43 protein-coding genes and 1 pseudogene (1 of these 44 only partly in view) are annotated in these 57671 nt (G+C 71.2%); 26 read left to right on the forward strand and 18 right to left on the reverse strand.

The genetic code is table 11. The annotated features are described in order from the left end of the window. Positions 1-181 precede the first annotated feature (181 nt). The 3 genes from ASC60_RS05815 (at position 182) to ASC60_RS05825 (ending at position 2556) form a co-directional block, all read left to right on the forward strand. Positions 182-1363, forward strand: coding sequence for an aromatic acid exporter family protein (locus ASC60_RS05815; protein WP_055548677.1), 1182 nt, complete (start codon positions 182-184; stop codon positions 1361-1363). Between the two features lie 153 nt (positions 1364-1516). Beyond that, on the forward strand, positions 1517-2176 hold the full coding sequence (locus ASC60_RS05820; RefSeq protein WP_055547501.1) for a glycoside hydrolase family 25 protein: 660 nt from the start codon (positions 1517-1519) through the stop codon (positions 2174-2176). Between the two features lie 71 nt (positions 2177-2247). Then, positions 2248-2556: a hypothetical protein gene (locus ASC60_RS05825; RefSeq protein WP_055547503.1), complete on the forward strand. Its 309-nt coding sequence runs from the start codon at positions 2248-2250 to the stop codon at positions 2554-2556. 104 nt (positions 2557-2660) lie between these two features. Here the strand turns inward: ASC60_RS05825 and ASC60_RS05830 are convergent, their stop codons facing one another. From ASC60_RS05830 to ASC60_RS05850, 5 genes are all read right to left on the reverse strand, one after another. Next, complete coding sequence (locus ASC60_RS05830) at positions 2661-2876, reverse strand: EF-hand domain-containing protein (RefSeq protein WP_055547506.1); 216 nt, start codon at positions 2874-2876, stop codon at positions 2661-2663. 80 nt (positions 2877-2956) lie between these two features. Next, positions 2957-3574 carry an N-acetylmuramoyl-L-alanine amidase gene (locus ASC60_RS05835; RefSeq protein ID WP_055547508.1) on the reverse strand — a complete coding sequence of 206 codons (618 nt, stop codon included), beginning with the start codon at positions 3572-3574 and terminating at the stop codon, positions 2957-2959. Between the two features lie 431 nt (positions 3575-4005). Beyond that, positions 4006-4512: an ATP-binding protein gene (locus tag ASC60_RS05840; RefSeq protein ID WP_079038212.1), complete on the reverse strand. Its 507-nt coding sequence runs from the start codon at positions 4510-4512 to the stop codon at positions 4006-4008. A gap of 254 nt (positions 4513-4766) precedes the next feature. After that, positions 4767-5534: an enoyl-CoA hydratase/isomerase family protein gene (locus ASC60_RS05845; RefSeq protein WP_055547510.1), complete on the reverse strand. Its 768-nt coding sequence runs from the start codon at positions 5532-5534 to the stop codon at positions 4767-4769. A 72-nt stretch (positions 5535-5606) separates the two neighbouring features. Beyond that, positions 5607-6830 carry an Ig-like domain-containing protein gene (locus ASC60_RS05850; RefSeq protein WP_370592887.1) on the reverse strand — a complete coding sequence of 408 codons (1224 nt, stop codon included), beginning with the start codon at positions 6828-6830 and terminating at the stop codon, positions 5607-5609. 508 nt (positions 6831-7338) lie between these two features. Between ASC60_RS05850 and glgX the strand changes: the two genes are divergently transcribed. The 6 genes from glgX (at position 7339) to ASC60_RS05880 (ending at position 19753) form a co-directional block, all read left to right on the forward strand. Further along, complete coding sequence (gene glgX / locus ASC60_RS05855) at positions 7339-9693, forward strand: glycogen debranching protein GlgX (protein ID WP_055547512.1); 2355 nt, start codon at positions 7339-7341, stop codon at positions 9691-9693. Positions 9694-9727: 34 nt separating this feature from the next. Further along, positions 9728-11578: an ABC transporter ATP-binding protein gene (locus ASC60_RS05860; RefSeq protein ID WP_055547514.1), complete on the forward strand. Its 1851-nt coding sequence runs from the start codon at positions 9728-9730 to the stop codon at positions 11576-11578. Further along, the gene (locus tag ASC60_RS05865; protein WP_055547515.1) at positions 11575-13440 is read left to right on the forward strand and encodes an ABC transporter ATP-binding protein; all 1866 of its coding nucleotides are present in this window, start codon (positions 11575-11577) and stop codon (positions 13438-13440) included. The genes ASC60_RS05860 and ASC60_RS05865 overlap by 4 nt, the downstream gene beginning before the upstream one ends. Positions 13441-13819: 379 nt before the next feature. Beyond that, complete coding sequence (locus ASC60_RS05870; RefSeq protein ID WP_055547517.1) at positions 13820-16066, forward strand: M4 family metallopeptidase; 2247 nt, start codon at positions 13820-13822, stop codon at positions 16064-16066. 301 nt (positions 16067-16367) lie between these two features. Continuing rightward, a complete protein-coding gene (locus ASC60_RS05875; protein ID WP_055548683.1) occupies positions 16368-18008 on the forward strand; it encodes a M4 family metallopeptidase in 1641 nt (546 codons plus the stop codon). Positions 18009-18160: 152 nt separating this feature from the next. Further along, on the forward strand, positions 18161-19753 hold the full coding sequence (locus ASC60_RS05880) for a M4 family metallopeptidase (protein WP_079038213.1): 1593 nt from the start codon (positions 18161-18163) through the stop codon (positions 19751-19753). A 117-nt stretch (positions 19754-19870) separates the two neighbouring features. Here the strand turns inward: ASC60_RS05880 and glgP are convergent, their stop codons facing one another. Further along, entirely contained in the window at positions 19871-22543 is a 2673-nt protein-coding gene (gene glgP, locus ASC60_RS05885; RefSeq protein WP_055547519.1) for an alpha-glucan family phosphorylase, read from the reverse strand. 278 nt (positions 22544-22821) lie between these two features. On the opposite strand from glgP, the gene ASC60_RS05890 reads away from it, so the two are divergent. Then, positions 22822-24708 (forward strand): rhamnogalacturonan lyase, encoded by a 1887-nt coding sequence (locus ASC60_RS05890; protein ID WP_063787090.1) that lies wholly within the window; start codon positions 22822-22824, stop codon positions 24706-24708. Between the two features lie 43 nt (positions 24709-24751). Beyond that, complete coding sequence (locus tag ASC60_RS05895; RefSeq protein WP_055547521.1) at positions 24752-25543, forward strand: pectate lyase; 792 nt, start codon at positions 24752-24754, stop codon at positions 25541-25543. On the opposite strand, the gene ASC60_RS05900 is transcribed toward ASC60_RS05895, so the two are convergent. Further along, positions 25530-27044, reverse strand: coding sequence for an NF041680 family putative transposase (locus tag ASC60_RS05900; RefSeq protein ID WP_234356810.1), 1515 nt, complete (start codon positions 27042-27044; stop codon positions 25530-25532). The genes ASC60_RS05895 and ASC60_RS05900 overlap by 14 nt on opposite strands. A gap of 185 nt (positions 27045-27229) precedes the next feature. After that, on the reverse strand, positions 27230-27982 hold the full coding sequence (locus ASC60_RS05905; protein ID WP_055547522.1) for an alpha/beta fold hydrolase: 753 nt from the start codon (positions 27980-27982) through the stop codon (positions 27230-27232). 90 nt (positions 27983-28072) lie between these two features. Between ASC60_RS05905 and ASC60_RS05910 the strand changes: the two genes are divergently transcribed. Both ASC60_RS05910 and ASC60_RS05915 read left to right on the forward strand, forming a co-directional pair. Further along, positions 28073-28969, forward strand: coding sequence for a LysR family transcriptional regulator (locus ASC60_RS05910; protein WP_055547525.1), 897 nt, complete (start codon positions 28073-28075; stop codon positions 28967-28969). Between the two features lie 37 nt (positions 28970-29006). Further along, entirely contained in the window at positions 29007-29903 is an 897-nt protein-coding gene (locus tag ASC60_RS05915) for an SDR family oxidoreductase (protein ID WP_234356811.1), read from the forward strand. Positions 29904-30157: 254 nt separating this feature from the next. Here ASC60_RS05915 and ASC60_RS43970 read toward each other — a convergent pair. After that, positions 30158-30328 (reverse strand): annotated as a pseudogene (locus ASC60_RS43970) (DUF4158 domain-containing protein); the annotation flags it as partial. A 436-nt stretch (positions 30329-30764) separates the two neighbouring features. Here ASC60_RS43970 and ASC60_RS05925 point away from each other — a divergent pair. The 5 genes from ASC60_RS05925 (at position 30765) to ASC60_RS05945 (ending at position 40372) form a co-directional block, all read left to right on the forward strand. After that, the gene (locus ASC60_RS05925) at positions 30765-32759 is read left to right on the forward strand and encodes an alpha-1,4-glucan--maltose-1-phosphate maltosyltransferase (RefSeq protein WP_055547531.1); all 1995 of its coding nucleotides are present in this window, start codon (positions 30765-30767) and stop codon (positions 32757-32759) included. After that, complete coding sequence (treS, locus tag ASC60_RS05930) at positions 32756-34495, forward strand: maltose alpha-D-glucosyltransferase (RefSeq protein WP_055547532.1); 1740 nt, start codon at positions 32756-32758, stop codon at positions 34493-34495. The genes ASC60_RS05925 and treS overlap by 4 nt, the downstream gene beginning before the upstream one ends. 269 nt (positions 34496-34764) lie before the next feature. Next, positions 34765-36267, forward strand: coding sequence for a hypothetical protein (locus ASC60_RS05935; protein ID WP_055547534.1), 1503 nt, complete (start codon positions 34765-34767; stop codon positions 36265-36267). Between the two features lie 350 nt (positions 36268-36617). Then, complete coding sequence (gene glgB, locus ASC60_RS05940; protein ID WP_055548689.1) at positions 36618-38852, forward strand: 1,4-alpha-glucan branching enzyme; 2235 nt, start codon at positions 36618-36620, stop codon at positions 38850-38852. A 101-nt stretch (positions 38853-38953) separates the two neighbouring features. After that, on the forward strand, positions 38954-40372 hold the full coding sequence (locus ASC60_RS05945; RefSeq protein WP_055547536.1) for a glycoside hydrolase family 16 protein: 1419 nt from the start codon (positions 38954-38956) through the stop codon (positions 40370-40372). A gap of 83 nt (positions 40373-40455) precedes the next feature. Here ASC60_RS05945 and ASC60_RS05950 read toward each other — a convergent pair whose 3' ends face one another. Both ASC60_RS05950 and ASC60_RS42630 read right to left on the reverse strand, forming a co-directional pair. After that, a complete protein-coding gene (locus ASC60_RS05950) occupies positions 40456-42456 on the reverse strand; it encodes a tetratricopeptide repeat protein (protein ID WP_234356860.1) in 2001 nt (666 codons plus the stop codon). Beyond that, positions 42453-43304: an AfsR/SARP family transcriptional regulator gene (locus tag ASC60_RS42630; protein WP_234356812.1), complete on the reverse strand. Its 852-nt coding sequence runs from the start codon at positions 43302-43304 to the stop codon at positions 42453-42455. The genes ASC60_RS05950 and ASC60_RS42630 overlap by 4 nt, the downstream gene beginning before the upstream one ends. A 147-nt stretch (positions 43305-43451) precedes the next feature. On the opposite strand from ASC60_RS42630, the gene ASC60_RS05955 reads away from it, so the two are divergent. Then, positions 43452-43646: a hypothetical protein gene (locus ASC60_RS05955; protein ID WP_055547538.1), complete on the forward strand. Its 195-nt coding sequence runs from the start codon at positions 43452-43454 to the stop codon at positions 43644-43646. Between the two features lie 169 nt (positions 43647-43815). Here the strand turns inward: ASC60_RS05955 and ASC60_RS05960 are convergent, their stop codons facing one another. Then, a complete protein-coding gene (locus ASC60_RS05960) occupies positions 43816-45261 on the reverse strand; it encodes a cation:dicarboxylate symporter family transporter (RefSeq protein WP_055547540.1) in 1446 nt (481 codons plus the stop codon). A 164-nt stretch (positions 45262-45425) separates the two neighbouring features. Here ASC60_RS05960 and ASC60_RS05965 point away from each other — a divergent pair, with 164 nt between their 5' ends. From ASC60_RS05965 to ASC60_RS05985, 5 genes are all read left to right on the forward strand, one after another. After that, positions 45426-47045 (forward strand): sensor histidine kinase, encoded by a 1620-nt coding sequence (locus ASC60_RS05965; RefSeq protein WP_055548691.1) that lies wholly within the window; start codon positions 45426-45428, stop codon positions 47043-47045. 145 nt (positions 47046-47190) lie between these two features. Then, positions 47191-47904, forward strand: a complete 714-nt coding sequence (locus ASC60_RS05970) for a response regulator (protein WP_055547541.1) — start codon at positions 47191-47193, stop codon at positions 47902-47904. Positions 47905-48013: 109 nt separating this feature from the next. Further along, positions 48014-49021, forward strand: coding sequence for a chitinase (locus ASC60_RS05975; RefSeq protein WP_370592898.1), 1008 nt, complete (start codon positions 48014-48016; stop codon positions 49019-49021). A 133-nt stretch (positions 49022-49154) separates the two neighbouring features. Then, complete coding sequence (locus tag ASC60_RS05980; protein ID WP_055547544.1) at positions 49155-50522, forward strand: ABC transporter substrate-binding protein; 1368 nt, start codon at positions 49155-49157, stop codon at positions 50520-50522. After that, positions 50519-51421 carry a carbohydrate ABC transporter permease gene (locus tag ASC60_RS05985; RefSeq protein ID WP_055547545.1) on the forward strand — a complete coding sequence of 301 codons (903 nt, stop codon included), beginning with the start codon at positions 50519-50521 and terminating at the stop codon, positions 51419-51421. Before ASC60_RS05980 ends, ASC60_RS05985 begins: the two co-directional genes overlap by 4 nt. Before the next feature lie 138 nt (positions 51422-51559). On the opposite strand, the gene ASC60_RS05990 is transcribed toward ASC60_RS05985, so the two are convergent. Beyond that, entirely contained in the window at positions 51560-52627 is a 1068-nt protein-coding gene (locus tag ASC60_RS05990; RefSeq protein ID WP_055547547.1) for a CU044_5270 family protein, read from the reverse strand. Continuing rightward, positions 52624-53256: an RNA polymerase sigma factor gene (locus ASC60_RS05995; protein WP_234356813.1), complete on the reverse strand. Its 633-nt coding sequence runs from the start codon at positions 53254-53256 to the stop codon at positions 52624-52626. The genes ASC60_RS05990 and ASC60_RS05995 overlap by 4 nt, the downstream gene beginning before the upstream one ends. Before the next feature lie 243 nt (positions 53257-53499). On the opposite strand from ASC60_RS05995, the gene ASC60_RS06000 reads away from it, so the two are divergent. Beyond that, positions 53500-53964 carry an Rrf2 family transcriptional regulator gene (locus ASC60_RS06000; protein ID WP_234356814.1) on the forward strand — a complete coding sequence of 155 codons (465 nt, stop codon included), beginning with the start codon at positions 53500-53502 and terminating at the stop codon, positions 53962-53964. A gap of 177 nt (positions 53965-54141) precedes the next feature. Continuing rightward, entirely contained in the window at positions 54142-55383 is a 1242-nt protein-coding gene (locus tag ASC60_RS06005; protein ID WP_199830881.1) for an amidohydrolase family protein, read from the forward strand. Between the two features lie 262 nt (positions 55384-55645). Here the strand turns inward: ASC60_RS06005 and ASC60_RS06010 are convergent, their stop codons facing one another. The 4 genes from ASC60_RS06010 to ASC60_RS06025 form a co-directional block, all read right to left on the reverse strand. Further along, positions 55646-56782 (reverse strand): methyltransferase domain-containing protein, encoded by a 1137-nt coding sequence (locus ASC60_RS06010; RefSeq protein WP_055547551.1) that lies wholly within the window; start codon positions 56780-56782, stop codon positions 55646-55648. A gap of 245 nt (positions 56783-57027) precedes the next feature. Beyond that, on the reverse strand, positions 57028-57231 hold the full coding sequence (locus tag ASC60_RS06015; RefSeq protein ID WP_055547553.1) for a DUF397 domain-containing protein: 204 nt from the start codon (positions 57229-57231) through the stop codon (positions 57028-57030). Next, on the reverse strand, positions 57228-57416 hold the full coding sequence (locus ASC60_RS06020) for a DUF397 domain-containing protein (protein WP_055547555.1): 189 nt from the start codon (positions 57414-57416) through the stop codon (positions 57228-57230). The genes ASC60_RS06015 and ASC60_RS06020 overlap by 4 nt, the downstream gene beginning before the upstream one ends. A gap of 2 nt (positions 57417-57418) precedes the next feature. Further along, a protein-coding gene (locus ASC60_RS06025) for a helix-turn-helix transcriptional regulator (RefSeq protein WP_234356816.1) crosses the window boundary here: on the reverse strand, positions 57419-57671 show its final stretch. Its footprint extends 626 nt past the window's final position; 253 of the gene's 879 nt are visible here — the last part of the coding sequence; its start codon lies beyond the right edge, outside the window; its stop codon occupies positions 57419-57421.

Genomic DNA, 57671 nt, shown 5'->3' on the forward strand with positions numbered 1-57671 from the left:
GCGCCGGGGCGGTCATACAGCGGCTTCAGGTGACGCCCGCCGACCAGGTGAGAGGCGCCGCTGAGGGGGAACCCCTAGCCCAATGAGCGGCAAGACGAGCGGCAAGACGAGCGGCAAGACGAGCGGCAAGACGAGCACAGACGGTGGACAGGACGAGGAGCGGACGGAGCAGGGGCGGCGGATGGCGGGGTGGTCCGGGCGGCTGCGGGAATGGGGGCGGCGGGTGGCGGGCGCGCACGGGCCGGAGCGGGAAACGCTGCTGCTGATCGCCAAGAGCACGCTCGCGGCCACCCTCGCCTGGTTCGCGGCGAAGGATCTGCTGCACGCCCAGTCCCCCGCGTTCGCCCCCTTCTCCGCCGTGCTCATCATGAACGTGACGGTGTACCAGTCGATCGCGCAGTCCCTGCGCTATGTCGCCGCGGTGGTGACGGGGGTGGCGGTCCAGGCGGCGCTGGGGTTTCTGACCGGTACGGATCCGGTGACGTTCGTCCTGGTCGCCGCGATCGCGCTGACGATCGGGCAGTGGAAGGCGCTGGGGGCACAGCGGTCCCAGGTGGCGACGGCGGCGTTCTTCGCGTTCTCCACGTACGTCTCCGCGACGGGCAACACGGAGCGGGCCACCCAGCTGGGGCAGATCATTCTGCTGGTGCTCATCGGCTGCTCGCTCGGGCTGCTGGTGAACGTCGTGCTCGTACCGCCGCTGCGGTACCGCAGCGCGGAGTACGGCATCCGGGCGCTGGCCGGGGCGCTGGAGACGCTGCTGACCGACATGGGTCCGGCGATGCGGGACGGGGAGTTCGCCGAGGAGCACGCGCGGCACTGGCGTGCCCAGTCCGACCACGCCCAGGCGCTGGTCACGCAGGCGAGGTCGGGTCTGCAGAGCGCGGAGGAGAGCGTTCCGTTCAATCCGCGGCGACTGCTGCCCCAGCACCGGGGGCGCACGTCGTTCGCGAACTACCGCGCCGTCCTGGACGCGCTGGAGCGGGCCGCGTATCAGCTGGCGTCGCTCACCAGGAGCCTGGAGCGGTGGCGCGAGGAGGAGCGGGACGACTCCTACCGGCGGTTCCTCCGGTGCCACGGCACGTTCCTCGGATCGGTGGAGGAGATCGTACGGGTGCTGGCCCAGCTGGACGAGGAGCATCTGTCGGACCAGGCCACGCGGCTGTGCGAGCTGGCCGACGAGATGCAGCGGCAGCTGCGGGCCGTCACCGAGCAGGCGGAGAGCGACGGCCTGCCGCTGGGCGATCCCGCACGGCCGTACGGGGTGCTGGTGGTCGAGGCGAACCGGTTGACGGAGGAGTTCCAGTACACCTGCGACGTGCTGCACACTCATGTCCAGGGTGGACCAAGGCCGGAGGCATAGCACGGCGGCGCCGAAAAAACACGAATTTCCCTACCAAATCAGCCGCTTGTGCAAATACCGTGCGTGACGCCCACAGCGTTGCGTAGGGTTCTGGACCGGGCATGACAAGGGAGACGCCCGTCCCTTTTTCAACCTCCCCTTGAGGCAGGAACCATGCTGCACGGCATCGACGTGAGTTCGCACCAGTCCAGCTTCGACACGGACGGACTGGCCTTCGTCTTCATCAAGGCGACCGAGGGCCGGTCGTACATCAACCCGAAGCAGTCCTCGCAGGCGTCCCGGGCACGGAAGGCAGGGTGCGTCGTCGGCTTCTACCACTTCCTGTGGCCCGGGAACATCACCGCGCAGGCCCGGTATTTCGTCGAGAAGTGCGCCTCCGAGAAGCACGACCTGCTCGCCGTGGACTGGGAGACCACCGGGTCGGGGACGCGCGCCAGCAACGCGGAGAAGGACCGGTTCATCCGGGAGGTCAAGAAGCTGCGGCCCACGCACCGCGTGATGCTGTACTGCAACCGGAACTTCTGGCTCAACCACGACACCACGTCGTACGCCGGGGACGGGCTGTGGATCGCCGACTACGTCTCGGCGGGCAAGCCGCGCATCAAGGCCAAGTGGCGGATCCACCAGTACGCCGACCGGCCGGTGGACAAGAACGTGGCGGACTTCTCCAGCAAGGCCTCACTGAAGACCTGGGCCACGGTCACCCGGGTGGCGAACGCCATCGAGGACCTCGTGGACGGGGACGACGGGGAAGAGCCCCAGGAGAGCGAGGCGACGGCGCAGCCCGGGGCGGAAGGGCAGAGCCAGGCGTAAGGGGCGCGTGAGGGCGGGCGCGAAGGGGTGGCCGCCGGGCGTTGTCGGTGGGGGCGCCTACCCTGCCGGGTATGAGCTACGCAGACCTACGCGAACTCCGCAGCGCGCTCACCACGGCGTCCGACATCGTCTTCTCCCTCGACGACGCGCCCTCGGGCCAGGAAGCCGAGCTGCTCACCGACGCCCTGCGCCGGGCGCTCGCCGCGGCCGGCGCGCTGACCCCCGCGCAGGGGACGACCGGCTGCGCCCGGCATCCGCATGGCGCCGTCGACCCGCTGTACGGGGACCCGGAGGATCCGCTGCCGCCCGGCTACGGCCGCTGCCTGCTGTGCAACGACCGCAGGCGGCGGGCAAGCGCACAGCGGCGCGGCTGGCGCTGACGCGCCGGCGGCGCCGCCGTGCGGCCCGGGCCGGACCCGATGGATGGACCATGGGTGGACCAGCGGGTAAACCGATGAGGAGACCAATGGCCGGATCCGAGGGGTCAGCCCTTGTTCTGAGCGGCCCAGAACTCGTCGAAGTCGAGCAGCCCGTCACCGTTGCCGTCATGGGCGTTGATCACGGCCTGGGCGACGGTCTCCGTGACATACGGGTCCCCCAGCTGCGCCATCACACTCTTGTACTCGGCCGCCGTGATCAGCCCGTCCCCATTGAGGTCGTACCGCTCGAACGCCTTGCGCGCCGCCTCGATGTCCGCCACCTGTTCCGCCCCTTTCGTGCGTGAGTCTGACCCGCACAGATTAGCGGCCCCCGGCCGGCGGCCCAGCCGGCGTCCACGGGTCAGCTCTGGTTGACCAGCTCCATGTAGCGGTCCCAGTCCCACAGCGGACCGGGGTCGGTGTGGTCGGCGCCGGGGACTTCGCTGTGGCCGATGATGTGGTCGCGGTTCCTCGGGATGCCGAAGCGGTCACAGACGGCGGCGGTGAGGGCGGCGGACGAGGCGTACATCTCATCGGTGAACCAGGCCGGGTCGTCCACCCACCCCTCGTGCTCGATGCCGATGCTGCGGTTGTTGTAGTCCTTGTTTCCCGCGTGCCAGGCGACGTCCTTCTCGCGGACGAACTGCCCGATATAGCCGTCGGCCGAGGCGACCAGGTAGTGGGCGGAGACCTGCTTGGCCGGGTCCTGGAAGATCTTCACCGCGTCCGGGAAGGTCTCCTGCGTCACATGGATGACGACAAAGTCGATCGGATAGGTCGTGGGGCGGCTGGAGACGCGGTAGTTGGAGGTGGAGGCGGGGATCCAGTGGGTGGGGGGATAGGCGGCGGCGCGGCGGGGGCGTCTGTCACCGGCGTGGGCGGTGGCGGCGGTCGCGGCGAGTCCGAGGGCGGCGGCGCCGAGACCGGCGCCGGTGCGGAGGAGGGTGCGTCGGGTGGGGGCAGGGCCGTGCGCTTCCATGGGGGGCTCCCGAATGCAGTGCCGATATCAGGGATCTGACGGGATGTGACGCGCGTAGCGCGGGTTCCATGGTGAGGCGTCGGCAGGGCCATGCCAAGAACCGACAGGCAAAGAAAGTAAGGCGCGTTTCGGTCTGAACCACTGGTAATTCCGCGCTGCCGCCACCAAGAGATGAACAGCAAGGGAAACTCACACCTTTACCCGCCATTAACAAGGCAAGTGTCACAGCTCACCTTGGATTGAGTTGGAGGTGTTCTGCCGGTTCTGCAATAGTCAGGGCAGCGACCCCCATTGACCCGGGCCAGGTCGTTCCCCCGAATGCCGCGGAGCCACACCCCTTCCGCTCCGCGGCGGGGCGGACAGAGGTCCCCAAACCGCCGCACACGGCGGTGGGGCCCTCTGCCCTTTGTCTTCCGGTGCACCGGATCACTTCACGCGCCGTCGGCCACCCGCATCTCGAACCAGGTCGTCTTGCCGCACGGCAGCAGGTCCACGCCCCAGCGCTGGGAGAGCTGATCCACCAGCATGAGGCCGCGCCCGCTGGTGTCGAGCGCCCCCACCGGCAGCAGACACGGCAGCCCGCGCGACGGATCGCGCACCTCGACCCGGATCCAGCCGCGACGGCGCAGCATCCGCAGCCCGAAGGTGCGGGCGCCGGTGTGCCGTACGGCATTGCCCACCAGTTCCGAGACGAGCAGCACCGCGTAGTCGGCGAGCTGGCAGGCGAGCCCCCAGTCGCGCAGCACCACGAATTCGGTCAACCGCCGGGCGGTGGCCGCGGATTCGGGCCGGGAGGGCAGCCGCACCTCTTGGTCCGCAGGATTCCCGAACAGTTCGAGCGCCCTGAAAGCCGGATCCTCCTCGGCGGACGGAAACCGCCGAACCGCAGCCGTACCCGTGCGCTGCTGCGGCTGCTCCATTCCCTCCAAGCCCGCCATGCCCCCCATGATGGCCGCCCGAAAGGCCGTCCGGGGCGGAACCAGGAGATTCCGAACACCGGAGCCCCAGGCTCCACAAACCGATCCCAGCTGTGCCATTGGCAGCGCAGTGAGCCAAAACACCCACCTGACCAGCGATGTCACCGCGCGTATAGGTGATCACCCAGCGTACCGGAACCGGCCATCGGGCGGCCGCGCGGCAGGCGAGGAAATTCGCCCGCACGGGGCATACCTGCGCGGCCGGGAAATCCCCGTCAGGAGAACCGGGCCTTGCCCGGGCCGTCCTCGACGAAGCTCCGCATCCCGATCTCCCGGTCCTCGGTGGCGAACAGCCCGGCGAACCAGTTCCGTTCGATGGCGAGCCCGGTGTCGAGGCCCGTCTCGAGACCCGCGTCCACCGCCTCCTTGGCGGCGCGCAGCGCCATCGCCGGACCCTTGGCCAGCTTCGCCGCCCAGGCGTGGGCCTGCTCGTACACCTCCTCGGCCGGTACGACCCGGTCGACCAGCCCGATGGCGGCGGCCTCGTCGGCCTTGACCTGTCGGCCCGTGAAGATGAGGTCCTTGGCCCGGGACGGGCCCACCAGTCGGGCCAGGCGCTGGGTGCCGCCCGCGCCCGGGATCAGTCCGAGCAGGATCTCGGGCTGGCCGAGCTTGGCGTTCTCGGCGGCGATCCGGAAGTCGGCGCACAGCGCCAGCTCGCAGCCGCCGCCGAGGGCGTAGCCGGTGACGGCGGCGACCACGGGCTTGGGGATGCGGGCGACGGCGGTGAACGCGTCCTGGAGGTCGCGGGAGCGGGCCACCATCGCGGCGTGGTCCATGTCCCGCATCTCCTTGATGTCCGCGCCCGCCGCGAACACCTTCTCGCCGCCCCAGACGACCACGGCCCGTACGTCGTCCCGGCGGGTCACCTCACCGGCGAGTTCCCGCAGCCGGTCCTGGGTGGCGACATCGAGCGCGTTCATCGGGGGGCGGTCGAGGCGGAAGGTGGCCACGCCGTCGGCGACCTGGAGATGCACAGTCATAGACCGCAGATTAGTGGGCCGCGGACGGGGAGCGCCCCGGTGCGCTTGGTCACAACCGGGGCGCTGCCGGGCTCACGCCTTCCACTTCTCCCAGGACATGTTCCAGTCGCTGAGCCCGTTGCCCGGCTGGATCGTCTCGTCGTCCGAATGCTTCACGATGACCACGTCCCCGATGAGCGACTGGCCGAAGAACCAGGCCGCCGGGGTGGACGGGTCGCCTCCGCCGCGCTGCTCGAAGAGGCCGACGCAGCCGTGGCTGACATTGGCCGAGCCGAAGGTGGGACGGCCCGCCCAGTAGTTGCCGTGGAGGAAGGTGCCGGAGTCCGACAGCCGCATCGCGTGCGGCACGTCCTTGATGTCGTACTCCCCCTTGAAGCCGACCGTCGCGCCGTCCATCCGGGTCACGACGAGCTTCTCGCTGATGACCATGATGCCGTTGTACGTCTCGTGGCCGGGCGCGCCCGCGGTGATCGGGAGCGTCTTGAGGGTCTTGCCGTCCCGCTTGATCTTCATCGTGTGGGTCTTGGCGTCCACCACGGATATCTGGCTGCGGCCGATGGTGAACTTCACCGTCTTGCGCTGCTCCCCGTACACCCCCGGACGGCCCTCGACGCCGTCGAGGTCCAGCTTCAGGGTCACCTTGGTGCCGGGCTTCCAGTACGCCGAAGGCCGGAAGTCCAGCCGGTCGTTGCCGAACCAGTGGCTCGCGATCGGCACCGACGGGGAGGCGCTGACCTTGACGCTCTTCTCCACCGCGGCCGGGTGGGTGATGCCCCGGTTGAAGCGGAGCGAGACCGGCATGCCGACGCCGACCGTGGAGCCGTCCTCGGGGCTGAAGACGCCGACGAACGTCTCCTTCGGCTTGAGCGTGGTGAAGGTGGTGTGCTTGCGCGTGGCGCGGCCGTCCGCGTCCTTCGCGAGGGCGTCCACCGTGTATGTCGTGGCGGCGCGCAGACGACCGTCCGGCCGCCAGCTGGTGCCGCCCCCGGTGGTCTTCCCGGCGACCGCGCGGCCCTTCTCGTCCTCGACCTTCACGGACGTCAGCGTGCCCTTGGCCGCGGTGACCTTGAGCGCGCCTCCGGTGTCGACGCCCTTCGCGCCGTCCCCCGGCTCGACCTTGACCTCGGCCGTGGACGGCCGCGGCTTGGCGGCCTCGGTGTCCTTGGCCTCGCCGTCGCCGGAACCGCCGCCTCCGCCGCACGCGGTCACCAGCGCCAGCAGCGCGCCGAGCAGCAACGCGAGAAGCCCCCTGCGACCCCGCACGGTCGCCGCCCCCGATATCGGCCGCATCTTCACCACAGCAATCTCCCCTCTGCGGAGCCGCAGTCCCCCGCGGCGGCTCCGACACGCCTGACACGCGCGAGGCGCGCCTGCCGATAGGTAATCACATCGCACCGACAGCGGGATCGTTTGCGAGGGTTACGGTTCTGTCCCAGGTGGGAGCCGTCCCGTGGCCGGCCGCGTGACCGGTGACGGGCACACCCGGCGCGGATACGTGAGGGCCGGCGGGATTGCGGGCACAACAGGGTAGGGGGTGTCTTGTGGATCAGGCCGGATCAGCGAGTGTCGTCCGGTGCGGTGGCTCGCAACCCGCGTGAGGAGAGCGCAGCGGCGCTGCGCGCGACGAGCGCGGGGCGGCGAGGTGCCGTGCCGGGCGCCGGGAGCCCGGCATGATCCGCAAGACACCCCCTGAACCGGGCACAGCCGGACGCGGTCGGGACGCCGCGGGGCGGTGCCGCCCGGTCCGTCGGGCTCCGGACGGGAGGTGCGGAGCCCGGTCCCGTGCGAGCCGCCGGAGGCGCATGTGTCGAAAGCAGCCGAGCAGCACACCCTGGAGCCCACCGACGGCTTACCCGACCCGCCCGCCGCCGGGCCCGCGCTCCGCCGCCCCGCCGCGCCCGCGCCGCTGCCCGCCCCGCGCGGCGGCACCCCGCCGGCCGGGCCCGCCGTCTGGCCGGGCAGCCCGCAACCGCTCGGCGCGCGCGTGCACCGGGGTCCCGGGGGCGTGCCCGGCACCAACTTCGCGCTGTGGGCGGGTGGCGCGGAGGCCGTCGAGCTGTGCCTGTTCGACGACGACGGCGCGGAGACCCGCCATCCGCTGACCGAGCGGACCCATGAGGTCTGGCACGGCTTCGTGCCCGGCGTGCTGCCCGGCCGCCGGTACGGCTACCGCGTGCACGGCCGCTGGGACCCCTGGACCGGCGCCCGCTGGAACCCGGCCAAGCTGCTGCTGGACCCGTACGCGCGCGCGGTGGACGGCGACTTCGGGCCGCCCGGCGGCCCGCTGCCCGCCGAGGTCTACGGCCATGTGCGGGACTGGCCGCAGCAGCACGTCGCCGACACCGTACGGGACGAGCGGGACTCGGCCCCGTACGTCCCCAAGGGCGTGGTCGTGGACGACGACGCCTGGGGCGGGCCGCCGGACGAGTGGACCGACGACCGCCGTCCCAAGACCCCCTGGGCGGAGTCGGTGATCTACGAACTCCATGTGCGCGGCTTCACCATGCGCCACCCCGGCGTCCCGCCCGCGCTGCGCGGCACGTACGCCGGGCTCGCCCACCCCGCCGCGGTCGAGCACCTGACCCGGCTCGGGGTGACGGCGGTGGAACTGCTGCCGGTGCACCAGTTCGCGCACGAGGACCATCTGCTGCGGCGGCACCTGCGCAACTACTGGGGCTACAACTCCATCGGCTACTTCGCGCCGCACGCCGGGTACGCGGCCACCGGCACCCGGGGCCAGCAGGTGGGCGAGTTCCGGCGGATGGTGCGCGCCCTGCACGCCGCCGGGATCGAGGTGATCCTCGACGTCGTCTACAACCACACCGCCGAGGCGGGCGAGCTGGGCCCGACCCTGTCGCTGCGCGGCATCGACAACCGCGGCTACTACCGGCTCCAGCAGGACCCGCGCCGCTACGCCGACTTCACCGGCTGCGGCAACACCCTCCAGACCTTCCGGCCGCACGTACTCCGGCTGATCACCGACTCGCTGCGCTACTGGGTCACCGAGATGGGCGTGGACGGCTTCCGCTTCGACCTGGCGAGCGCGCTGGCCCGCTCCACGCACGGCGGCGGCACGGGGGTGGACATGCTCTCCCCCTTCCTCGCCGTGATCGCCCAGGACCCGGTGCTGCGCCGCGTCAAGCTGATCGCCGAGCCCTGGGACGTGGGCTCCGGCGGCTACCAGGTGGGCGCGTTCCCGCCACTGTGGGCCGAGTGGAACGACCGCTACCGCGACGCCGTACGGGACTTCTGGCGCGGCGCCCTGCCCGATGCGCGCGACCTCGGCTACCGGCTCTCCGGCTCCAGCGACCTGTACGGGCACGGCGGCCGCGGGCCGTGCGCCTCGGTCAACTTCATCACCGCCCACGACGGCTTCACCCTGCGCGATCTGGTGAGCTACGAGCGCAAGCACAACGAGGACAACGGCGAGGGCAACCGCGACGGCACCCACGACAACCGCTCCTGGAACAGCGGCGCCGAGGGCGAGACCGACGACCCGGACATCCGCGCCCTGCGCCGCCGCAGGCTGCGCGGACTGCTCGCCACCCTGCTGCTGTCCACCGGCGTCCCGATGCTCGTCGCGGGCGACGAGATGGGCCGTACCCAGGGCGGCAACAACAACGCGTACTGCCAGGACAACGCCACCGGCTGGGTCGACTGGTCGCTGCTGGACGACCCCGGCTGGCAGGCGCTCACCGACCTCACCGCCCGGCTGATCCGGCTGCGCCGCGCCCACCCGGTGCTGCGGCGGCCCGACTTCTTCTCCGGCCGCGCCCGGCCCCCGGACGGGGTGCGCGACCTCGCCTGGTTCACGCCGCGCGGCGAGGAGATGACCGAATCCGACTGGTACGCGCCCACCACCGCCCTCGGCGTCCACCTCTCCGGCCGTGACCTGCCGCAGCGGGATCCGCGCGGCGCGCCGGTCACCGACGACACCTTCCTCGCGCTGCTCCACGCGGGCCCCGCGCCGCTGACCTTCCACCTGCCCGGGCCGCCGTGGGCCGCGGGCTACGAACTCCTCCTGGACACCTCGCGCGAGGAGCAGGCCGCCGCACCGGGCGCACGGTATCCGGCGGGTGCGTCGATCGAGCTTCCGGAGCGCTCGGTTCTGCTGCTGCGCGCTCTTGCCTCCACGGACCTACGCCAAAAAACCGAGTGAGCGCTGTCAGGGGCGGACCGTAGTCTCGCCGCTGATGGCTGTGACGACGGCACCACCCCGGGACCAGGAGAGCGGAGCCGCCCGGCGGCACCGCTCCACCACGCGTTCCCTGCTGCGGCTGTGGCCCTATGTGCGCCCGGTGCGGGCCCGGCTGTTCGCCGCGGCCGCGGCCGCGGTCGTCGCCTCCTGCCTGGGCCTGGTCATCCCGCTCGTCCTCAAGTGGATGGTGGACGGCCCGGTCGCCGGCCGCGAACCGGGCGGGGTGTGGCTGGGCGGTGCGCTGCTGCTCGCCCTCGGGGTGGCCGAGGCCGGGCTGTTCGGGCTGCGGCGCTGGCTGGTGGCGCGGCCGCTGGCGTCCGTCGAGGCCTCGATGCGGGCCTCCCTCTACCGCCACCTCCAGCGGCTGCCGGTCACCTTCCACGACCGCTGGGCCTCGGGCCAGCTGCTGTCGCGCGCCACGACCGATCTGATGCTGCTGCGCAGGTTCCTGGCCTTCCCGCTGACCTTCCTGGTGGTCAACGGGGTCACCATCCTGGTCGGCTTCGCGATCCTGCTGGCGCAAGCGTGGACGCTGGGGCTGGTGCTGCTGGTCCCGGCCGTGCCGCTGATGATCCTCTGTTCGCTGTTCGAGACCCGCTATTCGGCCATCGCCCGCAGCGCGCAGGACCAGACCGGCGATCTGACGACGGTCGTCGAGGAGGGCGTGCTCGGCATCCGTATCGTCAAGGGCTTCGGCCGCCACCGCAGCCAGGCGCGGGCCTTCCGCGCCCTGGCGGAGCGGGTGCGCGCCACCGAGCTGCGCAAGGCGGGGCTGCTGGCCACCATCTGGGCGCTGATCATGACCCTGCCGGAGCTGGCGATCGGCGCGGCCCTGGTCCTCGGCACCATCCAGGTCGCCGACGGCGACCTCTCGGCGGGCACGCTCGTCGCCTTCCTCTCCACGGCCCTGGCGCTGCGGTGGCCGGTGGAGTCGCTGGGCTTCCTGCTGGCGATGAGCCAGGACTCGGCGACGGCCACCGACCGCTTCTTCGAGGTCATGGACGCCACCCCGGCGGACACCGTCGATCGCCCGGCGGAGGACACGGCGTCCGTGCTGCCCCGGCAGCGGGGCGAGGGCGGGCTGCGGTTCGAGGCGGTCGAGTTCCGGTACGGCGACGCTCCCCGGGGCACCCCGCCCGTGCTGCGCGGGGTCGACCTGCACATCCGGCCCGGCGAGACCATGGCGCTCGTCGGCGCGACCGGCTCCGGGAAGACCACGCTGACCGCGCTCGTCCCCCGGCTGCACGAGGTGACGCGCGGGCGGATCACCCTCGACGGGCGGGACATCACCGCGCTCCCCCGCGAGGAGTTGCGCGCCCTGGTCGCCGTCGCCTTCGAGGAGCCCACGCTGTTCTCGGCGACGGCCGGTGAGAACGTGCTGATGGGCGCGGACGGCGCCGACCGGGCCGCGCTGGCGCGGGCCCTGAGGGTGGCCCAGGCCGAGTTCGTGCACGCCCTGCCGCGCGGCACCGACACCGAGGTGGGCGAGCAGGGGCTGAGCCTGTCCGGCGGGCAGCGGCAGCGGCTCGCGCTGGCCCGCGCCGTCGTCGGCGCACCGCGCTTCCTGGTGCTGGACGACCCGCTGTCCGCCCTGGACGTGCACACCGAGGCGCGGGTGGAGGCCGCGCTGCGGCAGGTCCTCGCGACGACGACCGCGCTGGTCGTCGCGCACCGGCCGTCGACGGTGCTGCTGGCCGACCGGGTGGCGCTGCTGGAGGAGGGCCGTATCGCCGCCGTCGGCACCCACCACCAACTGCTGCGGGACAGCGCCGCCTACCGGGCGCTGATGGCGGGACAGGACGGCGAGGACGACCACGAGGGCGGAAACGGAGAGGACGGCCCATGACGACGTCCGAGGACGCCAGGGAGACCGGGGACGCCGACAAGAGCACGGTCCCGCAGGAGCGCCCGGCGCCGGAGGACCCCTTCGACCACGATGTGCTGCCCGCGCCCAAGGGCGCCTCCCTGTCGCTGCTGCGCTCGCTGCTCGCCCCGCGCCGCGCCCGCGTCCGGCTCGCGGCCGTCCTCCTGCTGCTGCAGCAGGCCGCGGTGCAGGCGGGCCCGCTGCTCGTCGCGTTCGCCATCGACCGCGCGGTGCCCGCCTTCCGGGACGGCGACCACGGGCCGCTCATCGCCGTCGGCGCCGGATACCTGGGCTGCGCGCTCGCCTCCGGCGGCCTCCAGTTCGCGTTCATCCGCGTCTCCGCCCGCATCAGCCAGGACGTGCTGCTGGACCTGCGGAGCCGGATCTACCGCCACGTCCAGGTCCTCAGCGTGGACTTCCACGACCGGTACACCTCCGGGCGGCTCATCTCCCGCACCACGACGGACGTCGAATCGCTGCGGGAGCTGCTGAACGAGGGCCTTGAGGAGCTGCTCGGCATCGCGCTGTCCGTCGTCTACATCGCCCTCACCCTGCTGTACCTGGACTGGGGGCTCGGCGGCGCGGCGGTGCTCTCGTTCTGGCCGCTGTATCTGCTCATCCGCTCCTTCCGACGCCGGTCGGCGCGCGTCTACCGCGCGCGGTCGACGGCCACCGCCGCGGTCATCGTCGCCTTCACCGAGACCATGAACGGCATCCGCCCGGTGCAGGCCTTCCGCCGCGAGCGCGCCAACGACGCCCGCTTCGACGAGCTGAACGGCCGCCACCAGCGGATCAACGGGACCGCGGTCCTGGAGATGGCCCGCTATGTGGTCGGCTCCCGGCTGATCGCCAACACGGCGGTCGCGGCCATCGTGCTGTGGGGCGCCTACCGGGTCGCCTCGGGCGGTCTGGAGCTGGGCGTGCTGGCCGCGGCCGCGCTGTATCTGCGCAGGCTGTACGACCCGATCGACCGCCTGGGCATGTTCCTCAACTCCTATCAGTCCGCCGCCGCCTCCCTGGAGAAGATCGCGGGCCTGCTGGCCCAGCGCCCCTCCGTCCCCGAACCGGCCGACCCCCGGCCCCTGCCGCCGCGCCCCGCCCGGGCGCCCGGCCGCGAGGTCGTCTTCGACGGGGTGCGCTTCGCGTACCGCACCGGGGGCGAGGTGCTGCCCCGCTTCGACCTCACCCTGCCCGCGGGACAGACGGTCGCCGTGGTGGGCGCGACCGGCGCGGGCAAGTCGACCCTCGCCAAGCTGCTCGCCCGCTTCTACGACCCCACCGACGGCCGGGTGCTGCTCGACGGCGTCGACCTGCGCGACCTGGCCACGCCCGAACTGCGCCGCGGGGTGGTCATGGTGACCCAGGAGGCGTTCCTGTTCTCGGGCACGGTCGCCGAGAACATCACCATCGGCCGCCCCGACGCCACCCGCGCCGAGGTCGAGCAGGCCGCCAAGGCCATCGGCGCGCACGACTTCATCACCGCCCTGCCCGACGGCTACGACACCGACGTGCGCAAGCGCGGCGGCCGGATCTCCGCGGGCCAGCGCCAGCTGGTCGCCTTCGCCCGCGCCCTCCTCGCCGACCCCGCCGTCCTCATCCTCGACGAGGCCACGTCCTCCCTCGACATCCCGGGCGAACGCGCCGTCCAGCGCGCCATGGACACGGTGCTGCGCGGCCGCACCGCCGTCGTCATCGCCCACCGCCTCTCCACGGTGGAGATCGCCGACCGGGTGCTCGTGATGGCCGACGGCCGCGTCGTCGAGGACGGCGCCCCCGGCGCCCTCATAGCGGGCGAGGGCCGCTTCGCGACGCTGCACCAGGCGTGGCGGGACAGTCTCGTGTGACGCGCTCGCGGCGGACGTGGCTCGGACCGAACTCCTTTATCCGATATGCGGATACAGCACACGTGTCAACGGACACTTTCCGGTCAACCTGTTGTCGCGCTCCTGACAGGTTGAGTCCAATGATGGCACCCTTCCCTCGACCGAGGTGCGGCACTTCCACAGCTCGCGGCCTCGGGCCACCCCCCATCCCCCGTCCCCCGTCCCCCGTCCCCCGTCCCCCCACGGTCCCCCCACGCCGTACCACCTGCTCCGCCATGTCCTGCCCGGACGGCCGTGCCATCGCGCGGCCAGCGCAGAAGGAGTCAGCGTGAGCCTCTTCCCCCAACGGCACCTCAGACCTCACAGACCCCATCGACACCGCGCCACGGCCGGCGCCCTAATGGCCGCCGCCGCGATGATCGTCGTCGGTGTCCAGACCGGTCCCGCGACCGCACGCGCGGGGGACGCCGCCACCGCCGCGGGCGGCACGATGGCCGCCAAGGCCCGCCCCGGCGCGCTGCCCGCGCAGCTGTCCCCCGCGGCCCGCACCACGCTGATCCGCGCCGCCGACACCGCCTCCGCGAAGGCCGCCACCGCGAGGACGCTGGACCTCGGGTCCCGGGAGAAGCTGGTCGTCAGGGACGTCATCAAGGACGCCGACGGCACCACTCACACCCGCTACGAACGCACCTACGCCGGGCTTCCCGTCCTCGGCGGCGATCTGGTCGTGGACCGCGCCGAGGGCGGCGCGGTGGAGACGGTCGCGAAGGCCACCAAGGCCCGCCTGACGATCCCGACGACCACCGCGGCCGTCGAGCCCGCCACCGCCGAGAAGGCCGCCGTGAAGGCGGCGGACGCGCAGGGCTCGCGGAAGACCGCGGCGCGGCGGGCGCCGCGCAAGGTGATCTGGGCGGCGGACGGCAGGCCGACGCTCGCGTACGAGACCGTCGTCGGCGGCCTCCAGGAGGACGGCACGCCCAACGAGCTGCACGTCATCAGCGACGCGGCCACCGGAAGCAAGCTGTTCCAGTACCAGGGCGTCAAGAACGGCACCGGCAAGAGCCAGTACAGCGGGCAGGTCGCCCTCGGCACCTCGGGCAGCGCGGGCTCGTACAACCTGACCGACGCCGGGCGCGGCAGCCACAAGACGTACAACCTGAACCGCGGCACCTCGGGCACCGGCACCCTGTTCACCGACGCCGACGACGTCTGGGGCAGCGGCACCACCGCCGACGCCGCCACCGCCGGGGTCGACGCCCACTACGGCGCCGCCGAGACGTGGGACTACTACAAGAACGTGCACGGCCGCACCGGCATCCGGGGCGACGGCGTGGGCGCGTACTCCCGGGTCCACTACAGCAGCGGCTATGTCAACGCCTTCTGGCAGGACGCCTGCTTCTGCATGACGTACGGCGACGGCTCCGGCAACGCCAAGCCGCTGACCTCGATCGACGTGGCGGCGCACGAGATGAGCCACGGTGTCACCGCGGCCACCGCCAGACTGGTCTACAGCGGCGAGTCCGGCGGCCTCAACGAGGGCACCTCCGACATCTTCGCCGCTGCGGTCGAGTTCGCCGCGGACAACGCGTCCGACGTGGGCGACTACCTCGTCGGCGAGAAGATCGACATCAACGGCGACGGCACCCCGCTGCGCTACATGGACAAGCCCAGCAAGGACGGCGCCTCCAAGGACAACTGGTACGCGGGCGTCGGCAACGTGGACGTGCACTACTCGTCCGGTATCGCCAACCACTTCTTCTACCTGCTCTCCGAGGGCAGCGGCGCCAAGGAGATCAACGGCGTCAGCTACAACAGCCCGACCTCCGACGGGCTGCCGGTCACCGGCATCGGCCGGGACGCCGCCGAGCAGGTGTGGTTCAAGGCGCTCAGCCAGCGCATGACGTCCATCACCGACTACGCCGCCGCGCGCGAGGCGACGCTGTGGGCGGCGGGCGAGCTGTACGGCCAGGGCGGCCCCCAGTACAACGCGGTGGCGAACGCCTGGGCCGGGGTGAACGTCGGCACCCGCATCGCCGAGGGCGTCACCGTCACCCCGCCCGGCGACCAGACCAGCATCGTCGGCCAGGCCACCAGCGCGCAGATCAAGGCCACCAGTTCCAACCCGGGCGCGCTGAGCTACGCGGCCACCGGGCTGCCGGCGGGCCTCGCGCTCGACTCCGCCACCGGTCTGATCTCCGGCACCCCGACCGCCGAGGGCGCAAGCGCGGTGACCGTGACGGTGACCGACTCGGCGGGCAGGACCGGCACCGCGTCGTTCACCTGGACCGTCACCACCACCAGCGGCAACGTCTTCGAGAACACCACGGACGTCGCCATTCCGGACGGGGGCGACGCCGTCACCTCCCCGGTCACCGTGACCCGGGCCGGGAACGCCCCGTCCGCCCTCCAGGTGGCCGTGGACATCACCCACAGCTACCGCGGTGACCTGGTGATCGACCTGATCGCCCCGGACGGTACGGCCTACCGGCTCAAGGACTCCAGCATCTCCGACTCGGCGGACGACGTGAAGGCCACGTACACCGTGGACGCCTCCTCCGAGACCGCGGTCGGCACCTGGGACCTGAAGGTCCAGGACATCTACCCGCAGGACTCCGGCACCATCAACGGCTGGAAGCTGACCTTCTGACACACCGTCCGCAACCCCATCCGCACCCTCGCCCTTCGCGGCGGTGAACCACCAGAACCAGGCGCCGCCAGGAGTGACCCGACTCCTCCTGGCGGCGTCTCCATGCGCGTTTCCCTGCGCGTTTCCCTGCACAAATTCCGCCAGACCCGCCGGGAAACCCGTGACATGTCCGCGGCTTGTATGACAGTCTGCCCACGCATTACGCACCAGTACCTCTTGTTCAGTGCCGAGCCGCGCTTCCCGCTGACCGGCACTGACCCCCCACAGCAACGAGGGAGTTAGCGTGAGCAAGAACTTCAGCATGCCCATATCCGGGGGCGGAAAGGGCCGTTCGGCGATCGCCGCCGGTGCCGCGGTCGCCACCGCCGCGCTGCTGGCCACCGGACTGACCACCGGATCGGCCGGTGCCGCACCGGCCGACGCGGGGGCCAGGGCGGGCGCCCAGCCCGTCAAGCTCACCGCGTCCGCCCGCGCCGAACTGCTGCGCGACGCGAACGCCACCAAGGCCGACACGGCGAAGGCCCTCGGCCTCGGCGCGAAGGAAAAGCTGGTCGTCAAGGACGTCATCAAGGACGCCGACGGCACCACCCACACCCGCTACGACCGCACCTACGACGGACTCCCCGTCCTCGGCGGCGACCTGGTGGTCCACCAGGCCGGAAGCGGCAAGGTGACCGGCGTCAGCAAGGCCACCGAGGCCGCCGTCAAGGTCGCCACCACCCGGGCCGAGGCGGCGCCCGGCGCCGCCGCGCGGACCGCCGTGAAGGCCGCCGAGGCGCAGCGCAGCACACAGGCGAAGGCGCGGACCCCGCACAAGGTGATCTGGGCCGCCACCGGCAAGCCGGTCCTGGCGTACGAAACCGTCGTCGGCGGCGTCCAGAAGGACGGCACCCCGAACGAGCTGCACGTCATCACCGACGCGGCCACCGGCAAGAAGCTCTACGAGCGCCAGGGCGTCGAAACCGGCAGCGGCCAGAGCGAGTACAGCGGCAAGGTCGAGCTGGGCACCTCCAAGGAAGGCAGCGGCTACACCCTGACCGACGCCGGCCGCGGCGGCCACAAGACCCTCGACCTGGAGAACAAGGAGGACGGCGAGGGCAAGGCGTTCACCGACGAGGACGACGCTTGGGGCAACGGCAAGGGCGACGACCCGCAGACCGCCGCCGTGGACGCCCACTACGGCGCCGCCACCACCTGGGACTACTACAAGAAGGTGCACGGCCGCGACGGCATCGGCGGCGACGGCAAGGCCGCCACGTCCCGCGTCCACTACGGCGAGAGCTACGTCAACGCGTTCTGGGAAGACTCCTGCTTCTGCATGACGTACGGCGACGGCGAGGGCAACAAGGCCCCGCTGACCGCCCTGGACGTCGCGGCGCACGAGATGACCCACGGCGTCACCTCCAAGACCGCGGGCCTGGAGTACAGCGGCGAGTCCGGCGGCCTCAACGAGGCCACCTCCGACATCTTCGGCTCCGCCGTCGAGTTCAACGCCAAGAACACCGAAGACCCCGGTGACTACCTCATCGGCGAGAAGATCGACATCAACGGCGACGGCACCCCGCTGCGCTACATGGACAAGCCCAGCAAGGACGGCGAGTCCGCGGACGCCTGGTCCGAGAAGGTCGGCGACCTCGACGTCCACTACTCCTCCGGTGTCGCCAACCACTTCTTCTACCTGCTGTCCGAGGGCAGCGGCGCCAAGGAGATCGGTGGCGTCAAGTACGACAGCCCGACCTCGGACGGCAAGAAGGTCGAGGGCATCGGGCGGGACAAGGCCGAGAAGATCTGGTTCAAGGCCCTGACCACGTACATGACCTCCACCACGGACTATCACGCGGCGCGTGAGGCAACCCAGAAGGCCGCGAACGACCTCTATGGGAAGGACAGCCCCGAGTCCAAGGGCGTCGACGCCGCCTGGGCCGGGGTCAACGTGAAGTAGACGCAACGGCGTTACCGATGCGTAACGCACGACATGCGGCCGGTGCCCGGGGATTGTCCCCGGGCACCGGTATGTTTTCTTCACAGCAAAGACACATCTTTGCCCGGTTGACCGACACGTCGGCCAACCTCCCATGACAACAGGAGATACGCGTGGATTCACGCTCGACGTCTGCTATATCCGGTATATCCCGCCACAGACGCTCGCGTACCGCCCTCGCCGCCGGAGCGGCCACCCTGGCCGCCTCCCTGCTCGCCGCCGGTGCCACCGCGGCCCCCGCGGGCGCGGCCACTCCCCCGTCCGGCACCGCCGCGTCCCTCGGGCTCGGCGGCAAGGAGAAGCTGATCGTCCGTGACGTCGTCAAGGACGCCGACGGCTCCCTCCACACCCGCTACGAGCGCACCTACGACGGACTGCCGGTCCTCGGCGGCGACCTGATCGTCCACCAGGCGCCCAGCGGCGCCGAGGAGGGCGTCACCAAGGCCACCGACGCGCGCATCAAGGTCGCCGACACCCGCGCCTCCTTCGCCGCCTCCGGTGCCCAGCGCACCGCCCTGGCCGCCGCGAAGGCCGCCGATGTCACCGGCGCCACCACCGAGCGCGCCCCGCGCAAGGTGATCTGGGCCGCCACCGGCAAGCCCGTCCTCGCGTACGAGACCGTCATCGGCGGCCTCCAGAAGGACGGCACGCCGAGCCGGCTGCACGTCATCACCGACGCCGACAGCGGCAAGAAGCTGTACGAGTACCAGGCCATCGAGACCGGCACCGGCACCGGCCAGCACAACGGCAAGGTCGCCGTCGGCGCGGTCAAGAGCGGCAGCCAGTGGCTGATGAAGGACACCGCGCGCGGCGGTCACCTGACGTACAACTCCAAGCACTCGTGGGACGAAAACAAGAAGGGGTCGGCGTTCTACGACCCCGACAACGTCTGGGGCAACGGCAAGCCCACCATCGCGCAGACCGCCGCCGTGGACGTCCAGTACGGCGCCGCCATGACCTGGGACTACTACAAGAAGGTCCTCGGCCGCAACGGCATCAAGGGCAACGGCAAGGCCGCGTACTCCCGCGTCCACTACGGTGACGCGTACCAGAACGCCTTCTGGGACGACGCCTGCTTCTGCATGACCTACGGCGACGGCGAGGGCAACAAGAAGCCGCTCACCTCGCTGGACGTCGCGGGCCACGAGATGAGCCACGGCCTCACCTCGGCCACCGCCAACCTGGAGTACTCCGGCGAGTCCGGCGGCCTCAACGAGGCCACCTCCGACATCTTCGGCACCGCCGTCGAGTTCTACTCCAAGAACGCCAAGGACCCCGGCGACTACCTCATCGGCGAGAAGATCGACATCAACGGCGACGGCACCCCGCTGCGCTACATGGACAAGCCCAGCAAGGACGGGCTGTCCTACGACTACTGGAAGAGCGGCGTCGGCGAGGACGACCCGCACTTCACCTCCGGCATCGCCAACCACTTCTTCTACCTGCTGGCCGAGGGCAGTGGCCGCAAGGTCATCGGCGGTGTCACCTACAACAGCCCGACCAAGGACGGCCGGGTCGTCAAGGGCATCGGCCGCGCCAAGGCCGAGAAGATCTGGTACAAGGCCCTGACCACGTACATGACCTCGACCACCAACTACGCCAAGGCCCGCACCGCGACGCTCAACGCCGCGAAGAAGCTGTACGGCGCCAACAGCACCGAGTACAAGGCGGTCAACAACGCCTGGGGCGGCGTCAACGTCAAGTGACGACCCCGAGCTGACCACGGCCGGGCGGGCCCCGTGGCCCGCCCGGCCGGAAGCCGCCGGAAGCCGTCTGCACGCGTCGTCATCCGTTCGACCGCCAGACCACCATGGCCGACCGGCTCAGCGCATCAGTACCCCCGCGGCCCCGGAAGTGGATTCCGACGGGAGGGCGGTGAGGCCGAGTTCGGCGGGGGTGGCCAGGAGGGGGTGGGTGGGGAGGACGCGGACGGTGTAGCCGAAGGGGCCCGTGCGGTCCAGCGCGAGGGGGCCTTCGTAGAGGTGGCGGCCCTCGTCGTCGGGGCCGGAGGTGGGCTTGAGGGGGATGGCGGTGGTGTCGGTCAGGCGGTCGGCCTCGTCCACCCGGCCCGCCACGGCCTGGACCTCGACATCGGCGGGGTCGAGGCCGCCGAGGCGGACCTGGACGCGGAGGGAGAGCGCGGAGCCCAGCTCGGCGGCGCCGCCGGGGGCGGGCGGGGTGAGCCGGGTTTCCACGTGGTCGACGGCCACTTGGGGCCAGGCCGCGCGGACCCGGGCCTTCCATGCGGACAGGTCGCGGGCCGTGGCGGGGTCGAGGGCGCGGTGGGCACGGGCGGCCGGTGCGTAGAGCCGCTCGACGTACTCGCGCACCATGCGCCCCGCGTGCACCTTGGGGGCGAGGGTGGTGAGGGTCTGGCGCACCATGTCGATCCAGTGGCCGGGGAGGCCGTCGGGGCCGCGGTCGTAGAACTGCGGTGCGACCCGGTTCTCCAGCAGTTCGTAGAGGGCGGCCGCCTCCAGGTCGTCGCGGCGGTCGTCGTCGACGGCGGAGCCGTCGGCGGTGGGGATGGCCCAGCCGAAGTCGGGTTCGTACCACTCGTCCCACCAGCCGTCGAGGACGGAGAGGTTGAGGCAGCCGTTGAGGGCGGCCTTCATACCGCTGGTGCCGCACGCCTCCAGCGGGCGCAGCGGGTTGTTGAGCCAGACGTCGCAGCCGGGGTAGAGCTTCTGGGCCATGCCCATGCCGTAGTCGGGCAGGAAGACCAGGCGGTGCCGCACCCGGGGGTCGTCGGCGAAGCGGACGAGTTCCTGGACGAGGCGCTTGCCGCCGTCGTCGGCCGGGTGGGCCTTGCCCGCGACGACGATCTGAACGGGCCGCTCGGGGTGCAGCAGCAGCTCGGTGAGCCGGTCGCGGTCGCGCAGCATCAGGGTGAGCCGCTTGTACGAGGGGACGCGGCGGGCGAAGCCGATGGTGAGGATGTCGGGGTCGAGGACGGAGTCGATCCAGCCCAGTTCGGCGGTGCCCGCGCCGCGCTGCCGCCACGAGGCGTACAGCCGCTGCCGCACCTCGGTGACGAGCTGCTTGCGCAGGCTGCGGCGCAGTTCCCACAGTTCGGCGCCGGGGAGGTGGCCGAACTGGCGGGCGCCGAGCCGGGTGACCTCGGGGGCGCGCCAGGTGGGCGCGTGGACGCCGTTGGTGACGGAGGTGATGGGCACTTCCTCGGCGTCGAAGCCGGGCCACAGACCGGCGAACATCTCGCGGCTGACCTCGCCGTGGAGGGTGGAGACCCCGTTGGCGCGCTGGGCCAGCCGCAACCCCATGACGGCCATGTTGAACAGGCCGGGCTCGCCGCCGGGGTAGGTCTCCCGGCCGAGGGCGAGGACGCGCTCGACGCCGATGCCGGGCAGTTCGCCGTCGTCCCCGAAGTGGCGGGCGACGAGGTCGCGGTCGAACCGGTCGATCCCGGCGGGGACCGGGGTGTGGGTGGTGAAGACGGTGCCGGCCCGGACGGTCTCGTGGGCGGACTCGAAGTCCGCGCCCGTCGTGTCAACGAGTTCGCGGATGCGCTCCAGGCCGAGGAATCCGGCGTGGCCCTCGTTGGTGTGGAAGACCTCGGGCTCGGCGTGCCCGGTGATACGGCAGTACGCGCGCACCGCGCGCACCCCGCCGATGCCGAGCAGCATCTCCTGCAGCAGCCGGTGTTCGCTGCCGCCGCCGTAGAGCCGGTCGGTGACGTCGCGCTCGCCGGGGCCGTTGCCCTCCACGTCCGAGTCGAGCAGCAGCAGCGGCACCCGGCCGACCTGGGCCTGCCAGATCTGGGCGTGCAGCGGGCGGCCGCCGGGGAGGGCGAGCGTGATCCGCGCCGGGCGGCCGGCGCCGGCGCCGGGCTCGTGCAGCAGGGTGAGCGGCAGCTCGTTGGGGTCGAGGACGGGGTACTGCTCCTGCTGCCAGCCCTCGCGGGAGAGGGACTGGCGGAAGTAGCCGTGGCGGTAGAGCAGTCCGACGCCGATGAGGGGGACGCCGAGGTCGCTGGCGGCCTTGAGGTGGTCACCTGCGAGGATGCCGAGCCCGCCGGAGTACTGGGGCAGGGCGGCGGTGATGCCGAACTCCGGCGAGAAGTAGGCGATGGCGGCGGGCAGTCGGGGGGACACATCGGCTCCCCCCGGCTCCCGGCCCCCGGCCGCGGCCGCACCGTCCGCCGGGGGCGGGGCGTCCGACCGGTCCGGGACGGCCGCTGTGCGGCCCTGATACCAGCGGGGGGCGTTCATATAGTCGTCCAGATCCTCGGCGGCCGCCCCGAGCCGCCGCAGGAAGCCGCGGTCCGCGGCGAGTTCCGCCAGCCGGGCGACGGGTACGGCGCTCAGCAGCCGCACCGGGTCGCCGCCGGCCGCCCGCCAGCCCTCGGGGTCCATGGCCTCGAACAGCTCGCGGGTCTCGGGATGCCACGACCAGCGCAGATTGCGCGCCAGCCGGTGGAGCGGTCGTAGGGGTTCCGGGAGCACAGGACGCACGCTGAAGCGACGGATGGCCTTCACACCTTCGACGGTAGCGGCCGACGCGCCCCCGTTTCGGCTGTTTCGCCATAGGGAGTGTCTTGCCGGTCATGCCGGGCTCCCGACGCCGCCGTGACATCAGCCGCTGCCGCGGCGGGCGGCACCTCGCGGCCCCGCGAAGTTCGGTGGGGAGGCGGCAACCTTTCCGGCCAGGGCGACGACTAGGGGGCGTTCACATCCCCCCATGCCTTGGAGGCCCCGTGCGTTTACGGGACAGATCGCAGCCCCCGGCCGGCCCCCCGCCCGCATCCGCCGCCGGCGTGCCGCTCGGCCGACCGCGGACGCTGGCCGCGGCGCTCGTGGTGGGCGCGCTGACCGTCACCGGTCTGGCGGGCGTCTCGGGAGCCGCCGAGACGGGGAAGGAGACCGGTGAGGAGGCCGGGGCGAAGGCCGTGGCCGCCCAGCTGGAGAAGCTGGACCGGGGGCTGGTCAGCGTCCGCTCGGGCAGCGACAACCTGGTCAGCTGGCGCTGGCTCGCGACCGACCCGTCCAATGTCGCCTTCAACGTCTACCGCGGGTCCACGAAGGTCAACGCGTCCCCGATCACGGGTTCGACCAACTACCTGGACAAGGGCGCGGCGGCCACCGAGACCTACACGGTGCGCGCCGTGGTGAACGGCGCGGAGCAGGCCGCCTCCCCCGCCGCCCTCGCGTTCCGCTCGGGCTATCTCGATGTCCCGATCTCGCCCCCGGCCGCCGGGTCCGACTATACGTACGAGGCCAACGACGCCTCCGTGGGCGACCTGGACGGCGACGGCGACCTCGATCTCGTCCTCAAGTGGCAGCCGACGAACGCGAAGGACAACTCGCAGTCCGGCGTCACGGGCAACACGATCGTGGACGGCTACACCCTCCAGGGCACGCGGCTGTGGCGCATCGACCTGGGCCGTAACATCCGCTCCGGCGCGCACTACACCCAGTTCCAGGTGTACGACTACGACGGCGACGGCCGGGCCGAGGTCGCGATGAAGACCGCGGACGGCACGGTCGACGGCACGGGCAAGACGATCGGCAGCGCGTCCGCCGACTACCGCAACTCCAGCGGCTACGTGCTGAGCGGACCCGAGTTCCTGACGATGTTCAACGGGAGCACCGGCGCCGCCATGTCCACCGTGGACTACGTCCCGGCGCGCGGCACGGTCTCCTCGTGGGGCGACTCGTACGGCAACCGGGTGGACCGCTTCCTGGCCGGGACGGCGTATCTGAACGGCTCCACGCCCTCCCTGATCGCGGCGCGCGGCTACTACACCCGCACCGTCATCGCCGCCTGGGACTTCAAGGGCGGCCAGCTGACCCGCAAGTGGACGTTCGACACGAACAGTTCCACCAACACCGGCAAGGGCTACGACGGTCAGGGCAACCACGCGCTGGCGGTCGGCGATGTGGACGGCGACGGCAAGGACGAGATCGTCTACGGCTCGATGGCCGTGGACGACAACGGCTCCGGGCTGTGGACGACGAAGAACGGCCACGGCGACGCGGCCCACCTCGGCGACCTCGACCCGTCCCGGCCGGGCCTGGAGTACTTCAAGGTGGACGAGGACTCCTCCAAGCCGTCCTCGTACCTGGCCGACGCCAGGACCGGCCAGGTGCTCTGGACGACCCCGGCCGGCGGCGACAACGGGCGCGGGGTGGCCGGGGACATCTGGGCGGGCAACGACGGCGCCGAGATGTGGTCCGCGAAGGACGACCAGATCCGCTCGGCCTCCGGCGCCACCAAGGGCCGCAAGCCGTCGTCCATGAACTTCCTGTCCTGGTGGGACGGCGACCCGGTGCGCGAGCTGCTGGACGGTACGCACATCGACAAGTACGGCACGTCGGGCGAGACCCGGCAGCTCACCGGCTCCGGGGTGCACTCCAACAACGGCACCAAGGCCAATCCGTCGCTGTCCGGCGACGTCCTCGGCGACTGGCGTGAGGAGGTGATCTGGCCGACCAGCGACAACAAGGCGCTGCGGATCTACTCCACGCCGTACGAGACGGACCGGCGGATCACCACTCTGCTGCACGACCGGCAGTACCGGGAGGCGCTGGCCTGGCAGAACACCGCCTACAACCAGCCCCCGCACCCCAGCTTCTTCATCGGCGACAAGATGGCCACCCCTCCGCGGCCGTCCATCACCACCCCCTTAAACCCCATCCCCTGACGCAAGACCCCGGAAAAACCCCTTCCGCACAAGGAGTTGTGACATGGAGTTACGCATGAGCCGGCGGGCGATCGGCGGCGCGCTCGGCGCCATCGCCCTCACCGCGGGCGCGATCACGACGGGGCTGTCCCTGTCGGCCGCGTCGGCCGCCACCTGGCCCTCGCCCAGCGGCACCCCGCAGGCGGTCACCAAGACGATCTCCGTCAGCGGAACCACCGACGGTGGCATGAAGCGCTACTACGGTTCCGGCGACCTCGGCACCGGCGGTCAGAACGAGGACCAGGACCCGCTGTTCGAGCTGGCCGACGGCGCGACCCTCAAGAACGTCATCATCGGCTCCCCGGCCGCCGACGGCGTCCACTGCAAGGGCAGCTGTACGCTGCAGAACGTCTGGTGGGAGGACGTCGGCGAGGACGCCGCCACCTTCCGCGGCACCGGCAAGACGTACAACGTCGTCGGGGGCGGCGCCCGCAAGGCCTCGGACAAGGTCTTCCAGTTCAACGGCGGCGGCACGCTCAACATCTCCAACTTCGCCGTGCAGGACTTCGGCAAGCTGGTCCGCTCGTGCGGCAACTGCTCCTCGCAGTACAAGCGCACGATCAATGTGAGCAACACCGAGGTCACCGCCCCCGGTAAGGCCATCGGCGGGATCAACACCAACTACGGCGACTCGCTGACCCTGCGCAAGATCACGATCGTCGGGGACAGCAGCAAGAAGATCGTCCCGTGCCAGAAGTACATCGGCAACAACACGGGCAAGGAGCCGACCGAGAACGGCAAGGACGCGGACGGCACGTACTGCAAGTACAGCGCCTCCGACATCACCTACAAGTAGGCGCGTCCGCGGGCGTCGAACGGTTCACCGCGCGCCGCGCCCGTCCCCTCCCCAGGGGCGGGCGCGGCGCGCCGGTTCCGCCCCCTGATGCGCACTTGCCGGGGCCCCCTCCCCACGAGACCCTGACGCCTGCGCATCGGGGAGGGCCGGGGAGGGACCGTCCATGGCGGGAAGGTTTCGGTGCACCGGCTGGAGAGCCGGTCTTCGCGTGCAGGTTTCTGAACCCTCTGCGGACGCGGGCGGGTGTCAGTCTGCTCGGCTCCGTCGGCTTCTCCCAGGGCCTGCGGGGGTCGGTGGCCAGCGGGCGGGCGAGCCGGAGCTGGGCATGGGCGGCGATCACCAGCCAGGTCCACCGGTCGGCCGCTTCCGAGCTGCGGAGCCGGGGCTTGGTCCAGCCGAGGGTCTGCTTGAACAGGAGAAATGTGTGCTCGATGTCGAAGCGGCGGAGGAAGGACTGCCAGCAGCGGTCGACGTCCGCCTCGGGGGCGCCGGTGCGCGACCACCACAACCACACGGGCTTGTTGACCCCACCGCTGGGCAGCTTCTGAACGACCAGGCGGATGACGGTGCCCTCGATGACGGGAAGCGGCCCGTCGTGGTCGAGCCATGCGGCCCGGCGGGTCAGCCGCGGGTACAGCCGGTCCCACGCCTGCGCGGTCGCCTTCCCGTAGAGCCGGGTGTCGGTGACCGTCACGGCCTGCTCGGTGCCCCCGGTTACGGGGTCACCGAAGACGAACTCGCCGCCATGTTTGGGCGGCCGGCCGCCCCTGGGGTTGGCCAGGGGGAACTCTTCGCGGGAGGGGGTCGGACGCCGCATCACCCGGTCCGAACGGAGCCGGCCGAGGATCTCGACGGGCAGGTCACCCAGCAGGTGGGCGATGCGAGGAGCGTCGTAACCGGCGTCCCGCACGACCAGGACCTCCGGGTCACCCGGTTTCCACTGGCCGGCGGCGACCAGGCGCTCGATGACCTCGCGGATCTGCATCATGGTCACCGCGGCGATGTCGGCGCCGGGCTCCAGGCGGACCGCGTCCAGCACCGCCGTCCACGAGGTGCGGCCGGTCTCCAGCGCGGCCACCACCGAGTACGGCCGGCCGGGCACCATCTGATGCTTGCCCTCACCCCGGCCGAAGGTATGACAAAAGGCCCGGTCAGCACACGTGGTGGCGTCAGGCCGTAGCCAAGGCGAGACATCCACCGCCAGCACGAGCCGACCGTCCGCCGCCCGCGGCAGCGGCACTCCGGCCAGGGCACGACGCAACCGGGCGACGTCGATCCGGCCCTGGTCGAGCCCGCCATACAGAGCCCCGTGCCCGCGGCGGTGTTCGGGCGCGAGCGCGAGATCGGCCAGCGTCCGAACCGGCCCGTCCGTGCACAGCAGCGCGTCACACAACTCGAACAACGCGTCGCCTCGAACAGTCAGATACGCGTACAGCTCCGACCGGGAGTGTGACACTTCCGCGAACGCATCCCGCAGGACGCCCTGATGCACCAAACTCACGACCACGGCCTTCGTGTTGATCCACTCTGTGACGGGGCACAGGATCAGACGGAGGCCACCTACACATCCGCCGAACTGCGAAAACACTGATCAAGTTCGAGTCGGGTTCGATGCCGGTCGTTAAATGACAAGCTCAGCGCTTGTCCCGTAACCAGCGCCGCGAGGATGGCGAGCGTCGTGGTCTGCTACAGGCTGTTCCAGAAATCTGACAGCATGCTGGCTGTCCGCGCCGGGTCCTGAAGCATCCACCAGTGACCGAGTCCGTTGAGGTCGACGGCGCGAGCGCCGGCGCGCTGGGCAGCGCGGTGGCGGAGGGCGACGCTGCCGGCCGTGTGATCCTCGGTGGCGACGGGAACCAAACCCGGCCTGGCAGCGGCCGCGGGCAGACCCAGGCCGCGCTCGATCAGCACTGCCTGGGGCACGGACCGGTACAGCGCGAGAATGGCCTTGCCCATCTGCGGGCCCTGACCGAGTGCCACCTCGCCGGCCGCCGGCTCGGGAATGCCCCAGTCGACCATGCGTGCTGCCCGCTCCTCGACGTCTCCCGAGAAGATCTCCTCGACGTGGCGCTCCCCGTCGCCCGGCGTCTGCCAGAGCTTGGCGATCTCATGCCAGGTGAAGTCCGGCTCGTAACCGCCGATGGTGTCGCTGACCCAGCTGCGGAGCAGGTCGGGACGGGCCATCGCCACCTCCAGGGCGTACCCTCCGCCGAAGTCGTGGCCGACGATGTCGACGGGCGCCTCGAATCGTGACAGCTCGTCGATGAGCCAGTCCCGGTAGTCGACGAACGTGGCGCCGAAGTTCGCGGGAAGCGGCGCACCGAACCCCGGAGGCGAGAGCAGGACCATCTCCTGCTGCTGAGACTTGGACAACTCGTTGATCAGCGGCGTCCACACCGCGGAGGTCACGGGAACGCCGTTGACGAAGACAATGGTCATAGGTGAATGACAACAACGGTCGGAGCGGGCCGTCCAAGACCCGTTTCGCATCTCGTCATGCGGTGATTGCATAACGCGTAGGCTGTGGGCATGGGTATGCTCCCCGATCTGGATCTGCGACTTGTCCGGTACTTCACGGTCGTCGCCGAGCAGTTGAACTTCGCCCGTGCGGCCGAGGAGCTGAGGGTCGCCCAGCCCTCCCTGAGCCGTCAGATCCAGCGGCTGGAGAACACCCTCGGCGTACGCCTGCTGGAGCGCACCACCCAGGGCAGCCGGCTCACCGCCGCCGGCGCGGCGTTCCTGCCACAGGCGCAACAGCTGGTGCACGGCGCCCAGCAGGCGGTGCTCACCGCACGCGCCGCCGCGCCGGCGCGCACTGTCACCATCGGGTACGCCGACGATCTGATCGTCACGCCCGCCGTACGCGATCTGCGCCACCGGCATCCCGACGCCCACGTCCGCACCCGCCACCTCGGCTCGCAGGACGCCGGTGCCCTGCCCGACCGGCAGGTCGACGCCCTGGTCATCCGCACACCACTGCCGATCCCGGCCGACGGCCTCGACCTGGCGGTCCTCTACGCCGAGCCTCGGGTCCTGCTCGTGCCCGCGTCCCACCGCCTCGCCGGTAAGGAGTCGGTCACCACTGCTGACATCTCCGCGGAACCACTCGTCGGCTGCGTCGGCGCGGGTGCCGACTGGACCGCCTTCTGGCGGCTCGAACCCCGGCCGGACAACGACCCCGCCCCGCTCGGCCCCACCCTTGCCGACACCTACGACGACAAGCTTGAGGCCATCGCCGAGGGGAATGCCATCGCCGTCGTCCCGGCCGGCGACCTGCGTCACACCCTCCGCCCCGGCCTCGTCTCCGTTCCGGTCGACGAGGTCGAGCCCTGTCAGGTCGTCGTCGCCACCCGCGCTGCGGACACCAGCATCCTCGTTGCGGAGTTTGTCGAGTCCGCGAAGAAGCTCCTCGTCCGCCACACCTGACCACTGGCCCCAGTCGGCCTCATAGCCCACGTCCGTCATGCAGCTCCTGCATGACGGGTTGCGAAACAAGTCTTGGACGCGGCCGCCGACAGTGCCGTTGGCTGGTCACATGACCGTCGACTACCGCGCACAGACCGTTCTGCTCACCGGGGCCAGCTCCGGGATCGGAGCCGCCTTCGCCAAAGCCCTGGCCGCCCGCGGTTCCAACCTCGTCGTCGTCGCCCGGCGCGCCGAGCGGCTGGAATCGATGGCGGACGAGCTGCGCCGCACCACCGATGCCCATATCGAGGCGATCCCGGCCGATCTCTCTCGCCCGACCGCCGCACACGAACTTCACCAGGCGGTCGCCGATCGGGGCATCCAGGTCACGAGCCTGATCAACAGTGCCGGGTTCGGCTCGTTCGCAATGTTCCCCGGCGCGGATCCTGGACAGCACACCGCCGAGATCGCCGTTCACGCGATGGCGCCGGTGCAGCTGACCGCAGCGTTCCTGCCTCAGATGGTGAACGCCGGCAACGGCTTCGTCATCAACCTCGCCAGCGTCACCGCCTACCTTCCGTCTCCCCGGATGGCCGTCTACAGCGCCACCAAGGCATTCGTGCTCAGCTTCACCGAATCACTGTGGACGGAGCTGCGAGGTACGGGCCTTACCGTGTTCGCCGTCGCGCCCGGCGCCACCGCCACCGACTTCACCACCGAGATGGGGCCGGACGCCGGGGTGCTGACCGCTGGGAAGCTGCGCACGCCCGAGGATGTCGTCACCACCACGCTGCGCCACCTCGAGCGCCGCAGCCCCGGCCCGACCGTCATCGACGGGCACTTCAACCGGCTCAGCGTATTTATGAGCCGTTTCATGAGCCGACGCCGGAACGCCCTGATGATGGCGCGCGTCTTCGACCCCGACCGTCGGTCTCCTTCGCAGCCCACCAGGTGACTCATCCCGTGCTGGCGGCCCACTGGATACATTTCCTACCGCCCGGCGACTGCCGGCTGCCAGGACAAGACCGGTCTCGCGGTCATCGCAACGCTGCTGTTGTTACCGTGAGCCAGCCGGTGATGCGATGCCCTCGGCCACGTCGGGCGAGCAGCTCGTTGGGATGCGCCCTGCGCACCTACGCGCAGCTGAAGAATTTCCAGCAATGGTTCGCCGACCTGCATACCACCCAATGCCGCAGCCCTCGGCGTGCCGTACAGCGTCTGGCCCCTCTCCGTGTACCTCTTGACCACCGACGGGTCCTCGATGTCGAGCTGCGCGGCCAGGTGCTCGATCACTGGCCACGGCACCGCGAGCGGGTCCTCCAGGAACAGGCCGACGTACCGAACCGTGCACATCTGGAGCGCGAACCCGAGCCGGTGATGTCCCGCCCACCCCGCGGCGAGCCCGGCCCGGGTGAGCGCGGCGCTGCTGGCCGAGTCGGCCAAGGGCGCGGTACGGAACGCCGGACGCGGTTCGCCGAACCGCCTGCTGCGTGTCGGAGACTGACCGTCCATCCGACTATCACAGATTGCGGTCATATCATCGGCCCCGCACGGATACGCGCGGGGCCGAACCATGCACCCCGCGTTACGAACGGGTAGTTAACGGGAACCCGGATTGTCTCCCGGTATCCGGTGGGAAGGCTTCCCGAACGCGCCCCCCATGGCCGACCTCATCCGCCCACCAGAGTGAACGCGGACAGGAGCTGTCATGCCCGCAACCCATCGTCCGGCGGTAAAGCCTATACAAAGGACAGAAGCCGCCGCCGACCATCAAGCGCCCTCCGCTCATCAGCCCGCAACGCCGTCAGGTGATCCTATGATCGGTCGTATTCCCCTTCTGGATATCCGTCCGCTGATCGACTGCGGCCGCCGTCCCGCCAAGGCGGTCGTGGGTGAGACCTTCGAGGTCAGCGCCACCGTGTTCCGGGAGGGCCACGACGCGGTCAGCGCCAACGTCGTCCTCCGCGACCCGGCCGGACGGTCGGGGCCCTGGACACCCTTGCGCGAACTCGCCCCCGGCACCGACCGCTGGGGCGCCGAGGTCACCCCCACCTCGCCCGGCCGCTGGTCGTACACGGTCGAGGCGTGGAGCGACCCCGTCGCCACCTGGCGCCATCACGCCCGGATCAAGATCCCGGCCGGGATCGACACCGATCTGGTGCTGGAGGAGGGCGCCCGGCTGCACGAGAGAGCCGCGGCCGGAGTGCCCAAGAACGACGGCCGGGAGGCGGTGCTGGGCGCCGTCGACGCGCTGCGCGACGAGCGCCGCCCGGTCGCCGACCGGCTCGCCGCCGCCCTCGCCCCCGATGTCGCCGCCGCCCTCGACCGCCATCCGCTGCGCGAACTGGTCACCGCATCGCGTCCGATGCCGCTCCAGGTCGAGCGGGAGCGCGCGCTGTTCGGCTCCTGGTACGAGCTGTTCCCGCGCTCCGAGGGCGCCAAGGTGGAGGAGGGCCGGCGGCCGGTCAGCGGGACGCTGCGCACCGCCGCCGAGCGGCTGCCCGCCGTCGCCGCCGCCGGGTTCGACGTCGTCTATCTGCCGCCCGTCCACCCCATCGGCACCGCCTACCGCAAGGGCCCCAACAACACCCTCTCCGCCGGCCCCTTCGACGTCGGCTCCCCCTGGGCGATCGGCTCACGGGACGGCGGCCACGACGCGATCCACCCCGACCTCGGCACCCTGGAGGACTTCGACCACTTCGTGGCCCGGGCGCGCGAGCTGCGCATGGAGGTGGCGCTCGACTTCGCGCTCCAGTGCTCCCCCGACCACCCTTGGGTCACCGAGCACCCCGAGTGGTTCCACCGGCGCGCGGACGGGACGATCGCGTACGCCGAGAACCCGCCCAAGAAGTACCAGGACATCTACCCCATCGCCTTCGACGCCGACTTCCCCGGCCTCGTCCGCGAGACCGAGCGGGTGCTGCGGTTCTGGATGTCCCACGGCGTACGGATCTTCCGCGTCGACAATCCGCACACCAAGCCCGTGGTCTTCTGGGAGAAGGTGATCGGGGACATCAACCGCACCGACCCCGACGTCATCTTCCTCGCCGAGGCGTTCACCCGGCCCGCGATGATGAACACGCTCGGCATGATCGGCTTCCAGCAGTCGTACACGTACTTCACCTGGCGCAACGGCAAGCAGGAGCTGACCGACTACCTCACCGAGCTGTCCGGGGACGCGGCCGCCTGGATGCGGCCCAACTTCTTCGTCAACACCCCCGACATCCTCCACGCCTACCTCCAGGACGGCGGCCGCCCGGCCTTCGCGGTACGGGCCGTCCTCGCCGCCACCCTCTCCCCCACCTGGGGTGTCTACGCGGGCTACGAGCTGTGCGAGAACACCCCGCTGCGCGCCGGCAGCGAGGAGTACCTGGACTCGGAGAAGTACCAGCTGCGCCCGCGCGACTGGGCGGCCGCGGAGCGTTCGGACCAAACGCTCACCCCGCTCCTCACCCGGCTCAACCGGCTGCGCCGGCGGCACCCCGCCCTGCGCCGGCTGCGCAACCTGCGATTCCATCACGCCGACAACGACTCCGTCATCGTCTACTCCAAGCGCACGGGCGACTCGTGCGTGCTCACCGTCGTCAACCTGGACCCCCACCACACCCAGGAGGCGACGGTCTCGTTGAACATGCCGGAACTCGGCCTCGACTGGCACGAGTCCGTCCCGGTGCGCGACGAGCTCACCGGCGAGACCTATCACTGGGGCAGGGACAACTACGTGCGCCTGGAGCCGGGCCGTGACATGGCTCCCGCGCACGTGCTCTCCCTGCGACCGTCCTCACCGATCGGAGGGTCACCCACAACATGATCGTCAACGAGCCCGTAGCGGACACGTTCGAAGACACCCCGGCCAAGGACCGCGACCCCGACTGGTTCAAACGCGCCGTCTTCTACGAGGTCCTGGTGCGCTCCTTCCAGGACAGCAACGGCGACGGCATCGGCGACCTCAAGGGACTCACGGCCAAACTCGACTACCTCCAGTGGCTCGGCGTCGACTGCCTCTGGCTGCCGCCCTTCTTCGCCTCCCCGCTGCGCGACGGCGGCTACGACGTCTCGGACTACACGGCCGTGCTGCCGGAGTTCGGGGATCTCGCCGACTTCGTCGAGTTCGTGGACGCCGCGCACCAGCGCGGCATGCGCGTCATCATCGACTTTGTCATGAACCACACCAGCGATCAGCATCCGTGGTTCCAGGAGTCCCGCAGCGATCCGGACGGACCGTACGGCGACTACTACGTCTGGGCCGACGACGACAAGCAGTACCAGGACGCCCGCATCATCTTCGTCGACACCGAGACGTCCAACTGGACCTTTGATCCAGTACGCAAGCAGTACTACTGGCACCGCTTCTTCGCGCATCAGCCGGACCTCAACTTCGAGAACCCGGCCGTCCAGGAAGAGGTACTGGCCGCTCTGCGCTTCTGGCTGGACCTCGGCATCGACGGATTCCGGCTCGACGCCGTGCCGTATCTGTACGCGGAGGAGGGCACCAACTGCGAGAACCTCCCCCGCACCCATGAACTCCTCAAGCGCGTCCGCGCCGAGATCGACGCCCACTACCCCGACACCGTGCTGCTGGCCGAGGCCAACCAGTGGCCGGAGGACGTCGTCGACTACTTCGGCGACTACGAGGCGGGCGGCGACGAATGCCACATGGCCTTCCACTTCCCGGTCATGCCGCGCATCTTCATGGCGGTGCGCCGCGAATCCCGCTACCCGGTCTCGGAAATCCTCGCCAAGACCCCCGCGATCCCGTCCGGCTGCCAGTGGGGCATCTTCCTGCGCAACCACGACGAGCTGACGCTGGAGATGGTCACCGACGAAGAGCGCGACTACATGTACGCGGAGTACGCCAAGGATCCGCGGATGCGCGCCAACATCGGCATCCGGCGCAGGCTCGCGCCCCTGCTGGACAACGACCGCAACCAGATCGAGCTGTTCACCGCGCTGCTGCTGTCGCTGCCCGGCTCGCCGATCCTGTACTACGGCGACGAGATCGGCATGGGCGACAACATCTGGCTCGGCGACCGGGACGCCGTGCGCACCCCCATGCAGTGGACCCCCGACCGCAACGCGGGCTTCTCCTCCTGCGACCCGGGGCGGCTCTTCCTGCCCACGATCATGGACCCGGTCTACGGCTACCAGGTGACCAACGTCGAGGCGTCCATGAGCAGCCCCTCGTCGCTGCTCCACTGGACCCGTCGGATGATCGAGATCCGCAAGCAGAACCCCGCCTTCGGACTGGGCTCCTTCACCGAGCTGCCCTCCTCCAACCCCGCCGTCCTGGCCTTCCTGCGCGAGGCCCCGCGGACCCAGGACGGGGAGGACGACCTGGTGCTGTGCGTGCACAACTTCTCGCGCTTCGCCCAGCCGACCGAACTGGACCTCCAGTCCTTCGCGGGCCGCCACCCGGTCGAGCTGATCGGCGGCGTCCGCTTCCCCGCGATCGGCGACCTCCCCTATCTGCTCACCATGGCGGGCCACGGCTTCTACTGGTTCCGCCTGCGCAAGGCCGACCCCACCCCCCACCGCCCCCCGCTGTAACCGGCACCGGCGCGCTGTCCCCCGCCCCGCCCCCACCCGGTAGGGGCGGGGCGGGGAAAAGGCTTCCGCTCCGTCCGGCCGGGGCGTTTTCGTCAGGGCTTCATGGGCACTCTGACTACGTACCGCCACCGGCGGAGCCGATCGCGTACTCCGTACTCGCCGTACGGACGATCCTCGCCCGACACGTCCCGCACCGTCGCACAGTCAACGCCGCAATCCGGGACACTTTGCCCTGATCTGTCGTGTGCCCGGGGAAAGGACGCGACGCCATGCCGGAAGCTTCGTTCTCCCGGGGGGCACACCACCCGCCGACCGCCGCACCGTCAGCCGACCCTGCGTCACCCGCCGCCACGGGCCCGGCCGGGCTGCTCGGGTCGCTCGCGCCGCTGCTCGCCGAGTGGCTGCCCCGGCAGCGCTGGTTCGCGGGCAAGGGCCGGCCCGTCACCGGCTTCGCCCTCGTCTCGGCGACCGAGATACTGCCCTGCCCGCCGGGCGGGGCGGCCCCCGGCTTACTCCATCTGCTCATCCGCGCCCAGCAGCCGGAACCGCCCGGCCACCGGCACGGCTTCGGCTGCGGCCACCGCCGTGGCGCGGCCGCCAGCGACTGCTACCAGATGCTGCTCGGCGTCCACTCGGCCCTGCCGCCCTCGCTCGCCCCCGCGCTCATCGGTCACCCCAGCGGCGGGCCGCTGGACGGCCGCACCGTGTACGAGGCGCTGGCCGACCCCCGGCTCGCCTCGCTGCTGCTGGAGCGGCTGCGGGTCCCCGGCCGTCTGGGCCCGCTGCGCTTCGTACGGGAGCCCTCCAGCGCGATCCCGTCCGTCCTGCCGCCCCGGCTGATGACGGCCGAGCAGTCCAACTCCTCGGTGGTGTACGGCGATACGTTCATCCTCAAGCTCTTCCGGCGGGTCAGCCCCGGCACCAACCCCGATCTCGAACTCCCGCTCGCCCTCGCCCGCACCGGCTGCACCCGGGTGCCCGCCCCCGCGGCCTGGTTCGAGGCGGCCCCGCCGCCGGAGGGGCCCGGCCCGCGCCCGGAGCCGTTCACGCTCGGCGTCCTGCAGCCCTATCTCGCCGGGTCCACCGACGGCTGGCAGCTGGCCCTCGACGCCCTGTCCGTGCGGGCCGACTTCGCCGACGCCGCGCACGCCCTCGGCGAGGCGACGGCCGAGGTGCACCTCGCGATGGCCCGTACGCTCCCCGCCTCCGTACTGCGCCGCCCGCAGATCGAACACCTCGCGGCCGCCATGAGCGAACGCCTCGACTCGGCCGCCGCCGCGGTGCCCGCACTCCAGCCGTACCGGGGCGCGCTGCACGCCGCGTACGAGGACGTCGCCGCCCTCGGCCGCGCCGGGCGCACCTGGGCGGCCCAGCGCATCCACGGTGATCTGCACCTGGGGCAGGCCCTGCTGACGGCGGAACGGCAGTGGTCGCTGATCGACTTCGAGGGCGAGCCGTCCCGTCCGCTGGCCGAGCGCCGCCGCCCGCAGCCACCGGTCCGCGACATCGCCGGAATGCTCCGCTCCTTCGACTACGCGGCGGCCGTGGGCGGCCCTCACACCCCGCGGGACTGGGCCGGGCGCATGCGTGCCGCCTACTGCGCGGGGTACGCGGAGGCCTCCGGCGCGGATCCGCGCGACGAGCCGGAGCTGCTGCGCGCCCATGAGACCGACAAGGCGGTGTACGAGGTCCTCTACGAGGCCCGCCACCGCCCCGACTGGCTGCCGGTCCCGATGGCCGCGATCCGCCGGCTGGCCGCCGCCGTCCACTGAGACCGGACGCCTCCGACGCACCTCCGACACCCCGACAACACCACCTCCGACACCCCCGGGAGGACCACCCCGTGACCGCACGACCGCCGTCCAGCCAGCACCCGTCCGACGAGGGCCCGGGCCGGGGCCCGGCGGTCCCGCCCACCTTCCGCTCCGGCCGCGCGGCTCGCCCGGCCGCCGCCCCGGACGTCGAGGCCGGGCTGCGGGAGGGCGCCTCCCCGCGCCGGGACCCGGCCTCGCCGGAGTCCGCGGGCATCAAGCCCACCTCGCGGCCGTCGTACGGGGCGCCGCCCGAGCCGCGGGCGCCCCGGGCGGCAGCGGCGGCGGACGCCCCGGAGGACACGCCCGCCGTGCGACGACCGGCCGGCCCCGCGCCCTGCGACGACCACGGGGTGCGGCCCGCGCCCGCGCTCGGGGACGAGGACCGGCAGCGGCTGCTCACCGGTTCGCATCACGACCCGCACGCGCTGCTCGGCGCGCACCCGGTGCGCGGCGGGGTGCTGTTCCGGGCGCTGCGCCCGTACGCGCGGGCCGTCACCGTCACCGCCGCCGGGCTGCGGGCGCGGCTGCGCGCGGAGGGGGATGGGCTGTTCTCGGGGGTGCTGCCGCTGACGTCCGTCCCCGACTACCAGCTGCTCGTGACGTACGACGACGCCGAGGTGCGGGCCGGCGACCCGTACCGCTTCCTGCCCGCCCTCGGTGATCTCGATCTGCACCTCATCGGCGAGGGCCGCCACGAGGAGCTGTGGCGGGCGCTCGGCGCGCGGCCGATGACGCACCACGGGGTGACCGGGACGCGGTTCACCGTGTGGGCGCCGAACGCGCGCGGCGTCCGGGTCACCGGGGACTTCTGCCACTGGGACGGCACCGGTTTCCCGATGCGCTCGCTCGGCTCCAGCGGCGTATGGGAGCTGTTCGTGCCGGGGGTCGGCGAGGGCGCGCTGTACAAGTTCGAGATCACCCGGCCCGACGGCAGCCGCACGCTGCGCGCGGACCCGATGGCGCGGCGCACCGAGTGCCCGCCCGCGACGGCCTCGGTCGTGCACGCCTCGCACCACCGCTGGGGCGACGGCGACTGGATGGCGCGGCGGGACGGCGGGCGGGTGCACGAGCTGCCGTTCTCGGTGTACGAGCTGCACCTCGCCTCGTGGCGGCCCGGGCTGACGTACCGGCAGCTGGCCGAGCAGCTGCCCGCGTACGTGAAGGACCTCGGGTTCACCCACGTCGAGCTGATGCCGGTGGCCGAGCACCCCTTCGGCGGCTCCTGGGGCTACCAGGTGACGGGCTTCTACGCGCCCACGGCCCGCCTGGGCACGCCGGACGACTTCAAGTACCTGGTCGACGCGCTGCACCGGGCGGGGATCGGGGTGCTGGTGGACTGGGTGCCCGCGCACTTCCCCCGGGACGCGTGGGCGCTGGCGGAGTTCGACGGCCGGCCGCTGTACGAGCCGTCCGACCCGCTGCGGGCCGCGCACCCGGACTGGGGCACCCTCGAATTCGACTACGGGCGCACGGAGGTCCGTAACTTCCTGGTGGCGAACGCGGTCTACTGGTGCGAGGAGTTCCACATCGACGGCCTGCGCGTCGACGCCGTCGCGTCCATGCTCTACCTGGACTACTCCCGTGAGCCCGGCCAGTGGACGCCCAACGCGCACGGCGGCCGGGAGAACCTGGACGCGGTGGCGTTCCTCCAGGAGATGAACGCGACGGTCTACCGCCGCTGCCCGGGCGTCGTGACCATCGCCGAGGAGTCCACCGCCTGGGACGGCGTCACCCGGGCCACCCACCATGTGGGGGCGAGCGGCTTCGGCGGGCTCGGCTTCGGGCTGAAGTGGAACATGGGGTGGATGCACGATTCGCTGGGCTATCTGGCGCATGACCCGGTGCACCGGAAGTACCACCACCATGAGATGACCTTCTCGATGGTGTACGCGTACAGCGAGAACTACGTCCTGCCCATCTCGCACGACGAGGTGGTGCACGGCAAGCGGGCGCTGGTGAGCAAGATGCCGGGCGACTGGTGGCAGCAGCGCGCGACCCACCGGGCGTACCTCGGCTTCATGTGGGCGCATCCGGGCAAGCAACTGCTTTTCATGGGGCAGGAGTTCGCGCAGGGCGCGGAGTGGTCGGAGCGGCACGGCCCCGACTGGTGGCTGCTGGACCCCTCGTACTCCGCCGAACCCGACCACCGGGGGGTGCGCGATCTGGTCCGCGACCTCAACCAGGTGTACGTGGCGACGCCCCCGCTGTGGCAGCGGGACACGGTGCCGGAGGGGTTCGCGTGGGTGGAGGGGGACGGACACGAGGACAACGTGTTCGCCTTCCTCCGCTTCGACGCGGACGGCTCCCCGCTGCTGGCCGTCAGCAACTTCTCGCCGCTGGTGCGGCAGGCGTACCGGGTGGGTGTACCGGACACGGTCCCGCTGTGGCGGGAGGTGCTGAACACCGACGACGAGCGGTACGGCGGAAGCGGCGTCCTCAATCCGGAACCGCTGAAGGCCGAGCCCACGGCCGCCCACGGCCGCCCGGCCAGTCTGCTGCCGAGCCTGCCGCCGCTGGCCACGATCTGGCTGCGCCCGGCCTGAGACCCGCGCACCGGGGTTCGTTCAAAAGGTTGACGAGTGACGTGGACACGCCTAAAGAGGTGTGAGAGCGCTCTCACACCCCCTTCAGGAGGTACCCGCCCATGCGCCGTCCCCGCAGACTCAGATCGGCGTTAGCCGCACTCGCCGCCACCGCCCTCGCCCTCGTCGGCGCCTCGTCCGTACGGGCCGACGTGCCGCCCACGCCCGACTGGACCCTCCAGTGGAGCGACGACTTCAAGGGCGCGGCGAACACCCTCCCCTCCGCCGCCAACTGGCAGATCGACACCGGCCACAGCTACCCCGGCGGCCCCGGCAACTGGGGCACCGGCGAGATCCAGAGCTACACCAACTCCACCAGCAACGTCAGCCTCGACGGCTCCGGCAACCTCCGCATCACCCCGCTCCGCGACGGCGCGGGCAACTGGACCTCGGCCCGCATCGAGACCAAGCGCGCCGACTTCAAGGCCCCGGCCGGCGGGGTGCTGCGCATGGAGGGCCGGATCCAGATGCCGAACGTCACCGGCGACGCCGCCCTCGGCTACTGGCCCGCCTTCTGGGCGCTCGGCAGCCCCTACCGGGGCAACTACCAGAACTGGCCGGGCATCGGCGAGTTCGACATCATGGAGAACGTCAACGGAATCAACTCCGTGTGGGGCGTGCTGCATTGCGGCGTGAACCCGGGCGGCGCCTGCAACGAGAGCACCGGCCTCGGCGCCAACCGGGCCTGCCCGGGATCGAGCTGCCAGTCCGCCTTCCACACCTACCGCTTCGAATGGGACCGCTCGGCCACCCCGAACCAGCTGCGCTGGTACGTCGACGGCCAGCAGTTCCACAGCGTCAGCCAGAACCAGGTCGACGCCGCCACCTGGTCGAACATGACCGACCACGCGGGCTACTTCCTGCTCCTCAACGTGGCGATGGGCGGCGCCTTCCCGAACGGCGTCCACGGCGCGGCCACCCCCGTCGCGGCCACCGACCCCGGCCACCCCATGCTCGTCGACTACGTGGCGGTCTGGACCCGGGGCGGAGGCGGGGGGACCGACCCCGGCGGCTCCGCCACCCTCTACCCGGGCCAGGGCGGCGCGCTCGGCGCGGCCTCCTCGTCCGCGAGCGCCACGACCCTGACCTCGGCGGGCGGCAGCAACCACGACGGGACGCCGTACCAGCCGCAGACCTTCACCTCCTCCGGCATCACCCGGACCTACAACGGCGGCTCGACGGCGTTCGACCTGTTCGTGGACGCGGGCACGACGGTGGCCAACGGGCAGCAGGCGCGGATCTCCTACGACCTCACCGGCGACGGCACCTGGGACCGCACCGAGACCTACCAGTACTTCGCCACCGATCCGGCCCCGGGCTATGAGCACTACACCCAGGCCCGCGGCCTGAAATCCGCCACCGGCGCACTGGGCGACCTGAGAGGCGGCAAGGTCCGCGTCGAGGTGTGGAACGCCATCGGCAACGGCACCAGCACCCTCGGCACCGGCAACCAGTCCACCGTCCGCATCCCCTTCAACTAGTGCCGCGTCAGTCGGGGTTTGCCCGGCAGCGAGGCGTCCTGGTGCGGCCAGATGCAAGGCGCCGGATCGGCCTCGTAGTGGGCCTACTCGGTCGATTCGGCAACGCCGCAGATGGCCGTGCCAGGGCGGCGAGCGGGGTGAACCTTGGCTGACGCGGCACTAGCTCCGCCGGGGCCGGAGTCGGGCCCGGGCTCGCCCAGCCGGGCGAGTCCGTCCCGCACCCGGTCCGCGTCCGGGTGGCCGAGGGCGTCGAAGCGGCTCAGCGCCGCGCGCCAGCTGGCGCGCGCCCCGGCCACGTCCCCGGCGGTCCGCTGGGCGTCGCCCAGCCGGTGCAGCGACTCGGCCTCCCGCACCCGCTCGTCCAGGCCGCGCCGCAGCCCGACCGCGCGCCGGTAGCAGGTGATGGCCTGCTGGTGGTCGCCGAGGTGGTGGTGGGCGTACCCGAGGCTGTCCCAGGCGGCCGACTCCCCGCGCCCGTCGCCCGCCTCCCGCAGGAGGGCGAGCGCCTCGGCGCAGTGCACGAGGGTCTGCTGGAAGTCGCCCAGCACGGCGTACGCCCAGCCCAGGTTGTTCAGGGCGTACGCCTCACCCTTGCGGTGCCCGGCCATCTGGTACAGCTCCAGCGACCGCCGGGCGTGGTACAGCAGCTCCTCGTCGCGGCCCTGGCGCTCGGCCGTCATGTTGAGCGCGACGTGGACGCGGGCCTGGCCGATGGGGTTGGCGGTCTCGCCGTGCAGGTCGAGCGAGCGCAGCAGATGGCCGCGGGCCCGTTCGTACCGCCCCATCCGGAAATCGGCGAGGCCCAGCCCGTGGCAGGCGTAGGCCTGCCCGGCCGGATCGGCGACGCGGCGGGCGGCGTCCAGGGCGACGCGGTGGACGGTGTGCTGGTCGTGCCAGTGGCCGAGCTGGTCCAGGAACTCCATCAGCGTCCAGGCCAGTTGCCAGGCGTGGGTCTCGAACCCGGCGTCCGCGGCCCGCTGGAGGGCCGCGATCAGCACCGCGTGTTCGTGGGTGAACCAGGTGAGGGCCTGGGCGTGTGCGGTGAACGTCTCGACGGCGGCACCGGAGCGCGCCGGGGCGAGGGCGATCGGCTCCCGGTGCGGGGTGAAGGCGCGTCCGGCGGCGAAGGCGGAGTGCAGATAGTGGTCCAGCACCCGGTGCAGCGCGGCCCGGCGGTCGTCGGCCGAGTCGCACTCCTGGGTCAGCTCCGTGGCGTACGCGCGCAGCAGGTCGTGGAACGCGTACCGGCCCGGGCTGCGCTCGGCGATCAGATGGGCCCGGGTGAGCCTGCCCAGCAGCCTGCGGGCCTGGGGGAGGTCCACCCCGGCGAGGGAGGCCGCGGCGGGGGCGGCGATGTACGGGCCGGGGTGCACGCCGAGCAGCCGGAAGAGCCGGGCGGCGTCGTCGCCGAGGGTGTGGTACGACCACGAGAACACGGCCCGGACGTCGGTGGTGGCGTCCCCGCCCTCGAACGCGTCGAGGCTGCCGCGGGCGTCGTGCAGCTCATCGGCGAGCGCCGCGATCTGGAAGCGGGGGTGGGTGGCGGCGCGGGCGGCCACGATGGCGAGCGCCAGCGGCAGCCCCGCGCACACCGTGACCACGTCCTCCACGGCCTGCGGTTCGGCGGCGGCGCGCTCGGCGCCGATGCGGCCGATGAGCAGGTCGCGCGCCTCGGCGCGGCCGAGCAGATCCAGCGGCAGCGGCCGGGCCTGTTCCGCGACGACCAGGCCGGTGAGTTCGTTACGGCTGGTCAGCACCACCAGGCAGCCGGGCGAGCCGGGCAGCAGCGGGCGCACCTGCTCGGCGTCGCGGGCGTTGTCGAGCAGGATCAGCACCCGCCGGTCGGCCAGCAGGCTGCGGTAGAGGGCGGTCTGCGCCTCCACGGTGGCGGGGATGCGGTGCGCGGGCACCTGGAAGGCGTCGAGGAAACCGCGGACCGCCTCGGCCACGGTCATCGCCGAGCCGGTGGGGCCGAAGCCGCGCAGGTTGACGTAGAGCTGCCCGTCGGGGAAGCGGTCGCGGACCCGGTGCGCCCAGTGCACCGCGAGGGTGGTCTTGCCGAGGCCGCCGCTGCCCGCGATCACCCCGATGACGGCGGCGGTGGGCGCCCGGCCGGTGTTTCGCAGCAGGGCGTCCAGACCGGCGAGTTCGCGCTCGCGGCCGGTGAAGTGGGCGACGTCGGGCGGCAGTTGCTGGGGCACGGCGGCCGCACCGGCGAGGGGGGTGGCGGCGGTGTCGCGTCGAGCGCCTGGCGGTGCAGCCGCTGCAGCTCCTCCCCCGGCTCGATGCCCAGCTCCTGTGCGTACCGCTGCCGGGTGGCGCGGAACAGCGCGAGGGCGTCCGCCCGCCGTCCGGACCCGCGCAGTGCCTCCATCAGCAGGGCCACCGAGCGCTCCCGCAGCGGGTGCTCGGCGACCAGCGCGGACAGCCGCACGACGGCCTCGTGGTGGCGACCGGCCCGTACGTCGATCGCGGCGCACTCCTCCATCGCGGCCCGCCGCTCCTCCTCGAGACCGGCCCCGACGGTGTCGGACAGCCAGCCGCCCGCCACATCGGCGAGCGCGGGCCCGCGCCACAACCGCAGCGCGGCACGCAGCAGTTCGGCGGCCCGGTCGTCGCGCGCGGCACGGGCCTGGCGCACCAGGTCCCGGAAGCGGTGCAGGTCGACGGCCGTGCGCGGGGCGGCGAGGCAGTAGCCCTTGGCGGAGGTGGTCAGTTCGGTTTCCGGCAGGGCGGCGAGGATGCGGCGCAGCTTGGATATCTGGACCTGTACGGCGTTGCGCGCCGAGCCCGGCGGCTCCTCGCCCCATATGGCCATGACCAGCCGGTCGACGGAGACCACCCGGCCCGGGTCCATCAGCAGCATCGCCAGCACGGAACGCTGCTGTGCGGCGGTGGGGCCCAGGAGCTGATCGTCCCGCCATATGCCCACGGGCCCCAAGAGGCGTAATCCGGTCCCGTCCACGCGCTGCCCCCGTCGGTACCAGAGATTCATGAGTGACAGTCCCGCAGCCTACCGACAGGGCCAGGTCAGCGAGGCATCAGCGGTATATCAGCGCTCCGTAGGAGGCTGGGCGTCATGACCACGGCCGGAGGCCCTCGCCGCAGGCCCCGGATAGGGGACCTTGTCTACGACATCGAGCGCGAGGCCGTCGGCCGCGTGGCGTACATCGACACCGGTGGCAACATCGCGTGGGTCACGCCGCGGCACGGGGGCCCCGAATGGACCGCGCTCCCCGAACAGCTGCGCCCGGCGGCCGACGGAGAGGGCTGACACGCCCTTCCCTGTGCGGGTGTCCCGTGTCCTGCCACGGGGGGAGGACGCGGGACACCACTTGTTCGGCTCGGCCGCGTGACACGACTGCTCCCAGCACCCCATGTGCCGGAACACGACCGCGGCCCTGCCCCGATTCAGGAGGGCAGGGCCGCAGGGGCGTGGGGTGTCAGGCAGGCACGTGCTCCTTGGCCGTGTCACCGTCACGCTGCACGGGGAGCGCCGTGGCGTCGGCGCTGTCGGAGTCCTCGGCGGCCGGGCCGTGGACGCCGCCGCCTGCCGCGAAGGCCGCGGCGTCGAACGGCAGCTCTCCGGCGAGGACCTGCCTCATCCGGTCCTTGTCGATCTCCTTGGTCCAGGTGCCGACCAGGACGGTGGCGACCGCGTTGCCCGCGAAGTTGGTGAGGGCGCGGGCCTCGCTCATGAAGCGGTCGACGCCGACGACCAGGCCGACACCGCCGACCAGGTCGGGCCGGTGCGACTGCAGACCGCCCGCGAGGGTCGCCATACCGGCGCCGGTGACACCGGCAGCGCCCTTGGAGGCGACGATCATGAAGACCAGCAGGGATATCTGCTCACCGATCGCGAGCGGCTTGCCCATGGCGTCGGCGATGAACAGCGACGTCATGGTCAGGTAGATCGCGGTGCCGTCCAGGTTGAAGGAGTAGCCGGTCGGCACGGTGATGCCGACGACGGGACGGCTGACGCCCGCGTGCTCCATCTTGGCGATCAGCAGCGGCAGCGCCGACTCCGAGGAGGACGTCGACAGGATCAGCAGGAACTCCCGCGCCAGGTACTTCAGCAGCAGGAACAGGTTCACGCCGGCCACCAGGCGCAGGATCGTGCCGAGGACGACGACCACGAAGAGGATGCAGGTGGTGTAGAAGCCGATCATGATGACGGCGAGCGCCTTGAGCGCGTCCAGACCCGTCTGGCCGACCACCGCGGCGATCGCGCCGAAGGCGCCCACCGGGGCCAGCCACATGACCATCGACAGCAGCTTGAAGACGAGCTGCTGTATGTGGCCTATGCCGCGCAGCACCGGCTCACCGGACTTGCCCATGGCCTGCAGGCCGAAGCCCACGAGAAGGGCGACGAACAGGGTCTGCAGCACCTGCTCCGAGGTGAACGCGGAGACGAGCGTGGTGGGGATGATGCTCAGCAGGAACCCGGACAGGCCCTCGCTGGCGCCGCTGTCGACCTGGTCCTGACCGGCCTTCGCCACTTCCTGGCTGAAGTGCAGCCCGCTGCCGGGCTCCAGGATGTTGCCGACGATCAGACCGATGCCGAGCGCGACGGTCGACATCACCATGAAGTAGCCGAGGGCGAGACCGCCGACCTTGCCGACCTTGGCGGCCTTCCGTACCGATCCGACGCCGAGCACGATCGTGCAGAAGATGATCGGCGAGATCAGCATCTTGATCAGGTTCACGAAGCCGTCGCCGATGGGCTTCAGCTCGACGGCCGTGTCGGGGGCGACGAAGCCCACGAGGATCCCCAGCGCCACCGCGCCGATCACGGCGAGGTAGAGGTAGTGGATCTTTTCCTTCTTCTTCGCCTTCGGCCGCTCCGGCTCGTCGCGTCCCGATGCGGGCGGTGTGATCTCCGCAGCCACGGTGCTGCCTCCTTCTCTTCGGCCGTCCAACTGTCCCGGCGCTGTACCGTGTGCGGCTCGCACACCACCTTGAACGGTTCCGGCGACTATGCATCACCCCTGTGACGGGGGTCACCCTTCCGTTCATTTCGTTCACACAAAGATTCGTGTGCAGACTGATGGACATGCGCATCCCCCACCCGCGGAGCCTGGCCGGCCAGCTCTTCGCGATGCAGGTCGTGCTCGTTGCCGCCCTGGTGGCGGGATGCGCCGTCTTCGCGTACATCACCGACCGCGACCAGGCCACGGCCGCCGCGCGCAGTCAGGCCACCGCCGCCGCCACCGCGGTCGCCGACTCCCCCTCGGTGGCCGACGCCGTACGGACCGACGACCCCAGCGCCCGGCTCCAGCCGTACGCGGAGAAGGTGCGCCGGGACACCGGCGTCACCTTCGTGACCATCATGAACCCGCGTGGCATCCGTTGGACACACCCCGATCCGGACAGGATCGGGGAGCGCTACCTCGGCCACATCGAGCCCGCGCTGCGCGGCCGGATCTTCCCCGAGACCTACACCGGCACCCTCGGCTCATCGGTGCGGGTGATCGCCCCGGTGCGCGACCAGAGGGCCGGGGGCCGGATCACCGCGCTGGTCAGCGCCGGGATCACGGTGGAGACCATCAGCGCCCAGGTGCGGCGCCAGCTGCTGGCTCTGCTCGGCGTCGCGGCCGGCGCGCTCGCCATCGGGGGCCTGTGCGCGTACGTCATCAACGCCCGGCTGCGCCGCCACACCCACGGCATGAACGCCACCGAGCTGAGCCGGATGCACGACTACCACGAGGCGGCGCTGCACGCGGTGCGCGAGGGGCTGCTGATGCTGGACGGGCAGCGGCGGATCGCGCTCATCAACGACGGCGGCCGGGAGCTGCTCGGGCTGCCCGACGACGTGGTCGGCGCCTACGTGTCCGAGCTGGGCCTGCCCGCCCCGCTCACCGGCGCCCTGCTGGCCACCGAGCCGCGCGTGGACGAGCTGCACCTCACCGCGGAGCGGGTCGTGGTGGTCAACACCTCCCCGGTGAGCAGCGGCGAACAGCGCGGCACGGTCGTCACGCTGCGCGACCACACCGAGCTGCAGGCGCTCTCCGGTGAGCTGGACTCCGTACGCGGCTTCGCCGAGGCGCTGCGCTCCCAGGCCCACGAGGCCGCCAACCGGCTGCACGCCGTCGTCTCGCTGATCGAGCTGGGGAGGGAGGACGAGGCGGTGGAGTTCGCCACGGCCGAACTGGAGCTGGCCCAGGCGCTCACCGACCAGGTGGTGGCGGCCGTCGCCGAACCCGTGCTGGCGGCGCTGCTGCTGGGCAAGGCGGCCCAGGCCAGCGAGCGCGGTGTCGAACTCGTCCTCACCCCCGACAGCCGTATCGACGACGGGCTGCTGCCGCCCGGCCTGGCCGCCCGCGACCTGGTGACCATCGTCGGCAACCTCGTCGACAACGCGATCGACGCCGCCACCGAGGGCGTCGGCAGCGGCGCCGCCCGCAGCGCCCGCGTCACGGTCACCGTCCGCGCGGACGACGGCGAGCTGACCCTGCGCATCGCGGACACCGGCGCCGGTCTGGACCCGGCGGCGACCGAGGACGCCTTCCGCCGCGGCTGGTCCACCAAGTCGGCGGGCCGCGGTCTGGGGCTGGCCCTGGTCCAGCAGGCCGTACGCCGCAACGCGGGCACCGTGGACGTGGCCGGGGCGCCCGGCTCCGGCGCCGAGTTCACCGTCCGGCTGCCGCTCGCCACCGCTGCCCCCGCGCCGTGAACCCGCGCGGGAGGTGCACCGACGGCCGCCCCCGGCGGATTCACCGGGCCCCGGCCCTGGCCACTCTTCATTACGCTCCGTAAATTGGAGCCCCGAGCTTTCCGCCTCCCCCTGACGTGTCCGTCCCCGAGAGGAATCCCGATCCATGAGCCCGCCGCAGGCGAACTCGGCGACCCCGACCCCGGAGCCGATCCGGGTGCTGGTCGTCGAGGACGATCCCGTCGCGGCGGACGCGCACCGGATGTACGTCGAGCGCGTCCCCGGATTCGCCGTGGTCGGCACCGCGCGCACGGGCGGTGACGCCCAGCGGCTGCTGGAGCGGACACCCGCCGACCTCATCCTGCTCGACCTCTACCTGCCCGACGGGCACGGTCTGCAGCTGGTGCGGGCGCTGCGGGCGGCCGGACACGCGGCGGACGTCATCGCCGTCACCTCGGCCCGGGACCTCGCCGTGGTCCGGGACGGGGTCTCGCTCGGGGTCGTCCAGTACGTGCTGAAACCGTTCACCTTCTCCACGCTCCGCGACCGGCTCCAGCGGTACGCCGAGTTCCGGTCGACCGCGGGCGAGGCCAGCGGGCAGGCCGAGGTGGACCGGGCGCTGGCCGCCCTGCGCGCACCGCAGCCCGCCTCGATGCCCAAGGGGCTCACCCAGGCCACCCTGCAGGCGGTCACCGAGGCGCTGCGCGGCGCCGAGGACGGGGTCTCGGCGGCGGCGACGGCGGAGGCCGTGGGGATCTCACGGATCACCGCGCGCCGCTATCTGGAGCACCTGGTGGACGCGGGCCGCGCCGCCCGTACGCCGCATTACGGGCAGGTAGGGCGCCCGGAGCTGGTCTATCGCTGGCTCAGCGAGCACTGACGGACCCTTCGGGCGACCATTAGGAAAGTTTCCTATCCCACCTCTTGTCGTGGCCATGGCGCCTCGCTACGTTCAGCCGCACATCCCCCAGGAGGACGCCACCATGCAGATGTTCCCGCGCCACCACAGACGCGCTCTGGCCGCCGCGGCCACCGGACTGACCGCCGTGATCGCCGCGGGCGCGGCCGCCACCGCCCAGGCCACGCCCCCGTCGCCGCACACGGCGGCCGCCGCCACCGGCCAGACCGGCCCGTACCTCTACCTCGGCTGGGGCAGTCCGCCCAAGGCCACGGACGTGATGTCGGCGACCGGCACCCGGCAGTTCACGATGGCGTTCATGCTCTCCGACGGCGGCTGCGCCCCCAAGTGGGACGGCTCCCGCGCCCTCACCGGGGGCACCGACCAGTCGACCATCAACGCCATCCGCGCTGCCGGTGGCGAGGTCACGGTCTCCTTCGGCGGCTGGAGCGGCAACAAGCTCGGTGAGAAGTGTTCGTCCGCCTCCGCGCTCGCCACCGCGTATCAGAAGGTCATCGACGCGTACCGGCTCAAGGCGATCGACATCGACATAGAGTCGACCGAGTTCGAGAACGCGACGGTCCGGCAGCGGGTGATCGACGCGCTGAAGACCGTCAAGCAGAAGAACAGCGGCATCAAGGTCTACGTCACCTTCGGCACCACCACGACCGGGCCCGACGCCAACGGCACGGACCTGGTCAAGCGCGGCGCCAGGGCCGGGGTCGACGTGGACGGCTGGACGGTCATGCCGTTCGACTTCGGGCAGGGCTCCGTCGACATGGCGGCGGCCACCAAGTCGGCGGTCGACGGCCTGAAGAACACCGTCGCGAGCGCGTACGGTCTCTCCTCGGACGCCGCCTACCGCAAGGTCGGCTTCTCCTCGATGAACGGCAAGACGGACGTCGCGGGCGAGATGGTGACCCTGGCCGGCTTCAACTCGATGCTCTCGTACGCGAAGAGCCACCACCTGGCCCGGGTCAGCTTCTGGTCCCTCAACCGCGACCGCACGTGCGGCTCCGGCACGGACGCGGACGCGTGCAGCGGCATCAACCAGGGCACGTACGACTTCACCAGGGCCCTCGCGGGCTACGCGGGCTGAACCCTCCTTCGTACGAACCGCGTTCGAGCGCCCGGCGGGCCAACCACGACCCCGTGTACGGGGATTGACCTTGCGTTGACGGCGACCTTACGGTCGGCCCGCAGCCCACAGAGGCCAGCAAGGAGGTCGTGCCGTGCGCCCCGCACCCGCCACACTGATCCTCACCGCCGCCGCCCTCGTCGCCACCGCCGGGCTCACCGCCTGCGGTGGCGGCTCGGGCAGCGACCCGGACACCGTCAAGGTCGCGTACAACCGCAGCACCGACAACAAGATCCGCTTCAAGGACCACCACCTCGCCGAGGTGAAGAAGCAGTTCGAGAAGGCGAACCCCGGCAAGAAGGTCAAGCTGATCCCCATCCAGGCGCAGGACAACGACTACGCCACCAAGGTCCAGCAGATGATGCGCTCCCCGAAGACCGCCCCCGACCTGGTCTACGAGGACACCTTCCGGATCAACGCCGACATCAAGGCGGGCTATCTGCGCCCGCTGGACGACTATCTGGCCAAGTGGAAGGACTGGGACCAGTTCGTCGACACGGCGAAGACGGCGGCCAGGGCCGAGGACGGCAAGACGTACGGCGTCCCCGACGGCACCGACACCCGCGGGCTGTGGTTCAACAAGGAGATCTTCGCGAAGGCCGGGCTGCCCGCCGACTGGGCGCCGAAGAACTGGGACGACATCCTGGGGGCCGCGCGCGCCATCAAGAAGAAGGTCCCCGGCGTCACCCCGCTCAACGTGTACACCGGCAAGGCCCCGGGCGAGACCTCCGTCATGCAGGGCTTCGAGATGCTGCTGTACGGCACCGGCAAGGCGGGCGGCGAACCGCTCTACAACCCCGAGACGAAGAAGTGGGTCACCGGCGGCCAGGGCTTCCGGGACTCCCTGGCGTTCCTGAAGACCGTGTACGACGAGAAGCTCGGCCCCGACATCTCCGACGCCCTCGACCCCAACGTCGGCACCACCGTCTACAGCGAATGGCTCCCCGAGGGCAAACTCGCCATCGCCCTCGACGGCTCCTGGCTCGGCCAGAACTGGCTGAAGACCGGCGGCAAGCCCTGGCCCGAGTGGTCGAAGACCCTCGGCCAGGCCCCCATGCCCACGCAACACGGCCAGGCGCCCGGCAAGGTCAGCATGTCCGGCGGCTGGACCTGGGCGATCAGCGCCAAGTCCAAGAACCCCGATCTGGCCTGGAAGTTCATCGAGCGGTTCCAGACCAAGGAGAACGCGGTCCGGTGGGACATCGTCAACGCCCAGATCGCCGTCCGCGAGGACGTCGCGAAGGACCCCGCATACCTCTCCTCCATGCCCGGCATCCGCTTCTTCACCGGCCTGGTGAAGAACACCCACTACCGCCCGGCGCTCCCCGTCTACCCGCAGGTCTCCTCGGCCATCGGCGAGGCCATGGAGGCGGCGACCACGGGTGACGCCTCGCCGAGCGGCGCGGCGAAGCGTTACGACGAGCAGCTGAAGTCCGTCACCGACGGCGCCGTGGGCCGATGACCAGCGCGGCCGAAGCCTCTGCGGCGGTCTCCCCCGTACGCCGCCGGGGCCGCCCGCTGCGCTGGCTCCCCCTCGCCCCCGCCACCGTCCTGCTGCTGCTCTTCCTCGGCGGGCCGATCGCCTACTGCTGCTACATCGCCTTCACCGACATGCAGCTCACCGGCACGTCCTCCACGGACTTCACCGGCCTCGCCAACTTCCGCCGCGCCTTCGGGGACGACGACTTCCGCAACGCGGTCGTCCTCACCCTCGTCTTCACGGTCGTCTCGTCCCTCCTCGGCCAGAACACCCTGGGCCTGGCCCTGGCCACCCTGATGCGGCGCGCCTCCAAGCCGGTGCGCACCCTGACCGGGTCGGTCGTGGTCGCGGCCTGGGTCCTCCCCGAGATCGTCGCGGGCTTCCTGCTGTACGCGTTCTTCCGCCGCGAGGGCACGCTCAACGCCGTCCTGGACGGGCTGGGGCTGCCGTCCCAGAACTGGCTGTACACCCTGCCCATCCTCGCCGTGTCGTTCGCCAACGTCTGGCGCGGTACGGCGTTCTCGATGCTCGTCTACTCCGCCGCCCTGTCGGAGATCCCCCAGGAGATCACCGAGGCGGCGGAGGTCGACGGCGCGGGCGGCCTCCGCCGCTTCTGGCATGTGACCCTGCCGATGATCCGCCGCTCCATCGGCACCAATCTGATGCTGAACACCCTGCAGACGCTGTCGGTGTTCGGCCTCATCTGGGCCATGACCCGCGGCGGTCCCGGCAACCGCAGCCAGACGCTTCCGGTGTTCATGTACGACCAGGCGTTCAACAAGTCCCTGATCGGCTACGGCACGGCGGTGGCACTGTTGCTGCTGCTGGTGGGGGCGGCGTTCTCGGTGGTGTATCTGCGGTTGATGCGCGAGGAGGTCTGAGGTCCGCCGTCGTGATGGCGGTGCCTGTCGTGCGTACGCCGAGGCCGGAGCCGGGGGCCGCGAGCGCGGCCCCCGTCAGCGCCGCCGAGACCAGCAGGGTGCACAGCGCGGCCGTGGAGGTCTTCGACGGCATGCGTCTCAGCCCTCCCGCGAGGGCATCCGCTTGTTGCCGTCGACGACCGCGCGCTGGGTGATGGCGCTGGTGAAGGTCACGGTGCCGACCTTGAACACCCCGCTCGTGTCGGGCTTGACCTGGACATTACGCTCCCCCAGGAACTCCAGGCTCTTCTTGTCGAAGATCCACTCGGTGCGCTGGCCGTCCTGTTCGTTCAGCCGCGCCACCGCGACCCCGTGCCGGCCGGTGGCGTCGACCGCGTCGTCCACCGTGACGACCCCGGGGATCTTCGCCGCGGCCTGGTAGATGGCCGCGGTGAGCTTCGCGGGCGGGTAGCTCTCGGTCAGCAGATCGCCGAGGGCGACGAAGGCCGCCTGATCGCGGGGGACCTCCTTGTCCCGGATCTTGTCGGCGTCCTGGCTGATCTTCTTCAGCAGTGCGTCGGCGTCGGTGGGCAGCTTGACGAGGTTGTCGTACGCCGAACTGACCGGGTGCTCACCGGCCAGGGTGATGCCCTGATCGCCGGTCTCGCCCGCCTCGATCAGCCAGCCGTCCTTCCCGTCGAGGGACTGCCACACCTGACGGTCGTGCAGCTCCTGGCTGACCACCGTGGTCTTGTCGTCCACCGTCTTGGGGTAGGTGCTGGCCACCTTCGAGGCGATGTAGAGGAACTGGCCGTCGCGCACCGTGGGCCCGGAGGCATCGGCGGCGGCCAGCGAGATGCGGCCCAGCAGCCGGGCGGCGCCCTTCGCGTCGGCGGTGCCGACCGGCGTGGTCAGCGCGGGTCCGGTGGCCAGGGGCGTCGTACCGTCCCCGCCGTCGTCCCCGTACAGGGCTACGCCGCCCACGATCGCCCCGGCGAGGGCGCAGGCCGCGACGGGCAGCAGGATCCTCCGGCGCAGGAACGGACCGCGCTGCCGCGCGGGGGCGGCGGGTGCGGTGGTGTCGCGGATGTCGTCATGGATCTGGGCCATCAGGCGCTCCTTGTGCGACGCATGGCGGCCCGCCGGCAGATCCCGCTCCTCGGTGTCCCGAAGCTCTCGGGTCTCCGGCCACTCAGCCGGGTGCGGCTGGGAGGGGCTGGCGTTCATCGGTTTCCTTCCTCTGCGGACCGGATCGCGTAGCCGCGATCACCTGTTATCTGCCGGGTGGGGGAGGCGAGTTCCCGTTTTTTCCCGATGAGTTCGGCATCAGCGAGTTTGCGCAGCTTGGTGCGGGCCCGGGACAGCCTGGAGCGGACGGTTCCGATGGGGATGGCGAGGGTGCGGGCGACATCGGCGTACTCCATGCCCTCCCACAGGCACAGCACCAGCACCTCGCGCTCGGCCCGCTTCAGCGAGCCGAGCGCGGTCAGCGTGGCGTTGATCCGCCGCCGGTCGTCCACCCGGCCCGCCGTCTCCTCGGCGTGATCGGGAATCCGCTGGGCCTCGGGCCCCGCCTCGGCGGCAGCGGCGGCCGCGGCCCGGTAGCGCCGGTTGCCGCGACAGTGCGAGCGGGCCACGTTGGTGGCGATCCCCAGCAGCCAGGGCCGCAGCGAACCCCCGTCGGCCTCGACCGACGCATGGCGCCGCCACGCCTCCAGAAACGTCGCCGACATGACGTCCTCGGCCACGGACCAGTCGGCGGTCAGCCGGAAGGCGTGGTTGTACACCGCGCGCGCGTGAGTGTCGAACAACTCCGCGAAGGCGTCGGGATCCCCGGCCCGCACCCGGGTTCGCATATCTGTGGTCACGCCTTCAACTGCCCTCCGGGGACGAGTGAGTTCCAGTGACGAGCGTCACAGGTGCCACGCCGGGTGCGGAATCAGCGGGTCCGGCCGAGGGTCGGCTCGGAGCGATGCGGGGCCGTCACCGCGTACTTCCCTACCGGCCGTCGCCCGGCGCCACAGGAGGGCGCCGCCGGAGACCTCGATGCGCTGGGCGGCGACCCAGCGAACTGAAACTGCTATGGTTGCAGTTAATCGATGGACAGCGAGGAGCAGGAGATGGCGGGGCTCAGCGGTAGGAGCGCGGTCGCGATTCACGCGCTCACCATGCTGGCCAACCGGCGTGGGGGCTCGCTGACTTCCGCCGAGATCGCGGAAAGCCTTGAGAGCAATCCGGTCCTCGTACGGCGCGTTCTCGGCCGCCTGCGGGACGCCGATCTGGTGTGGTCCACCGAGGGTCGAGCGGGGGGCTGGTCCCTCGCCCGCGCCCCGCGGGACATCACGCTCTACGACGCGTACGCGGCCGTCGAGGACGGACAGGTCTTCTCGCGGCACGCCCATCCGCCCAGTGGCGCGTGCGAGATCGGACGCAGCATCGGCGACCTGCTCGACGTCGAGTTCCGGAACGCGGAACGAGCCCTGGAGGAGCGACTCGGCAGGACGACGATCGCCGGCCTGCTGGGGCGGGTGCTGGCCTCCGGCAGCGAACCGAGGGATCACTGATCAAGCACACAGACGCACCCCGCACCATGACGCATGACTTAACTGTAACCGCAGTAGTCACAGTTTTCCGGTTGGCGCTCCGGGCTCCTCCCAGCTCCCGATGTCAGCGGCTCCACCGTCCATCCGCGTGCACCACGGCCCGGAACACCCACTCAGAACACACCAGGAGTAAGAGCAGTGCCCCAGGAATCCGAAGCACCAGCGAGCACCGAAGCCCGCGACCCCGCCACCTACGACCTCGTGATCAGTCGCGCACACCTCTTCGACGGCCGCCAGGCGCTCGCCGGTCTGTACGACATCGCCATCAACGGCGCGGAGATCGCTTCCGTCTCGGCGGACCCACTCAGAGGCACACAGGAGGTGGACACGGCCGGAGGATGGGTCATGCCGGGCCTGATCGACACCCATATCCACTTCTACGACGTGCACGCGGTCGTTGATCCGGATTCGATGCGGGGCTTCGAGGAGAACGAGCTTCCAGGAAGGCTCGGGCTGTTCCTCGACCACGGGATCACCACCATCAAGTCGGTGGGCGATCCGACGGGCGGAATCCTGGACACGCGGGCCAAAATCGCCGCAGGCACGCTGCGGGGCCCACGACTGCTGGCGACCGGTTGCGGTATCACCGGACGCGACGGGCATCCCGCCGCCACTGTCTTCAGCGGCAACCCCTGGGCGCGCGAGCGCTTCACAGCAGAGGTCGGCAGCGTGCGGCAGATCCGCGACCTGGTGCACCATCTCGCCGACCGCGAGGTGGACGCGATCAAACTCTTGTCGGAAGGCGCGTGCGCACACTCCGGCGGGCCGAAGTACCTCTGGCAGAATCCCGCCTTTCCGGATGGTGTCGAGCTGGAACGGCTCCCCCTCGATCTCCTTCGGGCGGGCATCGAGACCGGGCACGAGCGGGGCCTTCGGGTAACCGTCCACACCACCCAGCAAGCCGCGGCACGCGAGGCGATCGAGGCCGGGGCGGACGGCCTGGAGCACGGCGTCACCGTCGAGCCCCTCACCGACCACTCGCTCATCGACCTGATGCTCGAACATGACATCACCTACACGCCCACACTGTGGATCGACGATGCCCACCCGGACGCCCGCGGCAATCTCAAGAAGGTCGCCGAGGCCGGCGTGCACATCGCGCTGGGCAGCGACACCTTCAGCGGTCGGGGCCTGTTCGGAGCCAACACTCTGGAAGAGGCCGAACTCATGGTGGCGGCCGGACTGACGCCCACCCAGGTGCTCGCCGCAGGCACCAGCGGCGCGGCGCGGCAGTGTGTCCGCCCCGACCTCGGCACGGTGGCCCCCGGCAAGCGCGCCGACCTGCTCGTGCTGAACGCCGATCCCACCGCGGACGTCGGCAACCTTCGCGACCTCAGCACAGTGATCCTGAACGGCGGGCTCGTCGTCGACAAGCGCTAGGCGCGCGTGGCGGGACGGGCGGCTACGGGGGATGCATGTATAGGTGCTTCAGCGGCGCCGGCTTCACCGAAGATCTCCAGGACCTGGCGAGCCGGGACGAGACCCTTCAGCTCATCGACCTGGCACGGCTTTACCACGGGACGTGACGGCCCTGGGCTCCCTGCGGGCAGACGTCCGATTGAGCTGATTCCGGGACGGGGACACGCCATGGCGTCGGCGTGTCCCCGTCCCGGAATCACCTCAAGCCCCTGTTGGTCGCTGCTCAGCCGAAGAGCGGCCAGGACGGTCCACTCTCCCGAGTGCCGAGCCATGCGGTGTGCCCGCCGGGGGTGACCGTGAGACCGAAGTCGTGCACATGCGGACGTCCCGCGTCCTCCCACCAAGCCGATTCCGCCGACGCTTCGTCGAACAGGTCTCGTGGCCCCCACTGGTGCACCGCGTCGTCGTCGATGAGCGCCCACGAGTCCTCGCTGCACAGCCAATGGCCTGTGCCCGCTTGCTCCCAGTAGTGCACCCCCGGCAGACGCAGCCCCACCGCGAACCGGGCGTCATCGTCGCCCAGGAGGGCGGGGCGACTACCGAGACCTCGATGTCGGGCTTCCTCCCATGCCTCGTCCGTGAACATCTCCGCGAGGCGCGCCCGGTGTCGTTGTCCACGCAACGTCATGAACGTCACCGGCGTGCGGAACCGGCCCGAAGCCCGCCCGCCCCGAACGGTGAGCCGCACCATGCCGTGAGGGCACATCGCGGTCTCCCACGGAGCAACGATCAAGCCGCCCTCTGCCGTCTGCTCCACCCATTCCTGCGGGAGCCGCAGCAGGGAGGCCGTGGCCAGGACGCGATCGTAGGGCGCGCGGGAAGGCACCCCGCCCTCCCCGTCCGCGCAGACGATGCGCACGTGGCAGTCGGCGGCGGCGAGGGAAGCGCGGGCCTGAGCGCTGATGCGCGGGTCGATCTCCACGCTGGTGACATGTGCTTCCCCGACCAGGTGGGCCATGAGGGCGGCATTGAACCCCGTACCCGTCCCGATCTCCAGGACCCGCTGCCCGGGTCGGAGATCGGCGGCGGCCAGCATGAGGGCGACCACGCTCGGCCGGGAAGCCGAAGAGGTGGGTGTGGCCCAGTGGTCGTCCAACGGCTCGGGTGCGCCGTCGTCGATCTGGGTGACCACGGAGACGTCGCTGTAGGCCGCGGCCCACCAGCGGTCCGGGTCGCTGACCCGGTCCACCAGTACGTACCCGGTACTGGCGGTGCTGTCGTCCAGCCACACGCGATCGGGCAGGAACAGGTGGCGCGGCACCGCCTCGAACGCGTCCCGCAACCGGCCGTCGTCCAGGTAGCCGTCCGTGGCGAGCGTCGAGGCCAGCCGTGCCTGACCTTCGGCTTCAGTGGCGGTCACCTCTTGTCGCCGTTACCGCCGCCGTGTTTCGGTCCGGGCGCCGGCCCGCTCCCGTCCGGGGAGGGCTTCGGCCCGATGACCGGCCCTCCCGGCTTCGCATGCCCACCCCTGCCGTGCTGCTGAGCCCGCACTGCCTTCCCCTCTCCGAGACGGGTTCGATGAGAACGCAGATCAGTCTGGGGGACCCCAACTGCGCGTGTAAGGGCGAGAGGCCAGAACGCGCGCGCCCTGGGCAGGAGGTTCGCTCACGCCCGAGGGGCGGACACGATCCCTCCGCCGACGAGGGAGGCCCGGAACTCCGCCCAGGCGGCGGGGGTGAGGCGGACCATCGGCCCGTCGGGGCGCTTCGAGTCGCGTATCGCCACCGCACCGGGCACGTTGGTGGCCACCTCGACGCACTCGTGCTCGGGGTCGCTGTAGCTCGACTTGCGGAAATCGAAAGCTGTCACCGCTTGGCCTCCCCCGCAACCACGGCCTGGAAGTCCGCCCAAGCAGCAGGCATGAACCGGAGTATCGGCCCGTCGGGGCGCTTCGAGTCGCGTATCGCCACCGCACCGGGCACGTTGGTGGCCACCTCGACGCACTCGCGCTCGGGGTCACTGTAACTCGACTTGCGGAATGTGAAATCAGGCATGGTCACAGCTCTCTGCTGAGGCGGGAAATGAGTTCCAGGGAGTCGCGCTCATTATGGGCTCGCGTGGCGATTCTCTCGAACAACTCGTCGTACTGTGCAGCCGCTTCCCCACCTTCCACCCAGAGCCGGTTGAAAGGAACCTCCATGTAGACCACGTCCATGGCGCCCGGCTCGGAGAACGAGATGATGTTGAAGGTGCAGTTCATCCCGTGACGGGCTCCCGTGCTGAACGGGAGCACCCTCAAACTGACACTG

The organism is Streptomyces sp. NBRC 110028 (genome assembly GCF_001417735.1).
Classification (GTDB): Bacteria; Actinomycetota; Actinomycetes; order Streptomycetales; family Streptomycetaceae; genus Streptomyces.

What these genes read in the sequence shown, in the direction of transcription:
- ASC60_RS05815 (WP_055548677.1), top strand. Translation starts at nt 182, where the DNA reads ATGGCGGGGTGGTCCGGGCGGCTGCGGGAATGGGGGCGGCGGGTGGCG.
- ASC60_RS05820 (WP_055547501.1), top strand. Translation starts at nt 1,517, where the DNA reads ATGCTGCACGGCATCGACGTGAGTTCGCACCAGTCCAGCTTCGACACG.
- ASC60_RS05825 (WP_055547503.1), top strand. Translation starts at nt 2,248, where the DNA reads ATGAGCTACGCAGACCTACGCGAACTCCGCAGCGCGCTCACCACGGCG.
- ASC60_RS05835 (WP_055547508.1), bottom strand. Translation starts at nt 3,574, where the DNA reads ATGGAAGCGCACGGCCCTGCCCCCACCCGACGCACCCTCCTCCGCACC.
- ASC60_RS05840 (WP_079038212.1), bottom strand. Translation starts at nt 4,512, where the DNA reads ATGGCGGGCTTGGAGGGAATGGAGCAGCCGCAGCAGCGCACGGGTACG.
- ASC60_RS05845 (WP_055547510.1), bottom strand. Translation starts at nt 5,534, where the DNA reads ATGACTGTGCATCTCCAGGTCGCCGACGGCGTGGCCACCTTCCGCCTC.
- ASC60_RS05860 (WP_055547514.1), top strand. Translation starts at nt 9,728, where the DNA reads ATGGCTGTGACGACGGCACCACCCCGGGACCAGGAGAGCGGAGCCGCC.
- ASC60_RS05865 (WP_055547515.1), top strand. Translation starts at nt 11,575, where the DNA reads ATGACGACGTCCGAGGACGCCAGGGAGACCGGGGACGCCGACAAGAGC.
- ASC60_RS05870 (WP_055547517.1), top strand. Translation starts at nt 13,820, where the DNA reads ATGGCCGCCGCCGCGATGATCGTCGTCGGTGTCCAGACCGGTCCCGCG.
- ASC60_RS05875 (WP_055548683.1), top strand. Translation starts at nt 16,368, where the DNA reads ATGCCCATATCCGGGGGCGGAAAGGGCCGTTCGGCGATCGCCGCCGGT.
- ASC60_RS05895 (WP_055547521.1), top strand. Translation starts at nt 24,752, where the DNA reads ATGGAGTTACGCATGAGCCGGCGGGCGATCGGCGGCGCGCTCGGCGCC.
- ASC60_RS05905 (WP_055547522.1), bottom strand. Translation starts at nt 27,982, where the DNA reads ATGACCATTGTCTTCGTCAACGGCGTTCCCGTGACCTCCGCGGTGTGG.
- ASC60_RS05910 (WP_055547525.1), top strand. Translation starts at nt 28,073, where the DNA reads ATGGGTATGCTCCCCGATCTGGATCTGCGACTTGTCCGGTACTTCACG.
- ASC60_RS05915 (WP_234356811.1), top strand. Translation starts at nt 29,007, where the DNA reads ATGCAGCTCCTGCATGACGGGTTGCGAAACAAGTCTTGGACGCGGCCG.
- ASC60_RS05925 (WP_055547531.1), top strand. Translation starts at nt 30,765, where the DNA reads ATGATCGGTCGTATTCCCCTTCTGGATATCCGTCCGCTGATCGACTGC.
- treS (WP_055547532.1), top strand. Translation starts at nt 32,756, where the DNA reads ATGATCGTCAACGAGCCCGTAGCGGACACGTTCGAAGACACCCCGGCC.
- ASC60_RS05935 (WP_055547534.1), top strand. Translation starts at nt 34,765, where the DNA reads ATGCCGGAAGCTTCGTTCTCCCGGGGGGCACACCACCCGCCGACCGCC.
- ASC60_RS05945 (WP_055547536.1), top strand. Translation starts at nt 38,954, where the DNA reads ATGCGCCGTCCCCGCAGACTCAGATCGGCGTTAGCCGCACTCGCCGCC.
- ASC60_RS05955 (WP_055547538.1), top strand. Translation starts at nt 43,452, where the DNA reads ATGACCACGGCCGGAGGCCCTCGCCGCAGGCCCCGGATAGGGGACCTT.
- ASC60_RS05965 (WP_055548691.1), top strand. Translation starts at nt 45,426, where the DNA reads ATGCGCATCCCCCACCCGCGGAGCCTGGCCGGCCAGCTCTTCGCGATG.
- ASC60_RS05970 (WP_055547541.1), top strand. Translation starts at nt 47,191, where the DNA reads ATGAGCCCGCCGCAGGCGAACTCGGCGACCCCGACCCCGGAGCCGATC.
- ASC60_RS05975 (WP_370592898.1), top strand. Translation starts at nt 48,014, where the DNA reads ATGTTCCCGCGCCACCACAGACGCGCTCTGGCCGCCGCGGCCACCGGA.
- ASC60_RS05985 (WP_055547545.1), top strand. Translation starts at nt 50,519, where the DNA reads ATGACCAGCGCGGCCGAAGCCTCTGCGGCGGTCTCCCCCGTACGCCGC.
- ASC60_RS05990 (WP_055547547.1), bottom strand. Translation starts at nt 52,627, where the DNA reads ATGAACGCCAGCCCCTCCCAGCCGCACCCGGCTGAGTGGCCGGAGACC.
- ASC60_RS05995 (WP_234356813.1), bottom strand. Translation starts at nt 53,256, where the DNA reads ATGCGAACCCGGGTGCGGGCCGGGGATCCCGACGCCTTCGCGGAGTTG.
- ASC60_RS06000 (WP_234356814.1), top strand. Translation starts at nt 53,500, where the DNA reads ATGGACAGCGAGGAGCAGGAGATGGCGGGGCTCAGCGGTAGGAGCGCG.
- ASC60_RS06020 (WP_055547555.1), bottom strand. Translation starts at nt 57,416, where the DNA reads ATGCCTGATTTCACATTCCGCAAGTCGAGTTACAGTGACCCCGAGCGC.